The 56,623-nt window shown below is 72.7% G+C and carries 55 protein-coding genes (2 of these 55 running past the window's edge); 26 read left to right on the top strand and 29 right to left on the bottom strand.

The window, feature by feature from the left end; all coding sequences use genetic code 11:
• Nucleotides 1–520 carry the 3' portion of an exodeoxyribonuclease VII large subunit gene (gene xseA / locus ABZ479_RS00780; RefSeq protein ID WP_500459159.1) on the top strand. Its footprint begins 689 nt before the window's first position, so only the last 520 of its 1,209 coding nucleotides appear in the window; its start codon lies off the left edge, out of view; the stop codon is at nt 518–520.
• 66 nt (nt 521–586) lie between these two features.
• On the opposite strand, the gene ABZ479_RS00775 is transcribed toward xseA, so the two are convergent.
• Together ABZ479_RS00775 and ABZ479_RS00770 are read right to left on the bottom strand one after the other, a co-directional pair.
• Nucleotides 587–829, bottom strand: coding sequence for an exodeoxyribonuclease VII small subunit (locus tag ABZ479_RS00775; protein WP_500459158.1), 243 nt, complete (start codon nt 827–829; stop codon nt 587–589).
• A gap of 126 nt (nt 830–955) precedes the next feature.
• Nucleotides 956–1,456, bottom strand: a complete 501-nt coding sequence (locus ABZ479_RS00770; protein WP_500459390.1) for a DUF4245 domain-containing protein — start codon at nt 1,454–1,456, stop codon at nt 956–958.
• Between the two features lie 195 nt (nt 1,457–1,651).
• Between ABZ479_RS00770 and glpX the strand changes: the two genes are divergently transcribed.
• Nucleotides 1,652–2,695, top strand: coding sequence for a class II fructose-bisphosphatase (glpX, locus tag ABZ479_RS00765; RefSeq protein WP_500459157.1), 1,044 nt, complete (start codon nt 1,652–1,654; stop codon nt 2,693–2,695).
• An 83-nt stretch (nt 2,696–2,778) separates the two neighbouring features.
• On the opposite strand, the gene ABZ479_RS00760 is transcribed toward glpX, so the two are convergent.
• Nucleotides 2,779–3,132: a WhiB family transcriptional regulator gene (locus ABZ479_RS00760; protein WP_499610244.1), complete on the bottom strand. Its 354-nt coding sequence runs from the start codon at nt 3,130–3,132 to the stop codon at nt 2,779–2,781.
• A 249-nt stretch (nt 3,133–3,381) separates the two neighbouring features.
• On the bottom strand, nt 3,382–4,059 hold the full coding sequence (locus ABZ479_RS00755; protein WP_500459156.1) for a DUF1707 SHOCT-like domain-containing protein: 678 nt from the start codon (nt 4,057–4,059) through the stop codon (nt 3,382–3,384).
• Nucleotides 4,060–4,188: 129 nt separating this feature from the next.
• Between ABZ479_RS00755 and ABZ479_RS00750 the strand changes: the two genes are divergently transcribed.
• The 10 genes from ABZ479_RS00750 to ABZ479_RS00705 all read left to right on the top strand — a co-directional run bounded on the left by ABZ479_RS00750 (nt 4,189) and on the right by ABZ479_RS00705 (nt 17,567).
• On the top strand, nt 4,189–5,847 hold the full coding sequence (locus tag ABZ479_RS00750) for a fumarate hydratase (protein ID WP_500459155.1): 1,659 nt from the start codon (nt 4,189–4,191) through the stop codon (nt 5,845–5,847).
• Nucleotides 5,848–6,009: 162 nt separating this feature from the next.
• On the top strand, nt 6,010–7,419 hold the full coding sequence (locus ABZ479_RS00745; protein WP_500459154.1) for a class II fumarate hydratase: 1,410 nt from the start codon (nt 6,010–6,012) through the stop codon (nt 7,417–7,419).
• A 114-nt stretch (nt 7,420–7,533) separates the two neighbouring features.
• Nucleotides 7,534–8,217, top strand: coding sequence for a cytidylyl-2-hydroxypropylphosphonate hydrolase (gene fomD / locus ABZ479_RS00740; protein WP_500459153.1), 684 nt, complete (start codon nt 7,534–7,536; stop codon nt 8,215–8,217).
• A gap of 127 nt (nt 8,218–8,344) precedes the next feature.
• A complete protein-coding gene (locus tag ABZ479_RS00735) occupies nt 8,345–9,031 on the top strand; it encodes a class I SAM-dependent DNA methyltransferase (RefSeq protein WP_499610232.1) in 687 nt (228 codons plus the stop codon).
• Between the two features lie 542 nt (nt 9,032–9,573).
• A complete protein-coding gene (locus tag ABZ479_RS00730; protein ID WP_500459389.1) occupies nt 9,574–11,709 on the top strand; it encodes a SpoIIE family protein phosphatase in 2,136 nt (711 codons plus the stop codon).
• Between the two features lie 162 nt (nt 11,710–11,871).
• Nucleotides 11,872–13,320: a catalase gene (locus ABZ479_RS00725; protein ID WP_500459152.1), complete on the top strand. Its 1,449-nt coding sequence runs from the start codon at nt 11,872–11,874 to the stop codon at nt 13,318–13,320.
• 133 nt (nt 13,321–13,453) lie between these two features.
• A complete protein-coding gene (locus ABZ479_RS00720) occupies nt 13,454–13,894 on the top strand; it encodes a hypothetical protein (protein WP_500459151.1) in 441 nt (146 codons plus the stop codon).
• Between the two features lie 69 nt (nt 13,895–13,963).
• The gene (locus ABZ479_RS00715) at nt 13,964–14,488 is read left to right on the top strand and encodes a PadR family transcriptional regulator (RefSeq protein WP_499610222.1); all 525 of its coding nucleotides are present in this window, start codon (nt 13,964–13,966) and stop codon (nt 14,486–14,488) included.
• Between the two features lie 17 nt (nt 14,489–14,505).
• A complete protein-coding gene (locus ABZ479_RS00710; protein ID WP_499610265.1) occupies nt 14,506–15,171 on the top strand; it encodes an ABC transporter ATP-binding protein in 666 nt (221 codons plus the stop codon).
• Nucleotides 15,168–17,567 carry an FtsX-like permease family protein gene (locus ABZ479_RS00705; protein ID WP_500459150.1) on the top strand — a complete coding sequence of 800 codons (2,400 nt, stop codon included), beginning with the start codon at nt 15,168–15,170 and terminating at the stop codon, nt 17,565–17,567. The genes ABZ479_RS00710 and ABZ479_RS00705 overlap by 4 nt, the downstream gene beginning before the upstream one ends.
• Nucleotides 17,568–17,586: 19 nt before the next feature.
• Here the strand turns inward: ABZ479_RS00705 and ABZ479_RS00700 are convergent, their stop codons facing one another.
• Complete coding sequence (locus ABZ479_RS00700; protein WP_500459388.1) at nt 17,587–18,534, bottom strand: hydrogen peroxide-inducible genes activator; 948 nt, start codon at nt 18,532–18,534, stop codon at nt 17,587–17,589.
• 284 nt (nt 18,535–18,818) lie between these two features.
• Between ABZ479_RS00700 and ABZ479_RS00695 the strand changes: the two genes are divergently transcribed.
• On the top strand, nt 18,819–19,373 hold the full coding sequence (locus ABZ479_RS00695) for a peroxiredoxin (protein WP_499610217.1): 555 nt from the start codon (nt 18,819–18,821) through the stop codon (nt 19,371–19,373).
• A gap of 2 nt (nt 19,374–19,375) precedes the next feature.
• Nucleotides 19,376–19,912, top strand: a complete 537-nt coding sequence (locus tag ABZ479_RS00690; protein WP_500459149.1) for an alkyl hydroperoxide reductase — start codon at nt 19,376–19,378, stop codon at nt 19,910–19,912.
• A 54-nt stretch (nt 19,913–19,966) separates the two neighbouring features.
• Here ABZ479_RS00690 and ABZ479_RS00685 read toward each other — a convergent pair whose 3' ends face one another.
• From ABZ479_RS00685 to ABZ479_RS00670, 4 genes are all read right to left on the bottom strand, one after another.
• Nucleotides 19,967–21,286, bottom strand: a complete 1,320-nt coding sequence (locus tag ABZ479_RS00685) for an AI-2E family transporter (RefSeq protein ID WP_500459148.1) — start codon at nt 21,284–21,286, stop codon at nt 19,967–19,969.
• A gap of 140 nt (nt 21,287–21,426) precedes the next feature.
• Nucleotides 21,427–22,095: an aggregation-promoting factor C-terminal-like domain-containing protein gene (locus ABZ479_RS00680; RefSeq protein WP_500459147.1), complete on the bottom strand. Its 669-nt coding sequence runs from the start codon at nt 22,093–22,095 to the stop codon at nt 21,427–21,429.
• A 397-nt stretch (nt 22,096–22,492) separates the two neighbouring features.
• Nucleotides 22,493–23,812 carry an RNA 5'-3' helicase PhoH2 gene (gene phoH2 / locus ABZ479_RS00675; RefSeq protein ID WP_500459146.1) on the bottom strand — a complete coding sequence of 440 codons (1,320 nt, stop codon included), beginning with the start codon at nt 23,810–23,812 and terminating at the stop codon, nt 22,493–22,495.
• A 439-nt stretch (nt 23,813–24,251) separates the two neighbouring features.
• Nucleotides 24,252–25,025 (bottom strand): isoprenyl transferase, encoded by a 774-nt coding sequence (locus ABZ479_RS00670; protein WP_500459145.1) that lies wholly within the window; start codon nt 25,023–25,025, stop codon nt 24,252–24,254.
• Nucleotides 25,026–25,135: 110 nt separating this feature from the next.
• On the opposite strand from ABZ479_RS00670, the gene mgrA reads away from it, so the two are divergent.
• Nucleotides 25,136–26,176, top strand: coding sequence for an L-glyceraldehyde 3-phosphate reductase (gene mgrA / locus ABZ479_RS00665; RefSeq protein ID WP_499610205.1), 1,041 nt, complete (start codon nt 25,136–25,138; stop codon nt 26,174–26,176).
• A gap of 18 nt (nt 26,177–26,194) precedes the next feature.
• Here mgrA and ABZ479_RS00660 read toward each other — a convergent pair whose 3' ends face one another.
• Entirely contained in the window at nt 26,195–26,908 is a 714-nt protein-coding gene (locus ABZ479_RS00660) for a prepilin peptidase (protein ID WP_500459144.1), read from the bottom strand.
• Nucleotides 26,909–26,955: 47 nt separating this feature from the next.
• On the opposite strand from ABZ479_RS00660, the gene ABZ479_RS00655 reads away from it, so the two are divergent.
• Nucleotides 26,956–27,330 (top strand): DUF192 domain-containing protein, encoded by a 375-nt coding sequence (locus tag ABZ479_RS00655; RefSeq protein WP_500459143.1) that lies wholly within the window; start codon nt 26,956–26,958, stop codon nt 27,328–27,330.
• A 96-nt stretch (nt 27,331–27,426) separates the two neighbouring features.
• Here ABZ479_RS00655 and ABZ479_RS00650 read toward each other — a convergent pair whose 3' ends face one another.
• The 12 genes from ABZ479_RS00650 to ABZ479_RS00595 all read right to left on the bottom strand — a co-directional run bounded on the left by ABZ479_RS00650 (nt 27,427) and on the right by ABZ479_RS00595 (nt 37,470).
• Complete coding sequence (locus ABZ479_RS00650; RefSeq protein ID WP_500459142.1) at nt 27,427–27,927, bottom strand: DUF3592 domain-containing protein; 501 nt, start codon at nt 27,925–27,927, stop codon at nt 27,427–27,429.
• A gap of 479 nt (nt 27,928–28,406) precedes the next feature.
• Nucleotides 28,407–29,066 carry an OmpA family protein gene (locus tag ABZ479_RS00645; protein WP_500459141.1) on the bottom strand — a complete coding sequence of 220 codons (660 nt, stop codon included), beginning with the start codon at nt 29,064–29,066 and terminating at the stop codon, nt 28,407–28,409.
• A gap of 3 nt (nt 29,067–29,069) precedes the next feature.
• On the bottom strand, nt 29,070–29,645 hold the full coding sequence (locus ABZ479_RS00640) for a hypothetical protein (RefSeq protein ID WP_500459140.1): 576 nt from the start codon (nt 29,643–29,645) through the stop codon (nt 29,070–29,072).
• Between the two features lie 14 nt (nt 29,646–29,659).
• Entirely contained in the window at nt 29,660–30,247 is a 588-nt protein-coding gene (locus tag ABZ479_RS00635; RefSeq protein ID WP_500459386.1) for a pilus assembly protein TadG-related protein, read from the bottom strand.
• Complete coding sequence (locus ABZ479_RS00630) at nt 30,244–30,435, bottom strand: hypothetical protein (protein ID WP_500459385.1); 192 nt, start codon at nt 30,433–30,435, stop codon at nt 30,244–30,246. Before ABZ479_RS00630 ends, ABZ479_RS00635 begins: the two co-directional genes overlap by 4 nt.
• Before the next feature lie 294 nt (nt 30,436–30,729).
• Nucleotides 30,730–31,614, bottom strand: coding sequence for a DUF5936 domain-containing protein (locus ABZ479_RS00625; RefSeq protein WP_499610254.1), 885 nt, complete (start codon nt 31,612–31,614; stop codon nt 30,730–30,732).
• Nucleotides 31,615–31,633: 19 nt separating this feature from the next.
• Nucleotides 31,634–32,572, bottom strand: a complete 939-nt coding sequence (locus ABZ479_RS00620) for a type II secretion system F family protein (protein WP_500459139.1) — start codon at nt 32,570–32,572, stop codon at nt 31,634–31,636.
• Nucleotides 32,569–33,906 carry a TadA family conjugal transfer-associated ATPase gene (locus ABZ479_RS00615; protein ID WP_499610187.1) on the bottom strand — a complete coding sequence of 446 codons (1,338 nt, stop codon included), beginning with the start codon at nt 33,904–33,906 and terminating at the stop codon, nt 32,569–32,571. The genes ABZ479_RS00620 and ABZ479_RS00615 overlap by 4 nt, the downstream gene beginning before the upstream one ends.
• Nucleotides 33,903–34,292 carry a TadE/TadG family type IV pilus assembly protein gene (locus tag ABZ479_RS00610; protein WP_499610186.1) on the bottom strand — a complete coding sequence of 130 codons (390 nt, stop codon included), beginning with the start codon at nt 34,290–34,292 and terminating at the stop codon, nt 33,903–33,905. Before ABZ479_RS00610 ends, ABZ479_RS00615 begins: the two co-directional genes overlap by 4 nt.
• On the bottom strand, nt 34,289–35,854 hold the full coding sequence (locus ABZ479_RS00605; RefSeq protein WP_500459138.1) for a CpaE/TadZ family protein: 1,566 nt from the start codon (nt 35,852–35,854) through the stop codon (nt 34,289–34,291). Before ABZ479_RS00605 ends, ABZ479_RS00610 begins: the two co-directional genes overlap by 4 nt.
• Nucleotides 35,851–36,564 (bottom strand): Flp pilus assembly protein CpaB, encoded by a 714-nt coding sequence (cpaB, locus tag ABZ479_RS00600; protein WP_500459137.1) that lies wholly within the window; start codon nt 36,562–36,564, stop codon nt 35,851–35,853. Before cpaB ends, ABZ479_RS00605 begins: the two co-directional genes overlap by 4 nt.
• Before the next feature lie 12 nt (nt 36,565–36,576).
• A complete protein-coding gene (locus ABZ479_RS00595; protein WP_500459136.1) occupies nt 36,577–37,470 on the bottom strand; it encodes a hypothetical protein in 894 nt (297 codons plus the stop codon).
• A 232-nt stretch (nt 37,471–37,702) separates the two neighbouring features.
• Between ABZ479_RS00595 and ABZ479_RS00590 the strand changes: the two genes are divergently transcribed.
• Nucleotides 37,703–39,202 (top strand): chitinase, encoded by a 1,500-nt coding sequence (locus ABZ479_RS00590; protein ID WP_500459135.1) that lies wholly within the window; start codon nt 37,703–37,705, stop codon nt 39,200–39,202.
• An 89-nt stretch (nt 39,203–39,291) separates the two neighbouring features.
• Here the strand turns inward: ABZ479_RS00590 and ABZ479_RS00585 are convergent, their stop codons facing one another.
• From ABZ479_RS00585 to ABZ479_RS00570, 4 genes are all read right to left on the bottom strand, one after another.
• Entirely contained in the window at nt 39,292–40,731 is a 1,440-nt protein-coding gene (locus ABZ479_RS00585) for a GntP family permease (RefSeq protein ID WP_500459134.1), read from the bottom strand.
• Between the two features lie 89 nt (nt 40,732–40,820).
• The gene (locus tag ABZ479_RS00580) at nt 40,821–41,225 is read right to left on the bottom strand and encodes a RidA family protein (RefSeq protein WP_500459133.1); all 405 of its coding nucleotides are present in this window, start codon (nt 41,223–41,225) and stop codon (nt 40,821–40,823) included.
• Nucleotides 41,222–41,980, bottom strand: coding sequence for an IclR family transcriptional regulator (locus ABZ479_RS00575; RefSeq protein ID WP_499610169.1), 759 nt, complete (start codon nt 41,978–41,980; stop codon nt 41,222–41,224). Before ABZ479_RS00575 ends, ABZ479_RS00580 begins: the two co-directional genes overlap by 4 nt.
• The gene (locus ABZ479_RS00570) at nt 41,977–42,900 is read right to left on the bottom strand and encodes a sugar kinase (protein WP_500459132.1); all 924 of its coding nucleotides are present in this window, start codon (nt 42,898–42,900) and stop codon (nt 41,977–41,979) included. The genes ABZ479_RS00575 and ABZ479_RS00570 overlap by 4 nt, the downstream gene beginning before the upstream one ends.
• A gap of 114 nt (nt 42,901–43,014) precedes the next feature.
• Between ABZ479_RS00570 and ABZ479_RS00565 the strand changes: the two genes are divergently transcribed.
• From ABZ479_RS00565 to ABZ479_RS00550, 4 genes are all read left to right on the top strand, one after another.
• Nucleotides 43,015–44,265: an alanine racemase gene (locus ABZ479_RS00565; RefSeq protein ID WP_500459131.1), complete on the top strand. Its 1,251-nt coding sequence runs from the start codon at nt 43,015–43,017 to the stop codon at nt 44,263–44,265.
• 837 nt (nt 44,266–45,102) lie between these two features.
• A complete protein-coding gene (locus ABZ479_RS00560) occupies nt 45,103–46,671 on the top strand; it encodes an N-acyl-D-amino-acid deacylase family protein (RefSeq protein WP_500459130.1) in 1,569 nt (522 codons plus the stop codon).
• Between the two features lie 76 nt (nt 46,672–46,747).
• Nucleotides 46,748–47,959 carry a pyridoxal phosphate-dependent aminotransferase gene (locus ABZ479_RS00555; protein WP_089224450.1) on the top strand — a complete coding sequence of 404 codons (1,212 nt, stop codon included), beginning with the start codon at nt 46,748–46,750 and terminating at the stop codon, nt 47,957–47,959.
• Between the two features lie 92 nt (nt 47,960–48,051).
• Nucleotides 48,052–48,453 (top strand): SCO4983 family protein, encoded by a 402-nt coding sequence (locus ABZ479_RS00550; RefSeq protein ID WP_500459129.1) that lies wholly within the window; start codon nt 48,052–48,054, stop codon nt 48,451–48,453.
• Between the two features lie 64 nt (nt 48,454–48,517).
• On the opposite strand, the gene ABZ479_RS00545 is transcribed toward ABZ479_RS00550, so the two are convergent.
• Nucleotides 48,518–50,329, bottom strand: a complete 1,812-nt coding sequence (locus tag ABZ479_RS00545; RefSeq protein WP_500459128.1) for a phosphoenolpyruvate carboxykinase (GTP) — start codon at nt 50,327–50,329, stop codon at nt 48,518–48,520.
• Nucleotides 50,330–50,584: 255 nt separating this feature from the next.
• Here ABZ479_RS00545 and trhA point away from each other — a divergent pair, with 255 nt between their 5' ends.
• The gene (trhA, locus tag ABZ479_RS00540) at nt 50,585–51,286 is read left to right on the top strand and encodes a PAQR family membrane homeostasis protein TrhA (protein ID WP_499610151.1); all 702 of its coding nucleotides are present in this window, start codon (nt 50,585–50,587) and stop codon (nt 51,284–51,286) included.
• A gap of 151 nt (nt 51,287–51,437) precedes the next feature.
• Complete coding sequence (locus ABZ479_RS00535) at nt 51,438–52,040, top strand: acyl-CoA-like ligand-binding transcription factor (RefSeq protein WP_500459127.1); 603 nt, start codon at nt 51,438–51,440, stop codon at nt 52,038–52,040.
• Nucleotides 52,041–52,367: 327 nt separating this feature from the next.
• Here the strand turns inward: ABZ479_RS00535 and ABZ479_RS00530 are convergent, their stop codons facing one another.
• A complete protein-coding gene (locus ABZ479_RS00530) occupies nt 52,368–54,398 on the bottom strand; it encodes a thioredoxin domain-containing protein (RefSeq protein WP_500459126.1) in 2,031 nt (676 codons plus the stop codon).
• A gap of 243 nt (nt 54,399–54,641) precedes the next feature.
• Between ABZ479_RS00530 and ABZ479_RS00525 the strand changes: the two genes are divergently transcribed.
• From ABZ479_RS00525 to ABZ479_RS00515, 3 genes are all read left to right on the top strand, one after another.
• Nucleotides 54,642–54,917, top strand: a complete 276-nt coding sequence (locus ABZ479_RS00525) for a hypothetical protein (protein WP_500459125.1) — start codon at nt 54,642–54,644, stop codon at nt 54,915–54,917.
• On the top strand, nt 54,914–55,321 hold the full coding sequence (locus ABZ479_RS00520; RefSeq protein WP_500459124.1) for a PIN domain-containing protein: 408 nt from the start codon (nt 54,914–54,916) through the stop codon (nt 55,319–55,321). The genes ABZ479_RS00525 and ABZ479_RS00520 overlap by 4 nt, the downstream gene beginning before the upstream one ends.
• 178 nt (nt 55,322–55,499) lie before the next feature.
• On the top strand, nt 55,500–56,498 hold the full coding sequence (locus ABZ479_RS00515; RefSeq protein ID WP_500459123.1) for a helix-turn-helix domain-containing protein: 999 nt from the start codon (nt 55,500–55,502) through the stop codon (nt 56,496–56,498).
• Between the two features lie 60 nt (nt 56,499–56,558).
• On the opposite strand, the gene ABZ479_RS00510 is transcribed toward ABZ479_RS00515, so the two are convergent.
• Nucleotides 56,559–56,623, bottom strand: the end of a protein-coding gene (locus tag ABZ479_RS00510) for a S8 family serine peptidase (RefSeq protein WP_500459122.1). 3,310 nt of this gene lie beyond the right edge of the window; the window shows 65 of its 3,375 coding nt (coding positions 3,311–3,375); its start codon lies off the right edge, out of view; it ends in the stop codon at nt 56,559–56,561.

The raw sequence follows: 56,623 nt of genomic DNA, 5'->3' as shown, positions 1-56,623 counted from the left end.
GTGCCGTACGCCGGTGGTGTCGGCGATCGGGCACGAGCCGGACACCCCGCTGCTGGACCTGGTGGCCGATCTGCGGGCCTCGACGCCGACCGACGCGGCCAAGCGGGTCGTGCCGGACGTGGGCGAGGAGCTGGCCCGGGTCGAGCAGCTGCGGCAGCGGTCGCTGCGGGTGATGCGCGGGCTGCTGGACCGGGAGGAGCGGGGGCTCGCCGCCGCGGTGAGCCGGCCGTGCATGGCACGGCCCCAGCTGATGGTGGACGAGCGGGAGGAGCAGGTCGCCGCCCTGCTGGAGCGGTCCCGGCGGCATCTGCGGCACCGCCTGGAGCGGGCGGACGACGAGCTGGCGCACACCAGGGCCCGGGTCCTGGCGCTCTCCCCGGCCGCCACCCTGCAGCGGGGGTACGCGGTGCTGCAGCGCGAGGACGGTCAGGTCGTGCGTGCCGCGGACGAGGTCTCCGAGGAGGAGAAGCTGCGCGCCCGCGTGGCCGGGGGCGAATTCACCGTCCGCGTCACACGCTGACCGGCCACGGCCACGGCCGCGGCGACGACGAAGGCGAAGGTCACCGGTCCGGGGACCGGTGACCGGTCATTCCTCCCCCGCGGCCTCCGGCCCCTCGCCTGCGGTGCCGCCGGACTCCTGCGCCAGGGCCGCGTCCAGCCGGGCGCGGGCGCCCTCCAGCCAGTCGCGGCACACCTTGGCCAGCTGCTCCCCGCGTTCCCACAGGGCGAGGGACTCCTCCAGCGTGGAGCCGCCGGCCTCCAGACGGCGAACGACGTCGACGAGTTCGTCGCGGGCCTGCTCGTACCCCAGCGTGTCCTGATCTGCCATGGCACCAGCCTAGGGCCGTCCTCCGACACGACGGCCGAGCGCGCGGGTCCCCGTCGCCGCCAGGGGGTGCGGCACGGGGCTCTCCCCCCGCGGCGGGCGCCCCCGGGCCGGCGGCGGTGACGGGGTTCAGCCCTGCACGCCGCCGCGCTGCTCGAGCGCCCCGGCCAGTTCCGCGAGCCGGGCCATCGGGGCCGTGCCGGTGACCATCGTGGTCACCCCGCCCTCCTCGCGCACCAGCGCGTCGTACTTGGGGCCCTCGTAGCGCTGCCAGGTCTCGCCCCCGACGCTGCGGGTGCCGACCCGCTCCGCCTCGTGGCTCTTGGCGGCGACGAACTTCTCCGCGGCCTCGTTGCTCTGCTCGACGGCCGCGTACTCGTTCTCCGGGTCCACGAAGCCCAGGTGCCACCGCACGGCCGTGGGGTCGGTGGACTCGTACGTCACCGAGGTCGCCCGCCAGTCCTCGCCGAGGCCCTCCGGCGCCGCGACCCCGTAGGGGGCGTCGCGCCGTGCCTGGTCGAGCTCGACCCGGTAGCCGACCACCTTGACGGGGTCGTGGTTCTCGTCGTGCGGGATGAACAGCCAGATGCCTCCGGCGACGACGCCGATCGCCGCCATGGAGAGCACCATGTCCCGCAGGGTTTCCGTGCCGCGCTTCTTTGCCACGTCCCCTATGGTCCCCCATGCCCCGGACCGTCCGGCCGCCCGGGGTCGCACCCGGCGGGAAATCCGCTCATGTGACGGGTGCCCTGCTCATCCTGGCGGGGTCCGGATAAGGTCGTAACACCCTCTATCCCGGCCGTCCTCGTACAGAAAGGTGCGCTGATGACCGAGCAGCACGAGAACCACACTCTGCCGCCGCAGCTCGAGGTGAATCCCGAGGCCCCCGACCGCAACCTCGCCCTGGAGCTCGTCCGGGTCACCGAGGCCGCCGCCATGGCGGCCGGCCGCTGGGTCGGGCGCGGCGACAAGAACGGCGCCGACGGCGCGGCCGTCAAGGCCATGCGCACCCTCGTCTCCACCGTGTCGATGAACGGCGTCGTCGTCATCGGCGAGGGGGAGAAGGACGAGGCCCCGATGCTCTTCAACGGCGAACGCATCGGCGACGGGAACGGCGCGGAGTGCGACATCGCCGTGGATCCGATCGACGGCACCACCCTGACCGCCAAGGGCATGCCCAACGCCATCGCGGTGCTCGCCGCCGCCGACCGCGGCACGATGTACGACCCCTCGGCCGTCTTCTACATGGACAAGCTGGTCACCGGCCCCGAGGCCGCCGACTACGTCGACATCACGGCCCCGCCCTCGGTGAACGTCCGCCGGGTCGCCAAGGCGAAGGGCAGCGCCCCCGAGGACGTCACGGTCGTCGTGCTCGACCGTCCACGCCACGAGGGCATCGTCAAGGAGATCCGGGAGACCGGGGCGCGCATCAAGTTCATCTCCGACGGCGACGTGGCCGGCGCGATCATGGCCGTCCGGGAGGGCACCGGCGTCGACATGCTGATGGGCGTCGGCGGCACGCCCGAGGGCATCATCGCGGCCTGCGCGATCAAGTGCCTGGGCGGCACCATCCAGGGCAAGCTGTGGCCGAAGGACGAGGCGGAGAAGCGCCGCGCCCTGGACGCCGGTCACGACCTGGACCGCATCCTGCACACGGACGACCTGGTCAGGGGCGACAACGTCTTCTTCGTCGCCACCGGCATCACGGACGGCGAGCTGCTGCGCGGAGTGCGGTACCGCGCCGAGACGGCCATCACCCAGTCGCTGGTCATGCGCTCGAAGTCCGGCACGATCCGCCAGATCGACTCCACGCACCGCCTGTCGAAGCTGCGCGCCTACAGCACCATCGACTTCGACCGCGCGCGCTGAGCCGCCGCGGCCCCGCGCCGCGCACCCACGGACGAGGGCCGGGAGCCCGCCGGCACGGCGGGCTCCCGGCCCTCGCTCCCGTCTCAGCCCGCCGCGGCGATCCGCGTCCCGGGCCGCTGCAGCTCCGCCTCGCGGCGGCGGCGCCGGGCCAGGACGACCCTGCGCTCGGCGGCGGTCATCCCGCCCCACACCCCGTAGGGCTCCGGCTGCAGCAGCGCGTGTTCGCGGCACTCCAGCATCACCGGGCAGCGCGCGCAGACCCGCTTGGCGGCCTCCTCACGGGACAGCCGCGCCGCGGTCGGCTCCTTGGACGGCGCGAAGAACAGACCCGCCTCGTCACTGCGGCACGCCGCCTCCGCGTGCCATGGGCCGCCCAGGTCCCGGGGGTGACTCAGGGAGGACCTGGAGGGTGCCGGGGGCTCGATCGGTTGAAGCACGGGATACTCCTGACGACGGCTCGGCTTGGTGTCACCCTTGCCCGTCGCTGCGGTGCCGGTGCGTCTCCACGGGTCTGTCGGCGTGAGGAGGGCTGCGGCGAGCGACGTGTCCCCTTGCCCTACCCGCTGTGCGCGCGTTCATGCGCACCGTGCCGGGCACGCCGCCTGCCGGCCCGTGGTGTCTTCCGTCGATCCCCGTACGCGGCGCGGGAGTTGGGCCGCGCCGCGGTGGGCCGCCGGGCCGTGCGGTCAGCCGTCGAGCTCCGCGGGGCCGAGCCCCTTCTTCTTCACGCGCTTGCCGCGGCGCGGCTTGGCCTCGACGCCGCCCCAGAAGGCGAAGCCCTGGACCTTGATGACGGGGGCGTTCGGGTCGGGCGCCTCGTACGCCTTCACGTCGGAGCCGCCCATGATGCCCACGACGCCGCCGCCGCGCAGGGTGACGTTCTCGGGGACCTTGATCTCGACGCCGCCCATGATGGCGGTGCAGTTGATGACGAGCTCGGGGCTGGTGAAGGTGGCCTCGGTGAGGTCGATGACGACGCCGCCCATGATGGCGACGGCGTTGATCTTCGAGCCGACCCGCCAGCGGCCCTTGCGCTCGGCGCCGCCGAGGATGCCGATCAGGTTGGGGTTCTCCCCGGACCCGTCGGGCACCCAGTGGTGCGCCCCCGGCGCCGGGGCGGGCGCGCTCGCGGTGCGTCCCGCGGGGAGGTCACGGACGTACGGCTCCAGTTCGCCGACGGTCTTGGCCGCGTAGACCCCGTCGAGCCGCTCGGAGTGCTCCTCGGTGGTCAGGCGGCCCTCCGCCAGGGCATCGCGAAGGATGTCGGCCACCCGGTCGCGGTCCGCGTCGGACGCGCGGAGATCGGCTTCGGCCACGGGGCGCACGGGGTGCTGTTCACGCTTCTGGAGCGACGACTCATCCACCCGACTACCGTACACAGACGCGATAGATCGCGACTAGGGCCGGTGAGGGTCACCTCACACATCCGGCACCCCGCGCACGTTCTACGCTTGTTGGGCTTCTATGACGCAGCGCCAGTGAGGATGTCCCTTATGCCCGAGTTCGCCTATACGGATCTGCTTCCCCTCGGTGAGGACACCACTCCGTACCGACTGATCACCTCCGAGGGCGTCAGCACCTTCGAGGCCGACGGCCGGACGTTCCTCAAGGTGGAGCCGGAGGCACTGCGCACGCTCGCCGCCGAGGCGATGCACGACATCTCCCACTACCTGCGTCCCGCGCACCTCGCCCAGCTGCGCCGCATCCTGGACGACCCCGAGGCGTCCGCCAACGACCGCTTCGTCGCCCTGGACCTGCTGAAGAACGCCAACATCGCAGCCGCCGGCGTGCTGCCGATGTGCCAGGACACCGGCACCGCGATCGTGATGGGCAAGCGCGGCCAGAACGTGCTGACGGCGGGCGGCGACGAGGAGGCCCTCTCGCACGGCATCTTCGACGCCTACACCAAGCTCAACCTGCGCTACTCCCAGATGGCCCCGATCACCATGTGGGAGGAGAAGAACACCGGCTCCAACCTGCCGGCCCAGATCGAGCTGTACGCGACCGACGGCGGCGCCTACAAGTTCCTGTTCATGGCCAAGGGCGGCGGCTCGGCCAACAAGTCCTTCCTCTACCAGGAGACCAAGGCGGTCCTGAACGAGGCCTCCATGATGAAGTTCCTGGAGGAGAAGATCCGTTCGCTCGGCACGGCGGCCTGCCCGCCGTACCACCTGGCGATCGTGGTCGGCGGCACCTCCGCCGAGTACGCGCTGAAGACCGCCAAGTACGCCTCCGCGCACTACCTGGACGAGCTGCCGGGCGAGGGTTCGCCGACCGGCCACGGCTTCCGGGACAAGGAGCTGGAGGAGAAGGTCTTCGAGCTGACGCAGAAGATCGGCATCGGCGCGCAGTTCGGCGGCAAGTACTTCTGCCACGACGTGCGCGTGGTGCGGCTGCCCCGGCACGGCGCCTCCCTGCCGGTCGCCATCGCCGTGTCCTGCTCCGCCGACCGCCAGGCCGTCGCCAAGATCACCGCCGAGGGCGTCTTCCTGGAGCAGCTGGAGACCGACCCGGCCCGGTACCTGCCGGAGACCACCGACGAGCACCTGTCGGACGAGGACGTCGTGCGCGTCGACCTGGACCGCCCGATGGACGAGGTACTGGCCGAGCTGTCCAAGTACCCGGTCAAGACCCGGCTGTCGCTGACCGGCTCGCTGGTCGTCGCCCGCGACATCGCGCACGCCAAGATCAAGGAGCGGCTGGACGCGGGCGAGGAGATGCCGCAGTACCTGCGCGACCACCCGGTCTACTACGCGGGCCCGGCCAAGACCCCCGAGGGTTACGCCTCCGGCTCCTTCGGCCCGACCACGGCCGGCCGCATGGACTCCTACGTCGAGCAGTTCCAGGCCGCGGGCGGCTCCAAGGTGATGCTCGCCAAGGGCAACCGCTCGAAGCAGGTCACCGACGCGTGCGCCGCGCACGGCGGCTTCTACCTCGGCTCGATCGGCGGCCCGGCGGCGCGCCTGGCCCAGGACTGCATCAAGAAGGTCGAGGTGCTGGAGTACGCCGAGCTCGGCATGGAGGCGGTCTGGAAGATCGAGGTCGAGGACTTCCCGGCCTTCATCGTCGTCGACGACAAGGGCAACGACTTCTTCACCGATCCCGCCCCCGCGCCGACGTTCACCAGCATCCCGGTGCGCCCCAAGGCGTGACCCGTCCCCGACGGCCCGGCACCGCGTGCGCGGTGCCGGGCCGTCGGCGTTGCGCGGTGCGTTCCGGGGGAATGAAACGTGCCGTGCCGCTGTCGTGGGGAGGGGGTGTACTGGGAGGTACCAGGACGCCCGACGATGTCCGCGATGGAAGGGATTCCGGCCATGCCCGAGCAGGACGCAGGGGACGAGCGCGAGTACCGCACCGAGCACGACTCGATGGGCGAGGTGCGCGTCCCGGCCCACGCCAAGTGGCGCGCGCAGACCCAGCGGGCGGTGGAGAACTTCCCCATCAGCGGACGCGGGCTGGAGCGCGCCCACATCGAGGCGCTCGCCCGGGTCAAGGCCGCCGCGGCGAAGGTGAACGCGGAGCTGGGCGTCCTGGACAAGGACGTGGCGGAGGCGATCCAGGAGGCCGCCGCCGAGGTGGCCGAGGGGCGCTGGGACGCGCACTTCCCGATCGACGTCTTCCAGACCGGGTCCGGCACCTCGTCCAACATGAACGCCAACGAGGTCATCGCGACCCTGGCGAGCGAGCGGCTGGGCCGCGACGTGCACCCCAACGACCACGTCAACGCCAGCCAGTCCTCCAACGACGTCTTCCCCTCCTCCCTGCACATCGCCGCGACCGCCGCGGTGACCGGCGACCTGGTCCCGGCGCTGGAGCACCTGGCGGCGTCGCTGGAGCGCAAGGCCGCAGAGTTCGCGGACGTCGTGAAGTCCGGCCGTACGCACCTGATGGACGCCACGCCGGTGACGCTCGGCCAGGAGTTCGGCGGTTACGCGGCCCAGGTCCGGTACGGGGTGGAGCGGCTGCGGGCCTCGCTGCCGCGGCTGGCGGAGCTGCCGCTGGGCGGGACCGCGGTCGGCACGGGGATCAACACCCCGCCCGGCTTCTCGGCGGCGGTGATCGCCGAGGTGGCGCGGACGACCGGGCTGCCGCTGACCGAGGCGCGGGACCACTTCGAGGCGCAGGGCGCCCGCGACGGGGTCGTGGAGACCTCCGGGCAGCTGCGGACGATCGCCGTGGGCCTGACCAAGATCGCCAACGACCTGCGCTGGATGGGCTCCGGCCCGCGCACCGGCCTGGCCGAGATCGCCCTGCCGGACCTGCAGCCCGGTTCCTCGATCATGCCGGGCAAGGTGAACCCGGTGATCCCCGAGGCGGTGCTGATGGTCGCGGCGCAGGTCATCGGCAACGACGTGACGATCACGACGGCCGGCGCCGCGGGCAACTTCGAACTGAACGTGATGCTCCCGGTGATCGCCCGGAACGTCCTGGAGTCGGCCCGGCTGCTCGCCAACGTCTCCCGGCTGCTGGCGGACCGCACGGTCGACGGGATCACGGCGAACGTGGAGCGGGCCCGCGAGTACGCGGAGTCCTCGCCGTCGGTGGTGACCCCGCTGAACAAGTACATCGGCTACGAGGAGGCGGCCAAGGTCGCCAAGCGGTCGCTGGCCGAGCGGAAGACCATCCGCGAGGTGGTGCTGGAGTCCGGCTACGTCGAGCGCGGGCAGCTCACCCTGGAGCAGCTGGACGAGGCGCTGGACGTGCTGCGGATGACCCGGCCCTGACGGTGCGGCGCGCCGTCGTCCGGGCCGCCCGGTGCGGGCCGTCCCGTGTCCGGCGTGACGAAGGATCGGCTCAAGGGTGACGCCTCCGTGACACGGGGTCCGTAAGATCCGTTCATGACAGCGGACATCCTTCTTTCCCAGGGAGCGGGCCGGGACGGCGGCGCGGGCCGCTGGGCGCCCGGCGAGCAGGTGCTGTGGCGCTACCGCGGCAACGGCGGCGACGCGGTGCACATCTGCCGCCCGGTGACCGTGGTCCGCGACGACCCGGACCTGCTGGCGGTGTGGATGGCGCCGGGCACCGAGTGCGTCAAGCCGGTCCTGGCGGACGGCTCGCCGATCCACCACGAGCCGCTGGAGACCCGCTACCTCAAGCCGCGCACGACGTGTGTGGACCGCTGGTGGGGCGCGGGCGTGCTGAAGCTGGCGCGCCCGGACGAGCCCTGGTCGGTGTGGCTGTTCTGGGAGCAGGGCTGGCGCTTCAAGAACTGGTACGTGAACCTGGAGGAGCCGCGTCTGCGCTGGTCGGGCGGGGTCGACTCGGAGGACCACTTCCTGGACATCCACGTCACCCCGGACCGCGCCTGGCAGTGGCGGGACGAGGACGAGTTCGCGCAGGCCCAGACCGCGGGCCTGATGACGGCGGAGACGGCGGAGCGGGTGCGGGAGGCCGGCCGCCGGGCGGTCGGCGTGATCGGTGACTGGGGGCGCCCGTTCCGGGACGGATGGGAACACTGGCGTCCGGATCCGGCGTGGCCGGTACCGGCCCTTCCGGTTGACTGGGGTCGTCCGGCAAGGTGACCGCGTGAGCGGCTTGCCGAGGACCCCAACCCCAATCGTAAGATCGTGGCCCATAGTGCTGCACAAAACACAGGCTCACACTAGAGTTTGACGCTATGTCACCAAGGTCATACGGGAGGCCCGGGCTGTGGGAGTCGGCGGCTACGAGGACATACAGCTGGACCGCACCGGCCAGGCCGAGGGGTTCGACGCCATAGGTGACCGCTACGACGAGGCCTTCCCCTACAAGGAGGGCCAGGTCACCGCGGGCGAGCGGCTGCTGGCGCGGCTCCCCGCGGGCTCCCGCGTGCTGGACCTCGGCTGCGGCACGGGGCTGCCGACCTGTCGTCAGCTGACCGAGGCCGGGCACAAGGTGACGGGGGTGGACCTCTCCGCCGGGATGCTGGCGCTCGCCCGCCGGCACGTGCCCCGGGCGGCCTTCCACCGGGCCGACATCGCCGACCTGCGGACCGGCGGCCGCCTCGGCCCCGGCGGGCCGGAGGACCTGGGCCGTTTCGACGCCGCCGTGGCCTTCTTCTCGCTGCTGATGCTGCCGCGGGTGGAGATCCCGCTGGCCCTGCGCAGCGTCCACGACCTCCTCCTGCCGGGCGGAATGTTCACCCTTTCGATGGTGGAAGCCGACGTGGACGACTTCGCGATTCCGTTCCTTGGTAACACCATCCGGGTATCGGGTTATCTACGGGAGGAATTGCGCCAGGTGGTCACCGAAGCGGGATTCGTGGTCCTTGAGGAGGATTCGTACGCGTACGCGCCGCACACCACCGAAGTGCCGCCGGAGGAGCAGCTCTTCCTGCACTGTCGACGACCCGCCTGACGCGGCCGCCCCGTCACGTGCCCGGCACGTGACGCACCCGACCGGATGGAACGACCAGCGTGAGCACGGAGCGCATTTCTGAGCAGGCCGCCGCCCAGGCGACGACGGCCGGCCCGGCACGTCCGGGCGACACCGAACCGGTCCCGGATCCGCGGGCCGGCTTCCGGCTGCCCGCGGACCCCGAGCAGGGCGACGAGGCGGTCGCGTCCCCGTCCCCCGGGCCGCAGGCCCCCGGCCGGTCCCCGGCCCCGTCCGCGGCGGGCCAACGCCCGCGCCGGGGCCGCAGGGGCGGCGGCGCCGAGCGCGGCGCGGTCGCCGGCGGGACCGGCGATGCCGGCGGCGCCGCCACGCCGCCGGCACAGCGTCAGACCCCTCCCGACACCCCCGCGTCGGCTCCCGTCCCCGCCAAGCCCGTCCCCGCCAAGCCCGGGCGCGGTGGCCGGCGTGCGCGCGGCGGACGGTCCGCGCGGCGGTCCGCCGAGGTGCGGGACCGTCAGGCCGCCCGGGTGGTCGCGGGCGAGGGGGTCGCCGCCGTCCAGCACATGACCGCCGCCCCGGCGGACGGCACCCGCGGACGGCAGGCCGTACGGCTGCGCACCCCCGAGGCCCCCGGCGTCGCCCCGGCGGGCGGTGAGTCCTGGAACGGCTCCGCGGGCCGGGACCGGCGGGCGGCCACCGCGATGGCGGCCCCCGTGGAACCCGGCCGCCGGGCCACCGCGAGCGGCGGGAACCCGGGCGCCCCGGGCGTACCCGGCCCCACGCAGCCCGACGGCGGCGAGCCGCGCGCCCGGCAGCGGACCCCCGACACGACGCTGCCCACCTCACGGGCGACGGGCCGGCAGGGCGGCCGCGGCGGCCAGGCCGGCGGGCACCCCGTCGACGAGGACTCCACCGGCGGCCAGCCGCTGAAGAAGATCGGCCCGCAGCACCGGGGCCGGGCGGCGCAGGCCGAGACCGAGCGGCTGCGCTACGTCGGCGCGGCCACCCGCCGCATCGCCCGCGGCCTGGACCTGGACGAGATCGTGCTGGGCCTGTGCCGCTCCGCGGTGCCCGCCTTCGCCGACGCGATCCTGGTCTACCTGCGCGACCCGCTGCCGGTGGGCGACGAGCGCCCCTCCGGCCCGCTGGTGCTGCGGCTGCGGCGCACCGACCGGGTGCCGGACGAGGACGCCCCGGAACCGGTGGAGGGGCTGCTCATGCCGGTCGTCCCCTCCACGGAGGGCGCCTACGGCTCGGCCGCCGAGGTCGTGACCGTCCCCACGGACGGCTCGCTGGCCGAGGTGCTGCGCGGAGTGCGTCCGGTGTTCTCCGAGAGCGCGCAGTCCACGGCGGCCCTGCACGAGCTGGTCGGGGGCTGCCGGGAGGCCGAGTTCGGCGAGACGTTAGACCTCCCGAACGGACGCCGGGCGATCCTGGCACCGCTGCGCGGCCGCCGCCGGGTGATCGGCGCGACCGTGCTGCTGCGCCGTCCCGAGCGCGCCCCGTTCGACCAGGACGACCTGCTGATCGCGGCGCAACTGGCCACCCACACCGCGCTCGGCGTGGACAAGGCGGTGCTCTACGACCGCGAGGCGTCCATCGCCGACTCCCTGCAGCGCGAGATGCTGCCGGACTCCCTGCCGGAACCCACCGGGGTCCGGCTGGCCAGCCGCTACCTGCCCGCCGCCGAGTCGGCCCGGGTCGGCGGCGACTGGTACGACGCGATCCCGCTGCCGGGCAGCCGGGTGGCACTGGTGGTCGGCGACGTCATGGGCCACTCCATGACCTCGGCGGCGATCATGGGCCAGCTGCGGACGACCGTGCAGACCCTGGCCGGCCTGGACCTGTCGCCGCAGGAGGTGCTCTACCACCTGGACGAGCAGGCCCAGCGGCTCGGCCAGGACCGCATGGCCACCTGCATCTACGCGGTCTACGACCCGATAGCGCACCGGGTGACCATCGCCAACGCGGGCCACCCGCCGCCGGTGCTGCTGCACGCCAGCGGCCTGGCCGAGGTGCTGCGCGTGCCGCCGGGCGCGCCGATCGGCGTGGGCGGCGTGCCCTTCGAGGCGGTCGAGTTGCCGGCCCCGGCCGGGGCGACGCTGCTGCTGTACACCGACGGCCTGGTGGAGTCCCGCGCCCGCGACGTGTGGGGCGGCATCGAGATGCTGCGCGAGCGGCTGCACACGGCGTCGGCGGTGGTGTGCCCGCCGCCGCTGGAGCCGCTGTGCGACGAGGTGCTGGAGATCGTGGGCCCGGGCGACCGGGACGACGACATCGCGCTGCTGGCCGCGCGCTTCGACGGCATCGCGCCGCGCGACGTCGCCTACTGGTTCCTGGAGCCCCGGGCGCAGACGGCCGGCCGGGCCCGGCGGCTGGTGCGCCAGGCGCTCGGCCGCTGGAACCTGGAGCCGCTGACCGAGGCGACGGAGCTGCTGGTCAGCGAGGTGGTGACCAATGCGGTGCGGTACGCCGAGCGTCCCATCACGCTGCGGCTGCTCCGTACCGACGTGCTGCGCTGCGAGGTGGGCGACGACGCCCCGACGCTGCCGCGGATGCGCCACGCGCAGCCGCAGGACGAGGGCGGGCGCGGGCTCTACCTCGTCAACCGGATGGCGCAGCGCTGGGGAGCGACCCGGCTGAGCGCGGGGAAGGTGGTCTGGTTCGAAATGGGCATTCCGGACGGTGTGGACCGGTAGACACTCCGTATCCGTACAAGTTTCATTTCTGGACATTGTCCAGATCCTTGGCGTGAAGTCATTGTCCGGCGTGCCGAGCCGGTGATTCAGTGTTTGTGTGGTCGTTAGCGACCAGGAGCCCCCGACGGACTCTTCCGAAGATCGACGGGAGGACACACCCACATGAGCACCCCCTACACCACCAACAACGCCGGGATCCCGGTGGAGAGCGACGAGCACTCGCTGACGGTGGGCTCGGACGGCCCGGTCCTCCTCCAGGACCACTACCTCATCGAGAAGATGGCGCAGTTCAACCGCGAACGGGTGCCGGAGCGCGTGGTGCACGCCAAGGGCTCGGGCGCCTACGGCGTCTTCGAGGTGACGAACGACGTCAGCCAGTTCACCAAGGCCGACCTCTTCCAGCCCGGACGCCGCACCGAGATGCTGGCCCGCTTCTCCACGGTCGCGGGCGAGCTGGGCAGCCCCGACACCTGGCGGGACCCGCGCGGCTTCGCCCTGAAGTTCTACACCGAGTACGGCAACTACGACCTGGTCGGCAACAACACACCGGTCTTCTTCGTACGCGACGCGATGAAGTTCCAGGACTTCATCCGCAGCCAGAAGCGCCGCCCCGACTCCGGCCTGCGTGACAACAACATGCAGTGGGACTTCTGGACGCTGTCCCCCGAGTCGGCGCACATGGTCACCTGGCTGATGGGCGACCGCGGCGTGCCCAAGAACTACCGCCACATGAACGGCTACGGCTCCCACACCTACATGTGGGTCAACGGCGGCGGCGAGCGGCACTGGATCAAGTACCACTTCAAGACCGACCAGGGCATCGACTTCCTCACGCAGGAGGAGGCCGACCACTTCGCGGGCGCCGACGGCGACCTGCACCGCCGCGACCTCTTCCAGGCCATCGAGCGCGGCGAGCACCCCTCGTGGACGCTCTACGTGCAGGTGATGCCGTTCGACGACGCCGCGGACTACCGGTTCAACCCCTTCGACCTCACCAAGGTGTGGCCGCACGGCGACTACCCGCTGGTCGAGGTCGGCCGGATGACGCTGAACAGGAACCCCGAGGACTACTTCGTCCACATCGAGCAGGCCGCCTTCGAGCCCAACAACATGGTGCCCGGCATCGGCCCCTCGCCGGACAAGATGCTGCTCGGACGGCTCTTCTCGTACGCCGACACCCACCGCTACCGGATCGGCCCCAACTACGCGCAACTGCCGCCGAACCGGCCGCACACCGAGGTGCACTCGTACGCCAAGGACGGCCCGATGCGCTACGAGCCGGCGCGCACCGCCGCGCCGTACGCGCCGAACTCCGTCGGCGGGCCCGCGGCGGACGTCGCGCGCTTCGGCGACCCGGCCGGCTGGGAGGCGGCGGGCAACATGGTGCACGAGCCGTACAAGCTGCACCGCGAGGACGACGACTTCGGGCAGGCCGGGACGATGGTCCGGAAGGTCCTGGACGACGCCGCCCGCGACCGGCTGGTCTCCAACGTCTCGGGCCACCTGAAGGACGGGGTCAGCGCCCCGGTCCTGGCCCGCGCGGTGGAGTACTGGCGCAACATCGACAAGGAGGTCGGCGACCGCATCGCCGCCAACGTCAACGGCCTGTAGCAGGACCTCCCCACGGCCGCAGCCCCGGTGCACGTGATGTCCGTCCGTGCCCCGGGGCTGCATCGTGCCGTCCGGTCCGGAACCGGACGCGAACCGGACGGAACCGGACCGGGACCGGACGCATCCCACCGGCATGAGGACGAGGCCGTGGACGAGGGCGGGGGCTGTCATGGCCCTGGCGATGACGGTGGGCTGCGGAGCCCTGGGGGCGGACGGCCCCGACTGCACCGGCATAGGGGCGCACTCCGGGGTGCGGTTGCTGTTCGACACACAGCCCGGGACGACCTACCGGTTGTGCGCGGGCGCGGTGTGCACGCGGAGCGCGACCGGCGACGGGCGCGAGTTGCTCCTCGTCCTGGACCTGCCCGAGCCGGCCGGCCCGAAGCGGGTCCCCGTGCGCTTCACCGGCACCTCCACCGGCGCCTCCACCGGGCCCGCGGTGGACGAGCGCCTCGAGGTGACGCTCGAGAAGTGGCAGCCGAACGGTCCGGGCTGCGAGCCCACCGCGTACCAGGCACGACTCGGGTACGAACCGGGAAAGGGCCTGTTCGCAGCAGGTCCCGGTGAGGAATGACGCACCGGCGTACCGCTATGCACAAGATCTATACACCCTAGGTATACGCATCGTGTAGAGTCCTCGGCCATGAGCATCGGCCACACCCTGCTCGGGCTCCTGGAGTCCGGCCCGCGCCATGGATACGACCTGAAGCGCGCGTTCGACGACAAGTTCGGTCACGACCGACCGCTGCACTACGGCCAGGTCTACTCGACGATGGCCCGGCTGCTGAAGAACGGGCTGGTCGAGGTCGACGGCATCGAGCCCGGCGGCGGCCCGGAACGCAAGCGGTACGCGATCACCGAGGCCGGTATCACCGACGTCGAGAAGTGGCTCGGGCAGCCGGAGAAGCCCGAGCCCTACCTGCAGAACACCCTCTACACCAAGGTCGTCCTCGCCCTGCTCACCGGGCGCAGCGCCGCCGGCCTGCTCGACACCCAGCGGTCCGAGCACCTGCGGCTGATGCGGGACCTGACCGAACGCAAACGGCACGGCGACCTCGCGGACCAGCTCATCTGCGACCACGCCCTGTTCCACCTGGAGGCGGACCTGCGGTGGCTGGAACTCACCGCCGCCCGCCTCGACCGACTCGCGGCGGAGGTAGCCGAGTGAGCAGCACGGAGAACCTGATGGAAGCCGTCGGCCTGCACAAGGCGTACGGCCCGACCCCTGCCCTGGACGGCGCGGAGTTCGCGATACGCGCCGGGGAGGTGGTCGCCGTCATGGGGCCGTCCGGTTCCGGCAAGTCGACACTGCTGCACTGCCTGGCCGGCATCGTCCGGCCGGACTCCGGCAGCATCCGGTACCGGGGACGCGACCTGACCGCGATGAGCGACGCCGAACGCAGCGCGCTGCGGCGCGGCGAGTTCGGCTTCGTCTTCCAGTTCGGCCAGCTCGTCCCGGAACTGACCTGCGTGGAGAACGTGGCGCTGCCGCTGCGGCTGAACGGCACCCGGCGCAAGGAGGCGGAGGCGCGCTCCCGCGAGTGGCTGGCCCGGCTGGAGGTCGACGACCTCGCCGGCAAGCGCCCCGGTGAGATCTCCGGCGGCCAGGGCCAGCGCGTCGCCGTGGCCCGTGCCCTGGTCACCGGCCCGCGGGTGGTCTTCGCCGACGAGCCGACCGGCGCCCTGGACTCCCTCAACGGCGAGCGTGTGATGCGGATGCTCACCGACGCCGCCCGCGACACCGACGCCGCCGTCGTCCTCGTCACGCACGAGGCGCGGGTGGCCGCCTACTCCGACCGCGAGGTCGTCGTCCGTGACGGCAAGTCCCGCGACATGGAGCGGGTGGCATGAGCACCACCCGCACCACCCCCGGCTCCTCCCCCGGCGGCACCCTCGCCACGTGGGTCCGTGACCTGGGCCTCGGCGTCCGCTTCGCGGCGACCGGCGGCCGCGAGGGCTGGACCCGCACCCTGCTCACCGCGGTCGGCGTCGGCCTCGGCGTCGCGCTGCTGCTGGTGGCGGCCGCCGTGCCGGCCATGCTGGGTGCCCGCAGCGACCGCGGATACGACCGGGACTACTCCTGGTTCAACGACCAGCCGGCGCAGTCCGCCACCACGGTGCTGCGCGAGCAGTCCGACACCCGGTTCCACGACGAGGAGATCCGGGGTCTGCTGCTCAAGGCCGACGGCGACCGGCCGGTGCTGCCGCCGGGCGTCGACAGGATGCCCGCGCCCGGCGAGATGGTCGTCTCCCCCGCGCTGAGGAAGCTGCTCGACCGGCCCGGCAGCGAGCTGCTGCGGGAACGGCTGGACTACCGCGTCTCCGGAACCATCGGCGACCAGGGCCTGCTCGGCCCGGCCGAACTCGCCTACTACGCGGGCGACGACGACCTCGTCGCCCGCAACGAGGACGGTTCCGTCGGGAACGCCACCCGCATCCCGTACTTCGGCCGCGGCAGCGTCAAGCCCGAGCCGCTGGGCGGGGTGCTGACCCTGCTGGTCGTCATCATCGTCGTCGTCCTGCTGATGCCGGTGGCCGTCTTCATCGGCACCGCCGTACGGTTCGGCGGCGAACGCCGGGACCGGCGGCTGGCCGCACTGCGGCTGGTCGGCGCGGACAGCAGCATGACCCGGCGGGTCGCGGCCGGCGAGGCGCTGTTCGGCTCCCTGCTCGGACTCGTCGTGGGCACCGGGATCTTCCTGTGGGCCCGGCAGTTCTCGCCCGACGTGACGCTGTACGACATCAGCCTCTTCCCGTCGGACATCACGCCCGGCCCCGCACTGGCCGCCCTGGTGGCGCTGGCGGTTCCCGGGGCGGCGGTCGCGGTCACCCTGCTGGCGATGCGCGGCATCGCCGTCGAGCCGCTCGGGGTGGTGCGCAACGCCACCCCGAACAAGCGCCGGCTGTGGTGGCGGCTGCTGATCCCGCTGGCCGGCATCGCACTGCTGGCGCCGCTGTTCGGGGGCATCTCGCAGGACACCTCGGTCAACCCCTACCAGGTGACGGCGGGCACGGTCCTGCTGCTGGTCGGGCTCACCGCCGTGCTGCCCTGGCTGGTCGAGTCGGTCGTCGGCCGCCTCCGCGGCGGCTCGCTGCCCTGGCAGCTGGCCACGCGCCGCATCCAGCTCAACAGCGGCGCCGCCGCCCGCATGGTCAGCGGCGTCACCGTCGCCGTGGCGGGTGCGATCGCCCTCCAGTCGCTCTTCACCGGGGTGCAGCACGACTTCGTCAACGAGACCGGGCAGGACCCGGACCGCGCCCAGTTCAGCGTCTCGCAGAGCGTCGACAGCGGGGCCGAGGCGCAGCGCGTGCAGAAGGCCTTCGCCGACACCCCGGGCATCAGCGCGGTGCTCGGCGTCGTCCAGGGCGACAGCGTGCAGGGGAACGCCTCGAAGCTGACGGCCGATGACTTCCGGTACACGCCCCTGGTCGTGGGCGACTGCCCGACGCTGCGGGAACTCGCCGAGGTGGGGGCCGGCTGCACCGACGGAGACGTGTTCCTGGTCTCCGACCCCGAGGGCGACGGCGACATGGGCTTCGCCGAGCCCGGCGGCACGCTCGACCTGAACGTTCCGGTCACGGACACGTACACCGGCACGCCGAGGCCGTGGCGGATCCCGGCCGACGCCCGCCCGGCGAAGTCCCGTACCGCGCCGGACGGGGACCGGGGGTGGGGCGTGCTGGCCACCCCCGCCGCCCTGGACGTGGCGGCCCTGCAGTCGCCGTCCGTCCGGCTCATGCTGAGGACCGAGCCGGGCTCGCCGGACGCCGTCGAGCACGCCCGCAACACCGCCGCGCGCATCGATCCCGCGCTGTCGGTCTACCAGTTGCGGACGACCACCGAGAGCCGCAAGTTCGCGACCATCCGGCGCGGTCTGCTCATCGGCGCCACGGCCACCCTGGCGTTGATCGGCGCGAGCCTGCTGGTGTCCATGCTCGAGCAGCTGCGCGAGCGCAGGAGGCTGCTGGCCGTCCTGGTGGCCTTCGGCACCCGCCGGTCGGTGCTCGGTCTGTCGGTGCTCTGGCAGACGGCGCTCCCCGTCGCGCTGGGACTCGCCCTCGCCGTCGTCGGCGGTGCCGGTCTCGCCACGGCCCTGCGCAGCATGGTGGGCCTCGGCCCGCACGTCGACTGGGCGAGCGTGGGCGCCATGACCGGCGCCGGTGCGGCGGTGGTCGTCGTGGTCACGCTGCTGAGCCTGCCGCCGCTGTGGCGGATGATGCGTCCGGACGGCCTGCGGACGGAGTGACCGGGGGCGGCCGCGGCCGTCAGCGGGCGAACCGTACCGGCAGCGGCTCCAGGGCACCGCGCAGCGCGGAGGCGAAGGTCTCGAACTCCTCCGCGCGCGCGGTGCCCGCGCGCATGGCCAGCGCGATCCGCCGCGAGGGCGCCGGGTCGGCGAAGAACGCCGTGGCGAGGTCCGCGCTGCGTCCGGTCTCCACCGGGACCGCGGTCCGCGGCAGCAGCGTCACCCCGAGCCCGCCGGCCACCAGTTGCACCAGCGTGGACAGCCCCGCCGCGGTCGTGCCGGCGGCGGCACCCTCGGTGCGGCCCGCCTCCCGGCAGACGTCCAGCGCCTGGTCGCGCAGGCAGTGGCCCTCCTCCAGCAGCAGCAGGTCCAGTTGCCGCAGGGCCTCCCGCGGGAGGTCCGTCCGCCCGGCGAGCCAGTGGTCGCGCGGGGTGACCAGGACGAAGTCCTCGTCGAAGAGCGGCAGTTCCGCGATGGAGGGGACACCGAGCGGGACGGCGAGCAGCAGCAGGTCCAGCCGCCCCGCCGCGAGGCCCTCCAGCAGCGAGGACGTCTGCTCCTCGTGCACCTGGAGGTCGAGCTCCGGGTAGGTGTCGTGGACCAGTCGCAGCACGGTCGGCAGCAGGTAGGGCGCGACCGTGGGGATCACCCCGAGCCGCAGCACCCCGGTGAAGGGGGCGCGCGCCGCCTCCGCCTCGTCCAGCAGGTCGCCGACCGCCGCCAGCACCGCCCGCGCCCGGACCGCGACCCGCTCCCCCGCCGCGGTCAGCAGCACCTTGCGGGTGGTGCGCTCCACGAGCACCACCCCGAGGGCCTCCTCCAGCGCGGCGACCGCCCCGGACAGCGCGGGCTGGCTCGTGCCGATCGCCGAGGCCGCGTCCCGGAAGTGCAGGTGCTCGGCGACGGCGGCGAAGGCCCGCAGCTGGGACAGGCTCGGCTGGCGCTGGTTCGCGCGCTGACTACTGATAACCGCCTCCGATCAACGATCTTCAGTCTAGTTGCGCGGGCGATCAATGGCCGCCGGGCGGGACGCCGTCGCACACCGCCCCGGTGCCACCCGAGCCGTCCTGTGGCGCCGGTCACGCTGCGCAGTGGGTCGTCCCTGCCTCACTCGTCGATAAGGGGTTCCGATCAATCCGACCCGTCGGGACGATTTCACTGATCAAATGGCTCATGGCAGGGTGATCGGGACCCATCGAGGGACCGCGCGGCCACCCCGCGCCCCGGTCCCGACCCTCACTAGGAGTGCTCGTGCTCACCGTCGGTGACAAGTTCCCCGCGTTCGAACTGACCGCCTGTGTGGACCTCGACCCCGAGAAGGCCTTCGCCCAGATCGACCACAAGTCGTACGAGGGCAAGTGGAAGGTCTACTTCGCGTGGCCGAAGGACTTCACCTTCGTCTGCCCGACGGAGATCGCGGCGTTCGGCAAGCTGAACGACGAGTTCGCCGACCGTGACGCGCAGGTCCTCGGCTTCTCCGTCGACTCCGAGTTCGTGCACCACGCCTGGCGCAAGGACCACGACGACCTGCGCGACCTGCCCTTCCCGATGCTGTCGGACATCAAGCGCGAGCTCTGCACCGACCTCGGCATCCTCGGCGAGGACGGCGTCGCCCAGCGCGCCACCTTCATCGTGGACCCGAACAACGAGATCCAGTTCGTCATGGTGACCGCCGGCTCCGTCGGCCGTAACCCCAAGGAGGTCCTGCGGGTCCTCGACGCGCTGCAGACGGACGAGCTGTGCCCCTGCAACTGGAAGAAGGGCGACGAGACCCTCGACGTCGTCAAGCTGCTGGCCGGTGAGTGACCGTGGCGCTCGATGAGCTGAAGTCCGCGCTGCCGGACTACGCCAAGGACCTCAAGCTCAACCTGGGCTCCGTGATCGGCAACTCCGACCTCCCGCAGCAGCAGCTGTGGGGGACGGTGCTGGCGACCGCCATCGCCTCGCGCTCGGCCGTCGTGCTGCGCGCGCTGGAGCCCGAGGCCCGCGAGAACCTCTCGCCGGAGGCGTACCAGGCCGCCAAGGCGGCCGCCGCCATCATGGCGATGAACAACGTCTACTACCGGACCCGGCACCTGCTGTCGGACCCGGAGTACGGCAACCTGCGGGCCGGTCTGCGGATGAACGTCATCGGCAACCCGGGCGTCGACAAGACCGACTTCGAGCTCTGGTCGCTGGCGGTCTCGGCGATCAACGGCTGCGGGACGTGCCTCGACTCGCACGAGCAGGTGCTGCGCAAGGCCGGTGTCGAGCGCGAGACGGTCCAGGAGGCTTTCAAGATCGCCGCCGTCGTGCAGGCGGTCGCGGCGACCCTGGACGCCGAGGCGGTCCTCGCCGACGCGTGACGCGTGCCCCGAGGGCCCGGTCTCCCCGACATGGGAGGCCGGGCCCTCGGGCTGTCAGGCGGTGTCCCCCGACGTGGCGTCCGGGAGCCCCGGCGCGCCGACCGGCGCCACCTCGGCGGCGGTCGAGCCGTGCGGCGGCGGCTCGTCGGCCATGGCCGACTCCCGCGAGTGCGCCCGCAGGTAGCCGACGACGGTGTTGGTCACGGCGACCAGCGGTACGGCCACGACCGCGCCGCCGATGCCGGCGATGAGCGAACCGGCCGCCACCGACAGGATCACGCCGAGCGGGTGCACCCGCACCGCGCGGCCCAGGATGAACGGCTGCAGGATGTGGCCCTCGATCTGCTGCACCAGCAGGACCACCACCAGCACCATCAGCGCCGTGAACGGACCCTCCGTCACCAGCGCCACCACCATCGCGATGGCGCCCGACGCGACCGCGCCGACCAGCGGCACGAACGCCGCCAGGAAGATGATGACGGCCAGCGGCACCGCCATCGGCACCCCGAGGAAGAAGATGCCGATGCCGATGAAGATGGCGTCGATCAGGGCCACTATCACCGTGCCGCGCACGTAGAGGGTGAGCGTACGCCAGGCGCGCGGCCCGGCCCCGCCGAGCCCGTCACGGGCGGCCACGGGGAAGAGCTTGAGGAACCAGTTCCAGATGTTCCGGCCGTCGTAGAGCAGGAACAGCGTGCTGAACATCGCCAGCAGGATGCCGGTGAGCATCTCCACGACGACGGTGACGCCCTGCAGTCCGGCGTCGGTCAGCGCCTTGGAGTTGGTGCCGATCGCCTCCTGGAGGTTCTTGGCGATCTGGTTGATCTGGTCCTCGGTCACGTGGAACGGGCTGTTGAGCAGCCAGCGCTTCAGCTCGGTGATGCCGTCCTGGAGGCTGTTGGAGAGGTTGTCGATGTTCTCCATGACCTGCCAGACCACGAACCAGCCGACCAGGCCCATCATCACGAAACCGCCGATGAAGACGATGGCCGTGGCGAACCCGCGCGGCACCCCCATCCGCTTCAGCCGGCCCACGAAGGGCTGCAGCAGCGCGGTGATCAGGAGCGCGGCGACGAAGGCGAGGACGACCAGCTGTATGGTGCCGATCACCCGCATCAGCACCCAGACGGTGCCCGCCAGCACCAGCAGCCGCCAGCCGAGTTCGGCCGCGACCCGCATGCTCCACGGCACCTGGGCGACCGGGTTGCCGGGCCCGGAGGCGCGCGGCGTGTGCCGGCGCACGGTCTGCTGCTCCTGGCGGCGGGCCTCCTCGCGGGCGCTCGCGGCCGCGGCCCGCCGCTGTTCCTCCAGCCTCCCGGCGAGCTTGGCCAGCTCGGCCGCCAGCCCGGAGCCCCATTGGCGTCTCTCCGACATCGCTTCCCCTGTCCCCCGCCCCCCGGTGCGTCCTTCCGTCCCGCACCACCGTACGCGCAACGAGCCCCCGATCCCTCAAAGGGTCGGGGGCTCGTCGGCGGATTCCGGACGGCTTGGACCGGGTCAGCGGTCCGGGGCGTCTAGTACCAGTGGTTGGCCTGCCAGAACGACCAGGCGCCGCAGGGGCTGCCGTAACGGCCGTTCATGTACTTCAGGCCCCACTTGAGCTGGGTGCCGGGGTTGGTGCGCCAGTCCGCGCCCGCGGAGGCCATCTTGGATCCCGGCAGTGCCTGGACGAGGCCGTAGGCGCCGGAAGAGGCGTTGGTCGCGGTGTAGTTCCAGCCGCTCTCACGGGTCACGATGTTGGAGAAGCACTGGTACTGCGAGGCGTCACCGATGAGCCCCTGGGCCATGGCCTGGACTTCGCTGACCGTGTACGAGGCCTTGACGACCAGCGCGGCACGCTCGGCGGCGCGGGAGGCCTCCTTGGCCTTGCGGTCGGCCTCGGCCTTCTCCTCCGCCTTCTTGCGGGCGGAGGCGTCCTTGGCGGCCTGCTTGCGCGCCGACTCCTCCGCGGCCTTCTTGGCCCCGGCGTCGGCGGCGTCCGACTGCGCCTGCACCTGCTGGGTCAGGGAAGCCTGCTGAACCTGCTGTCCCGCGGGTATGTCCGCGAGGACGGTCGGCGCGTCGGCGGCGGCGACGGGCTGTACGACACCCTCGCTGCCGGAGGCGACACCGACGACGGCGCCCACAGTGGTGACCGCAGTGGCCGAAGCCACCGCGAATCCCCGGACCGAGATCCGGCTCACACGGTTTCCTTCCAGCGTCGCCCGCTCGGTGACCTCGCGGACGCGATCGTGCCCCTTCGCGCTGGCTCCTCCTGCACCGGTCACAGAAGCACTGGCCCGGTGGAGGCTCCCCCGGCGAGGAGGAGTCCGCTGTTGCAACTCGGGCGGCCCACGGCGAACGCTGTTCAATTCTGAGGTTCCGTACGTTTGCGGGTACGGGTGTGCCGAGGGCGGGGGCCTGACAGAACCGACAGCCTGCCGCAGGCGGACGCGTCAACGCAATTCCCCGTTGCGTGTCAAAGCTCACACGCCACGTGGGCCACGGGAATTTCCGTTACGCATCCGTAGCCTCGCCGGACAGCGCTAGGCTGCTGCGCCCTTGCGGCGCAGCAGCCTAGCGGACCCTCCAACTCGCCTGTTACGCCCGGCCGTCCTCCAGCATCTCCGTCACGAGCGCGGCGATCGGCGAGCGCTCGGAACGGGTCAGGGTGATGTGCGCGAACAGCGGGTGGCCCTTGAGCTTCTCGACGACGGCGACCACGCCGTCGTACCGACCCACCCTCAGGTTGTCGCGCTGGGCGACGTCATGGGTCAGGACGACCCGGGAATTCTGCCCGATACGGGACAACACGGTCAGCAGGACGTTGCGCTCCAGCGACTGCGCCTCGTCGACGATCACGAACGCGTCGTGCAGGGAGCGGCCCCGGATGTGCGTCAGGGGCAGGACCTCCAGCATGCCGCGCGCCACGACCTCCTCGATGACCTCCTTCGACGTCACCGCGCCCAGGGTGTCGAAGACCGCCTGGGCCCACGGGCTCATCTTCTCGGCCTCCGAGCCCGGCAGGTAGCCGAGCTCCTGGCCGCCCACGGCGTACAGCGGCCGGAAGACCATGACCTTCTGGTGCTGCTGACGCTCCAGCACCGCCTCCAGCCCCGCGCACAGCGCCAGTGCCGACTTGCCGGTGCCGGCCCGGCCGCCCATCGACACGATGCCGACGTCCGGGTCGAGCAGCAGGTCCAGCGCGATCCGCTGCTCGGCGCTGCGGCCGTGGATGCCGAAGGCCTCGCGGTCGCCGCGCACCAGCCGGACCCGGCCGTCGGCCGTCACCCGGCCGAGCGCCTTGCCGCGGTCGGACTGCAGGACCAGACCGGTGTGCACCGGCAGCCCTTCCACGTCGGGCAGGTCGACCGTCTCCGACTGGAAGAGCTCGTCGACCTCCTGGGCCGCGACCTGCAGCTCGTGCATGCCGGTCCACCCGGAGGTGATCGCCAGCTCGGCCCGGTACTCCTCGGCCAGCAGGCCGACGGAGGAGGCCTTGACGCGCAGCGGCAGGTCCTTGGAGACGACGGTGACGTCGTACCCCTCGGCCTGGAGGTTCCGGGCGACCGCGAGGATCCGCGAGTCGTTGTCGCCCAGCCGGAACCCCGCGGGCAGCACGCCCGGGTCCGAGTGGTTCAGTTCGACGCGCAGGGTGCCGCCCAGCTCGCCGATCGGGATGGGTGCGTCCAGCCGCCCGTACCGGATCCGGTACTCGTCGAGCAGCCGCAACGCCTGGCGGGCGAAGTAGCCGAGCTCGGGGTGGTGGCGTTTGGCTTCCAACTCGGTCACCACCACGACCGGCAGGACCACCTCGTGCTCGTCGAAGCGGAGGAGGGCATGCGGGTCGGCAAGCAGCACGCTGGTGTCGAGTACGTAAGTGCGCCGGTCGTGCTCACGGCGATTCTTGCTGGTCACCACGTGTGGACGAACCCCCTCGGAAGAGGTGCGGGTGCGACGGCGTCGCGCGGGACAGGGCCGGGACCGACCAGAAGGGCCGGACCACGACCCTTCGAGTCGACGCGGTCAATGCCGTCTGGGTCAAGGGTTGACAACGGCACGTCCGTGAGCAAAGGGCCTCCCGGGCGGACGGGCCAGGTGCCGTCCGCTTCTGTCCGACATCCATGGGCCGGATGTCGGTCTGACGGGTCTATTCCCTCGAAAGAGGAGGCCTATGCGACTGCATATGACAGGTGTTGGCCCGGGCCCTACTCTTGCCGCCCCGTCGCCGGGCGTTCGCGGGCCCTTCGCCGGGACGTAATCCGGCCACCGCGCCCACCGCCGTTCGCCGCGACCCGGGTGTGGCGCATCTCTCCCCGGTACCGCCGTCCGGGTGACCGCCGGGAGCCCGGGACCGCGCTCAGGACCCGTAGCGCCGGTGCCGCGCCGCGTAGTCGCGCAACGCCCGCAGGAAGTCCACCCGGCGGAACGCCGGCCAGAACACCTCGCAGAAGTAGTACTCCGAATGCGCGCTCTGCCAGAGCATGAAGCCCGACAGCCGCTGCTCGCCGGAGGTCCGGATGACGAGGTCGGGGTCGGGCTGGCCGCGGGTGTAGAGGTGCTCCGCGATGTGGTCGATGTCGAGGATCTCCGCGAGGTCCTCGATGGAGGTGCCGCGGCCGGCGTGCTCGTGGAGCAGCGAGCGGACCGCGTCGGCGATCTCCTGGCGGCCGCCGTAGCCCACGGCGACGTTGACGAGTATGCCCTCGACGCCCTCCGTGGCCTGTTCGGCCTCCTTGAGGACGGACTGGGTGCGCGCGGGCAGCAGGTCCCTCGCGCCGACGTGGTGGACGCGCCAGCGGCCGGTCGCGGCGAGGCCGGTGACCGCGTCCTCGATGATGCCGAGCAGCGGGACGAGTTCCTCCGCCGGGCGGTCCAGGTTGTCCGTGGAGAGCAGCCAGAGCGTGACGACCTCGACGCCGGTCTCCTCGGACCAGCCGAGCACCTCGGTGATCTTGTCCGCGCCGGCCCGGTGGCCCTGCTCGGTCGTCCGCGCGGCGGCCTTGGCCCAGCGGCGGTTGCCGTCGAGGATGACTCCGATGTGCTTCGGGGCCTGCGCCAGGTCCAGCCGGCGCTCCACACGGTGGGCGTACAGGTCGGTCAGCCTGAGACGTACCAGGTCGCGCAGATTCATTGGCGGGCCCCTCCTGCGGTCGTCACCCCTTCGCCACCCTACTGCGCCTCTCCGCGGGCCGCCGAACCGGGTGCGAGGGTGTGGAGCACCGTCGTGATAGGACCGCTTCTGTGGATATTCGTTCTCTCTACCGCGCCGCCGACGGGCGCTACGACGCGATGGCGTACCGCCGTACCGGCCGCAGCGGTCTGAAGCTCCCCGAGATCTCCCTCGGGCTCTGGCACAACTTCGGCGACGACCGCACCCTCGACTCGCAGCGCGCCATCCTGCGCCGCGCGTTCGACCTCGGCGTCACCCACTTCGACCTCGCCAACAACTACGGCCCGCCCTACGGCTCCGCCGAGAGCAACTTCGGGACCATCCTCGCCCAGGACTTCCGGCCCTACCGTGACGAGCTGGTCATCTCGACCAAGGCGGGCTACGACATGTGGCCCGGCCCGTACGGCGAGTGGGGCAGCCGCAAGTACCTGCTGTCCTCGCTCGACCAGTCCCTGGGCCGCATGGGCCTGGACTACGTCGACATCTTCTACTCGCACCGCTACGACCCCGACACCCCGCTGGAGGAGACGATGGGCGCGCTCGCGTCCGCCGTCCACCAGGGCAAGGCGCTCTACGTCGGCATCTCCTCGTACAGCGCGCAGCGCACCCGCGAGGCCGCCGCCCTGCTGCGCCAGATGGGTGTGCCGGCGCTGATCCACCAGCCCTCGTACTCGATGATCAACCGCTGGGTCGAGGACGACGGGCTGCTGGACGTCCTGGAGGAGGAGGGCATCGGCTGCATCCCCTTCGTCCCGCTGGCCCAGGGCCTCCTGACGGACAAGTACCTGAACGGCATCCCGGAGGGTTCGCGGGCCGCCCAGGGCAAGTCCCTCGACCCCACCCTGATCACGGACGAGGTCGTGCGGCGGCTGCGCGGCCTCAACGACATCGCCGCCCGGCGCGGCCAGTCGCTGGCGCAGCTCGCGCTGAGCTGGGTGCTGCGTGACAAGCGGATCACCTCCGCGCTCATCGGGGCGTCGAGCGTCGCCCAGTTGGAGGCCAACGTCGCGGCGGTGGGCGCCGCCCCGCTGACGGCCGCGGAACTCGCCGAGGTCGACGAGTTCGCCCTCGAGTCGGGCGTCAACCTCTGGTCCCGCAGCAGCGACGCGTGACGACGGCGGGCGCCCTGGTCAGGACGGCAGCAGCGGTCCGGCCAGGGCGCCGGCCAGGATGAACGGCCCGAAGGGCAGCGGGGTGCGACGGCCGGCGCGGCGGGCCGCCAGCAGCGCCAGGCCGGTGACCGCCGCCAGCGCGAAGGCCGCGAGGGTACCGGCGGCGAGCGTCCCCCACCCGTACCAGGCGAGCACCATCCCCGCGGTGGGGGCGAGTTTGACGTCGCCGAAGCCCATGCCGTCCGGGTTGACCAGGTGCAGGACGAGGTAGAACAGCCCCAGCGCCGCCGCCCCGAGCAACGCCCGGGGCCAGGAGCCCCCGTGACCCGGGAGCAGCGCCGCCGCCCCCAGCAGCGCCGCCGTGCCCGCGGCGGCGGGGAGGGTCAGCACGTCCGGCAGCCGCAGCACCGTCAGGTCGACCCGGGCGAGCAGCACTCCGAGCGGGACGAGCAGCAGCCACACCGTCAGTTCGGGCCGTGGACCGGTGCCCGCCGCCACCGCCGCGCAGACCGCGGCGGTGAGCAGCGCGGACCGCCAGCCGGCCGCCAGCGGGCCCGCGTTGCGCGCCGGCCCCCACCAGCCCCGCCACCCGGCCGGATAGGGCAGGTCCGCCGGGCACCTGCTGCGCCGGGGCTGCTCCGGCGCGACGGACAGCCGGAACGCCGGACGGGGCAGCGCGAGCCCCACGACGGTTCCCCACACGACGGCCGCGGCGATCGGATAGACATGCATCGGGCCCGACCGTACACGGGCGCACCACGCGAAGGGACGTGAGCCGCATGGGTGACCTCCGCCGCGACGGGGCCGGGCTGCTGCACCTCGCCGGTGCCGGACCCGCGGACGGCGCGGGGATACCGCTGGAGATCGCGGCCTCGTACCGGGCCCGCACCCGGGGGCTGCTGGGCCGCACCGGGATCACCGGCGCGCTGCTGCTCACGCCCGCCGCGAGCGTGCACACCCTGGGCATGCGCTTCGCCATCGACGTCGCCTACCTCGACCGCCGGCTGCGGGTGCTCGCCGTCCGCACCATGCCGCCCGGCCGGGTGGGCCGCCCGCGGCTGCGGGCCCGTCACGTACTGGAGGCGGAGGCCGGCGCGATGGCGGCCTGGGGCCTGGTGCGGGGTACGGCGCTGACCGTGCGGCCCGGCGCGTGAGCCCCGCCGACTTCGTGCCCGCGCCCCGGCCGTGCGGCTCCCCTGCATGACGCACCGTCCGCCGGAGGCCGGGTGGGGCGGGAGGGCCGTGTCGTCCTAGAAGCCCTCCCCGCCGAAGCCGGCCGGGTCGAAGGCGCTGCCGAAGGCGTCGGCGAACCGCACGCCCCCGAGGACCAGCAGGACGCCCACGGTGACGAAGATCCCCAGGAAGGCCAGGGTCAGGGCGAGTTGGCCGTACGGCACCCGGTACCCGGGCGGTACGACCAGCGCGCGCTCCGGCGCACCGGGCACGTAGGCGACCGTCAGCCGGTCGCCCTCGATCGTCGTGCCGGGCGCTCCCGGGTCCTCGAAGCGCACGTCGCGGCCGTCGCCGGTGCGGAACTCGAAGACGAAGTGCTGCCGCGAGCGCGTCGGGCCCTCACCGGTCGATCCGACGGTCGTGTACACCCGCACGCAGCGCCCCTCGGCGCGCAGCCCACCGTGCACGGCCCGCCGTATCCACAGCAGGCGGTGACCGGCGCGCACCGCGACCGCCAGCGGTACGAGCGTGATCAGCACGGCCACCCCGGTGAAGACGACCGGTATCGCAGCGTCCATCGGCATCCCCCGTCACTGCGAGGGGGCGCACGCCCCCGTCGTCGTCTGGAGACACCCGGCGCGCCCGGGGCGGTTCCCGCCGGAGCGGGTGCCCGAGCCCCGGGGAAACGCGGCGAAACCCGGGGAAAGAAGACGGGCCGGTCCGCAGGGGGGGGAGAGCGGACCGGCCCGAGGGGGGGGTTTCCAAGGTACCGCGCCGGAACCGCTCTCCCGGTCCAAGGTCATGAGGGAGATGTGAAGGTTCCCCCGAACAAGTTGCGCGAACGGTGGGCGATTGGACCGAATGGCCCTGGTTCAGGCCGTTTGCCCACCAGCACCACATCCGCACCGCATACGTTCCGTCACGGAGCGCACCGGAGCCTTGGCGAGGAATTCGGCAGTCCTGTGGCGGCGCCTTACCCGTGTAGGTGACCCGTTCCGTTGACCGGGACCCGGGACGCCGTCGACGCGCCGGAATCCTCCACTGCCGGCCGGCGGCGCTACGACGGACGGAACGTGATCTCCACGCGGCGGTTCTGCTTGCGGCCCGCCTCGCTGGAGTTGTCGGCGATCGGGTAGTCCTCGCTGTACCCGCGCACCTGGAACGAGTGACCGGAACTGCCGAGCGAACCGAGCTCCTCGGCGAGGATCTTGTAGACCGCGTCCGCCCGCTTCTTGGACAGCACCTCGCCGTGCTCGTACGAGCCCAGGTCGTCCGTGAAGCCGAAGACGCGGATCGGCTGCGTGACGTTCCTGGCGTCGATGTCGCCCGCGATGGCCTTGATCCGGGCGGTGGCCGCCGCGTTCAGCTTGGCGCTGTCCCGGCCGAACAGGACGTCCGACTGGAGGGCATAGGTCACGGAGGAGTTCGACTCCTCGTGCCGCTCCTCGCCGTCGTCGGCGGAAGCGTTCTCGGAGGACGACGCGTCCGAAACGGAGACGATGTCCAGCACCTTGGGCGGCGCCAGGGTCGCCCCCTCGGGCAGCTGCAGGTCGGGGTCGTCCGGGTCCACCTCCACGGGCGCGGACGGGGTCGGCTGCGCCGTCGGGTCGTCGTCCGCCCGCGCGGTCGCGGCGGTGAGCGGCGTGAGCACGAGCGCGAGGCCGAGCACGGCCGCGACACCGGGGCGACCGTGCGGACGGGGTCGGCGACGGGGCACGGCTCACCCCTCCCCGATCGTGATCTTGGCCGGGGGCATCGTCGGCAGCTGGAACTCCACCTCGGTCGTGCCTTCCGGCGGCGCCGGGAACTGCGCGAAGAACGGCCTCGTCTCCTCGGGCCGGATGCCGATCAGCTTGGTCGTGCAGAGACAGATGCCGTCGGTGTCACGGAGCACGTAGTAGCGCTTCTTGCCGACCGCGTCGACCAGTACGGCACCGGCCACGGACGCCCCGGACTTGGCGACGGCCAGTTCGTCACCGCGCCACGTGGCCGCGTTGAACGTCTCGTCACCGCCGTTGGCGATCGAGCCCTTGACCGTGACGAAGCCCCCCGGATCCCGGGTCGCCTCGCTGATCGTGACGGTGATGTCCTTCGCGCCCTTCATCTGGGCGAGCACCTGCGTCGGTGCGTCGGACGCCGCGGGACTCGTCTTCCCCGGGTTCCCCGACGCGCTCGTCCTCGCGGACGGCGAGGCCCCGGTCTTCGCGTCGCCGTCTCCGCCGCCGCAGCCCACCAGGACCGCGGCGAGGGCCACGGCAACGGCGACTGCGGCCGGACCCTGCATCTGGATACGCATCGGTCCCCCGTTCCTCACTCGCTGAGATGGACGAAGTAGAACTCCGCCAGGTTCAGATCGAAGTCGTCGGCCGTCGGGTCCACGGTCAGCGGGTCGCCGTCGCAGATGAACATGACCTTGTCGCCGTCCTTCCCGTCGACTCGGCACCGGCTGTCGACGACGGCCGTCGCCGACGCGTGCGCCCGCATCGTCCCGGTCTCCCGGACGACGGACTCGCCCACCGGGCCTGAAGTCTGGAGGGCGATCGTGGCGCCTGCCGGGCCGCTCACGTCGCACTCGTTGACCTCCGCGCCGTTCTGGGTGGCGAAGTCCTGCGCCGCCCCACAAGCGTTCCCGCCCGTCATCCCGTTCAGGGCCAGGAGCTCCTCGATGCGGTCGAGGTCTCCCGCCTCCAACGCGTCGAGGAACGGCTCCCGGACGCTGTCGCGCACCTCCCGCGCCGCCGCGAGGGCGGACGCATCGGCCGCCGTCTGTGCCGAGTTGCGCGCGGAGACCGCTTGGCCGACGGCGAAGTAGGCGAAGGCGAGGAAGAACAGTGCGCCGACGGCCACGATGTAGATGCCGAGGGTCTGGCCCTCGTCGCCTCGCCCCCGCCCGGTCAGCCGGCGTCGACGATGTCCGAGATCTTGTTGAGGATTCCCTCGAGCACGGCGTCGCCGATGTCCGTCGTCCCCGCCAGTACCCCGATGATGACCGCGATCACCACCGCGATGCCCAGGTACTCGAACGACGTCTGTCCCGAGTCGTCGTGGACGCGCATGCGTGTGCGCAGCGCGGTCAGTCGCTTCACAACCCACCTGCTCATCTTCCGTGCCCCAAACCGTAGTCACGAGACGTGCTCCGGCCGCGCCCCTTGCGTCGGCCGGGGTCTGGCTATCGCCGCGGGCGGTCGCGGTGCCGGTGAGGTCCACGGCGCACCGCCTCCCATCGGGTCGACCCGCTGCGATCCGTGCCTGATTGCAGGTGCAAATGTGGTTGCGACTGCAAATGTACAGCGCAACCCCGGACTCCGCACCCAATATGGCGGCCCCCGTCACTACCCACCACCCGCACCGCACATGCGTTCACGGCCCCGTCACCCCCATCACCCCAGCAGCTCGCCGAAGTTGATGCGCGACCCGAGGATCGTGCCCGTCATCAGCAGGATCATCGTCGCGGGGACGAGGAGCGTGGTGACCACGCCGGTCGCGCGGGGCACCGTACGGGCCGCGCGGCGGCGGGCGTTCTGGGCCTCGGTGCGCCGCATGTCCGTGGCGATCTGGAGCAGCGTGCGGGCGATGGGCGCGCCCAGTTCCTCGCCCTGCTGCAGGGCCGTGACGAACTGCCCGACCTGCTCGCTGCCGTTGCGCCGGCGCAGCTGGTCGAAGGCGTCACGGCGGCTGACGCCGACGTCCATCTGGCGCAGGGCGATGCGGATCTCGTCGCTCCACGGGCCCTTGTAGACGGAGGCGACGCGTTCGAGGGCCTGGCGGAAGCCGAGGCCGGCGCTCACCACCACGGCGAGGACGTCGAGGAAGTCCGGGAGCGTGCGCTCGATCTCGTCGCGGCGCCTGCGGACGGCGAGCCAGATGCCGAGGTCCGTCCAGCCGAGGCCGTAGGCGACCATGAGGAGGGCGACGAACCAGTGGCCGGCCTGGAGGAGCACCAGGGCCGCGAGGGCGCCCAGCGCGCCGTAGACGGCGCGGCGGGCGGCGTAGCGGTCGACGGTGAGGCCGTAGGGGTGGCCGGCGTGGTCGATGCGGGTGCGGATCCGGTTGACCCGGGCGGGGCCCATGAGGCGCAGCACCAGGGGCGCCCAGCGCATCCCGAGGCGGTCGACGGCGTTGCCGACCTTGGTGGTGCGGGTCCGGCCGACCTCCAGGGCCAGTTGGAGGTCGCTGGGCAGCTTGACCTCGGAGCGGTAGATGCCGATGCCGTAGCAGACGCCCACCACTCCGAGGGCGGCGACGGCGGCCAGCGCGACGGTGATCACAGGTCCCCCACCCCCCTCACACGTCGATCCGCGACATGCGGCGGATGAGCGCGAAGCCGACGACGTACAGGCCGAGGGCGACGAGCACGGCGATCCGCCCGGCGCCGGAGCCGGTCATCGCGCCCAGCGAGCCCGGCATGATGCGGTCGAGCAGCAGCAGCGAGCCGATCCCGATCACGGGGACGGCGTACGCGGTGACGGTGACCTGGGACATCTGGGTGCGGATCTCGCGCCGGGTCTCCTTGCGCTCCTCCAGGGTCACCGTGAGGTTGCGCAGCGACTCCACGACCGAGCCGCCGGCCCGGGACGACAGGACGAGCGTGGTGACCAGCACCACCAGTTCCCGGCTGGGCAGCCGTTCCTGCAGTTCGGCCATGGCGTCCTCGATGGAGTGCCCGAGCGTCATGGCGTCGGCGACCTTGCGCAGTTCCTCGCCGGCCGGGGCCTCCAGTTCCTCCGCCGCCATGCCGACGGCGGTGCGCAGGGCGAGCCCGGCCTGGGTGGCGTTGGCCAGGACGCGGGCGAGTTCGGGCAGCTGGGCGATGAAGCGCTCGGTGCGCACCCGGCGCCGCCAGCCGAGGAAGGAGCTGACCGCCCAGGCCGCCAGGAGCCCGGCGATCGGGCCGAAGAAGGGTGCCAGCACGACGTCGGCGACCAGCCAGGCACCGGCGACGACCCCGAGGGCGGCCGCGGTGAACTGTCCCGGCGTCAGGCTGGTGCCGGTGGCGGCGAGCCGGCTGGCCAGCCGGCCGCCCCAGGCGGTGCGCCGGACCCTGCGGTCCAGGCCGGCGAAGGGCACGGCGTGCCGTTCGGCGGCCGGGACGTCGGCCAGCCGGTCGACGAGCGCGGCGCGGTCGGCGCGGCCGCCGCTCCAGGCGTGCAGGCCCCAGACGGCCAGCACCAGCGCGAGGCCGGTCACGCCGAGCACGGTCAGGGCCATCGTGGGCGTGTTCACTTCGCCTCCCTGCTGGACAGCTCCAGTTCGCTCTCGCCGATGCCGAACGCCGCCGGCACGGACTCGCCCGCGAGGTGGAAGCGTTCGGCCAGTTCCCGCGGTACGGGCTGGTGGTGGAACCAGCCCCGCACGATCCGGTCGGATCCCATCGGCTCGGCGCGGAAGCGGGTCGCGGTGGTCAGCCGGAAGGTGTCGCGGCCGCGTGAGGACAGCACGGCGATCTCGGCGATCCGGCGGGTGCCGTCGACGTCGCGGCGCAGCTGGACGATGACGTCGACGGCGCTGTTGATCTGGTCGCGCAGCGCTTCGAAGGGGATCTTCACCTCCGACATCGAGGCCAGGGTCTGCAGTCTGAGCACCGCGTCCTCGGCGGAGTTGGCGTGCACGGTGGCCAGCGAGCCGTCGTGGCCGGTCGACATGGCCTGCAGCATGTCGAGGGTCTCGCCGCCGCGGACCTCACCGACGATGATCCGGTCGGGGCGCATGCGCAGCGAGTTCCGCACGAGGTCGCGGATGGTGATCCGGCCGTGTCCCTCGACGTTGGGCGGCCGGCTCTCCAGGCGTACGACGTGCTCCTGCTGGAGCTGGAGTTCGGCGGCGTCCTCGACGGTGATGATGCGCTCGCCGTCGGGGATGAGTCCGGACAGCGCGTTGAGCAGCGTGGTCTTCCCCGAGCCGGTGCCGCCGCTGACGATGATGTTGAACTTGGCCCGTACGAGCGCGGAGAGCAGCATCAGCATGTGCTCGTCGAGGGTGCCGAGGCCGATCAGTTCGTGCAGGGCGTACGCGCGGGGGAAGCGGCGGATGGTCAGGACGGGGCCGGTCAGGGACAGCGGCGGGATGATGACGTTGACGCGCTCGCCGGAGGGCAGGCGGGCGTCCACCATCGGATTCGACTCGTCCACCCGGCGGTTGACGGTCGACACGATCCGCTCGATGGTCTGCAGCAGCTGCTCGGGGCTGCTGAACCGGGCGGCGACCGGCTCCACGCGGCCGGCGCGCTCGATGTAGATGCGGTCCGGGCCGTTGACCATGATCTCGGTGATGGAGGCGTCCTCCAGCAGCGGTTCGAGGATGCCCAGGCCCAGGGCCTCGTCCACGACCCGGCGGATGATGCCGGTGCGCTCCTTGGTGGAGAGCACCGGGCCCTCGCGGCTGATGATGTGGCCGAGGACGCGTTCCAGGCGCACCCGGCGCTCGGCGGCGGCGAGGGCGGACATCTCGGCGAGGTCGATCTCCTGGAGGAGCTTGGCCCGGTAGACCGCGACGAGGTGGCCCTCCTGCGTCTGCGGGGCGGCGTCCTCGTTCGCGGCGATGCGGTCGCGCAGGCTCATTCGTCGGCCCCTTCGTCGTCCTCCCTGGGCATCGTGGCGGTCCGGGTGACGGAGCCGGGGCGCAGGCCCGGCAGCACCGACGGGATCTCCACGGTCGCCGTCGCCCGCACCGAGTCGCCGGCGTCGCCGGTGGTGCCGATCCGCGTACCGTCGCGCAGCCAGGAGCTCACCGCCTCCGTGCCCGCGACGGAGCCGCTCACCGGGGGGTCGTGCAGCGCCGCCATGCGCGCGGCGGCGCGGGCGGCCGTGCCGGCCTGGGCCGCGGTGTAGGCGGCCAGGCCCAGTTGCACGCCCGCGAGGGCGATCAGCAGCAGGATCGGCAGCATCCCCAGGAACTCCAGGGAGGCGCTGCCGCGGTCGCGGGGGCGGCGGGTCCGGGCCGTCACGGGGCGACCGCCTCTTCGTCGACGGCCGAGGCGTGGCCGTGGACGGTCAGCGGGAAGTCGATCGCGCCGGGGAAGAGGACGGGGACGCGCAGGCCCACGGTGACCCCGACCATCCCGTCGGCGTCGTCGGTGCCGAAGTCCTGGATCCGCCAGGCGCCCGGCAGGTCGTCGGCGGCGGCCGCGCGGGCGTCCTCACCGACCGCCGCCGCACGCGCGGCCCGGTCGGCGGCGTGGCCGGCGAGGGTGAAGGTGTACCCGGCGAGCACCGCCTGCCAGACCAGGACGAGCACCAGGAGGATCAGCGGCGTCATGCCGAGCGTCTCCAGGACGACCTGGCCCTGTTCGCCGCGGCCGCGGCGGCCCCGGCGGGGCGTCACGGCGTTCCCGGGGCCCGTCAGGCCGATCTCGGCGGCGAGCGTCCACAGTCCCTGCTTGACGCTGGAGCGGTTGTCGAGGTCCTGGAGCCGTCCGGCGTCCACCACCGCCTGGAGTTCCCGGAAGGCGGCGGGGACGACGGCGCCCGCGATCCGGGTGCCGGTGATGCGGGCGATCAGCGAGGGCTGGATCTCGCTGCCGCGGGTGTGCCGGTTGACGGCGACGAGCACGTCCTCGGGCTTGCGGATCTGCAGCCGGTCCCACATGCGCACCATGCGCTTGGCGGCGCGCACGGCGACCACGTCGGGGGTGGTGACCAGCAGCGCGGTGTCCGCGGTCTCGACGGCGACCGCGTTGGCGGCGGTCATCTGGGTGCCGCAGTCGACGACCACGACCTCGTAGCGCTGCCGCAGGGCGTGCAGCACGTGCCGGGCGGCGCGGTCGGTGACCTCCTCGCCGCGTTCGCCCTCGCCGGGTGCCAGCAGCAGCGCGGGCCCGGACTCGTGGACGTACATGGCGTCCTGCAGCACGCGGGTCGACACGTCCGCGATGTCCGCGAGGTCGGCGACGGAGCGGCGGAACTGGACGTCGAGGTAGGAGGCGACGTCGCCGCCCTGGAGGTCGAGGTCGACCAGGGCGGTGGACTTCCCCGCGGCCTGCGCGGCGAGCGCGAGCTGGACGGCGGCGACGGTGGTGCCGACCCCGCCCTTCGCCCCGGCGACGGCGACCAGCCGGCCCCCGGCCGCGGCGGGCAGCGCGGGCTGCTGGGGGCTGAGGTGGCGCCGTACGCCGGCCGCCCAGGCGGCGGCCGCCTCCACGCGGGCGCCGAGTTCGTCGTACGACAGCGGCACCCCGGCGACGCCGCGCGCGCCGGCGTCCATGGCGCCGGACAGGACGGCCGGGCTCGGGTCGGCGGTGAGCAGGATGACGCCGACCGCGGGGAAGCGCAGCGCGATCTCGCGGACGACCTCGAGCGCGGGCACCGGTGTGATGCGGTCGTGGACGACGACGACCTCGGGCAGTTCGTCCACCCCGGTCTCGGCGGCGCGCGCGAGGACGTCGAGCAGGGTGGTGGAGTCGGGGAGCGCGGGCCCGGGTTCGGCGCCCGGCAGCTGGTGGAGGACCCCGGTCAGGGCCCGTGCGGTGTCGGGGTCGGGGGTGCCCGACAGGATGCGTACGCCGGTCACGAGGCGGCTCCGTCGCGGGCGAGGGTGTAGGTGCGGTCCCGTTCGGAGGGGGCGGTCGCGTCGCCGGGGGCGACGAGCGCGAGGCGCACGTGCCGGGCGAAGGACTCGGCGAAGGCGACCCGCTGGGCGTCGGCGGCACCGAGGGCGAAGGTGATGGGGACGCCCTGGCTGCTGACGCGGCGGTTGTCGCTGCCGGTGTCGAAGGCCTTGAGCTCGCCGACGTCGATGACCCGGGCGCCCGCGACGATGATCTTCGAGACCTCGGGGTCGTCGTCCGCGCGGGGCGCGAAGGTGGCGAAGATGTTGACCCGCGCACCCGGGGTGATCTTCCCGGCCACCCCGGTCTCCGCGTCGATCATGATCGCGATCTCCATCTGCCCGGCCTGCAGCGCGGGCCGTTCGGCGACCATGTCCGTCTGCAGCAGGGAGCCGCGGTGCAGCGGGACGGCGGCTATCTTGCCGGCCAACCGGCCGAGGTCGCGGACGGCGGTGGCGGGCAGCCAGCGCTCGGGTATCCGGACCTCCTGCAACTGGGCGCGGCCGACCGCCTCGTAGGCGGGCACGTCCGCGGCCAGCCGGTACGCGGTCACCTTCGGCCCGACCTGGGAGCGGGCGTCCCCGATGACGGTGACGACCCCGGCGAAGGCGGCGAGCGCGCACAGCGCGGAGACCACGAGGAGGACGACGCCGCGACGCTGACGTGAGTTCATAGAGGTGGGGCCCTATCGCTCAAGTGCCGAGTGCTGGTGGGGGGATACCTGCGGGGCGGGCGACGCCCTGGGCGCCAGGGAGGGCGCGCGCGGGCCCGAGTGCACGACCTGGCGCGGCCGCTCGAGGGGACGGACGCGCTGCTGCCCGTCGACCGTGGCCGAGCAGAACAGGCAGCGGTCGCCGATGACGGCCAGGCCGCACCAGCCGCAGGTGTCCCGGCGGACCGAGGTGACCAGTTGGTACAGCACGCCGACGTCGGCGATGTAGGCGGTGAACTCGACGAGCCGGCCGGTGCCCCACCAGCGTGCGGAGTCCACCGGCAGCGGAACCTCCCGCACGTGCTGGCTCCGCCAGGCGCGGGCCAGCGGCCCGGTGACCCAGCCGGCGTCGAGGCCGTGGCCGTGCGCCACGGCGAGCTGGGTGAGGAATGCCGGCCCGGGCGGCACGGCGTCGGGCCGCGCCTCGGACAGATGCGGTTCGGGGTGCGCGAGGACGGCGAAGTGACGCCCGGGCACGAGGGACTTCAGGTGGGCGCCGACCGGCACGTCCACCCGGTCCAGCCGGGACACCGAGCCGAGCAGCGCGCCGGAGTGGAGGTAGTGCGAGAGCAGCCGGGCCGCCCCGGCGAGCACTCCGGGCCCGAGGTCGGTGGCGGCGAGCTGGCGCAGCTGCTCGGCCAGGAGCAGGGCGGCCAGCGGCGGCAGGTCGACCGGGACGATCGCCACCCGGTCCGCCTCCAGGGCCGCGCGCACGGTGTGGACGCGGCGGCGCAGCGGATCGGTGGGCTCCGGCGGGACGAGTACGACCAGGTGGCCGTGGGCCTCCAGGGCGGCGGCGGTGCCCATCACGTGCTGCTCCAGCGGGAGCGCGAGATCGTCCGCCGTGACCGCTATGACGCTCGACACCCGCGACCTCCCGGAACTCCCGCCCAGTCCCATGCCCGGAGAGCTTATCCCTGCGTAGCCGGAGCAGTGCGGAAAGTCGCCGAACAGTTGATGAAGTCGGTGGTACCCGCGGGACGCCGGACTACGCACGCGGGCCGAGGTATTGACCCGAGGATTGGTCTGGACCAAACTGCGTCCACACAAGAGTGGCCACTCGCGTACCCGCCCAACTCCTCGCCCCCAGGAGGCAGTAGTGGAACACGCACGCCCTCGGCGCACCGCCCTCAGAGCCGCGGCGGCCGTCGGCGCCGCCGCCCTCGCGGTGGCGGGACTCGTCGCCACGTCCGGCAGCGCAAGCGCCGCGGACCCCGAACTCGTGACCAACGGCGGTTTCGAGGCCGGCCTGAGCGGCTGGACCTGCACCGCCTCCAGCGGCACCGCCGTCGGCAGCCCGGTGCACGGCGGCGGCAAGGCCCTGCAGGCCGCCCCGTCGTCCTCGGACAACGCCCGCTGCTCGCAGACGATCAGCGTCCGGCCGAACTCCACGTACCGGCTGAGCGCCTTCGTCCAGGGCAGCTACGTCTACCTCGGCGCGACCGGCAGCGGGATGGCCGAGGCCTCCACCTGGACCCCGTCCGCGTCCTCCTACCAGCAGCTTTCCACCGGCTTCACCACCGGCGCGGCCACCACCTCGGTAACGGTCTACGTGCACGGCTGGTACGCGCAGCCCGCCTTCCTCGCCGACGACGTGAGCCTGCTGGGCGCGGCCGGCACCGCGACGCCCACCCCGACCCCCACGCCGACGGACCCGACCCCGACGCCGACCCCCACGCCGACGCCGACGCCCACCCCGACGCCGACCGGTGGCGGCTCGCTGCCCAAGCACGTGCTGACCGGCTACTGGCAGAACTTCAACAACGGGGCGACGGTGCAGACCATCGCGCAGGTCCCGTCCCAGTACGACATCATCGCCGTCAGCTTCGCCGACGCCACGAGCACACCCGGCGCGGTCTCCTTCACGCTCGACCCGGCGCTCAACTACCCGGTCAACCAGTTCAAGGCCGACATCGCGGCCAAGAAGGCGGCCGGCAAGAAGGTCGTCGTCTCCGTCGGCGGGCAGAACGGCACGATCAGCGTCAGCGACTCCGCCTCGGCGAACAACTTCGCGGTCAGCGTCTTCTCCCTGATGCAGACCTACGGCTTCGACGGCGTCGACATCGACCTGGAGAACGGGATCAACGCGACCTACATGACGCAAGCGCTGCGCTCCCTGTCGGCCAAGGCCGGCTCGGGTCTGGTCATCACCATGGCCCCGCAGACCATCGACATGCAGTCGACGTCCTTCGGCTACTTCAAGACCGCGCTCGACATCAAGGACATCCTGACCGTCGTCAACACCCAGTACTACAACAGCGGCACGATGAACGGCTGCGACGGCAAGGTGTACGCGCAGGGCACGGTCGACTTCATCACCGCGCTGGCCTGCATCCAGCTGCAGAGCGGTCTCGCCCCCTCCCAGGTCGGCCTCGGCCTGCCGGCCTCCACCCGGGCGGCGGGCGGCGGCTACGTGTCGCCGGCCGTCGTCAACAACGCCCTGGACTGCCTCACCAAGGGCACCAACTGCGGCTCCTTCAAGCCCCCGACCACCTGGCCGGGGCTGCGCGGCGCGATGACCTGGTCCACCAACTGGGACGCGACGAACGGCAACGCCTTCTCCGGCACCGTGGGCCCGCACGTGCACGGGCTGCCGTAACCGGCGGGTCCGTCACCGAACGCACCGCGCCCCCGGGAGAGGTCCCGTCCCCCGGGGGCGCGGTGTCCGCGGCCACACGTCATGGCGTCCTAGACGACCACGCTCAGCGCCCCGGCCACCGCGAAGCCGGCCACCGACAGGACGGACTCCAGCACCGTCCACGTGCGCAGGGTGTCGCGCTCGCTGATGCCGAAGTACTTGGCCACCATCCAGAAGCCGCCGTCGTTGACGTGCGAGGCGAAGATCGAACCGGCCGAGATCGCGACGATGACCAGCGCCAGGTGCGCCTGGGACGCGTGGCCGGAGGCCAGCACGGGCTGGACGATGCCCGCGGTGGTGACGATCGCGACCGTCGCCGAGCCCTGCGCCACCCGCAGCGCCACGCTCAGCAGCCAGGCCAGCAGGATCACCGGCAGCCCCGCGTCGCCGAAGGCCCCCGCCAGCGCGTCGGCGATGCCGCTCGCCTTGAGCACCGCGCCGAAGACCCCGCCCGCGCCCACCACCAGCAGGATGTTGCCGATCGGCTTGAGCGAGGCGGTGGAGACCGTCTCCAGGCTCCGCCGGCTCCAGCCGCGCCGGATGCCCAGCAGCCAGTACGCGAGGAGCAGGGCGATGGTCAGCGCCACGAAGGGGTGCCCGAAGAAGGCGAGCAGCGAACGGGCCGTGCCCTCCTCCATCGTGACGGAGGAGAAGGTGGCCAGCAGGATCAGCACCAGGGGCGTGCCGATGATCGCCAGCACGATCCGCACCGACACCGGTTCCTGCGACGGCGCGTCCTCGGCGCGCACCGCCTCGCGGGCCTCCTCCACCGCGTCGGCCATGTCCTGCGGCACGGGGACGAAGATGCGCCGCCCGATCCACGCCGAGTACGCCCACGCCGCCAGCACCGCGGGGACGCCGCAGACCACGCCCATGAGCACGACCCAGCCGAGGTCCACCCCGAACACGGCGGCCGCGGCGACCGGTCCGGGGTGGGGCGGCAGGAAGGCGTGCGTCATGGAGAGCCCGGCCAGCAGCGGCAGGCAGTAGAGCAGGATCGAGCGGCCGCCGCGCTTGGCGGCCGCGTACACCAGCGGCGCCAGCACGAAGATGCCGACGTCGAAGAAGACCGGGATGCCGAAGACCAGACCGGTCAGGCCCATCGCGAGCGGGGCGCGCCGCTCGCCGAAGGCGCCCAGCAGCCGGGCGGCGAGGGCCTCGGCGCCCCCGGAGACCTCCAGGATCGCGCCGAGCATCGTGCCGAGGCCGATGATGATCGCGACATGGCCGAGGATGCCGCCCATGCCGGTCTCGATGAGGCTGGTGGCGGTGGACCGCTGGACGGTGCCGAAGAGTTCGGTGACGCTCAGCCCCGCGGCGAGCGCCACCGCCACGGAGACGGCGAGCAGGGCGACGAACGGCTGCAGCCGCGCCTTGATGATGAGCAGGAGCAGAAGGACGATGCCGAGGACGGCCACGGTCAGCAACCCGGCGGTGCCGGGGATCAGGGCTATGAGGCCGCCGGTGTGGGGGACGGTTTCCGGATTCACTCAGGGCTCCCGGGGGGTTTCGGGCATGGGGGGACCACGGGACGGCGTGCGGGTGAGGGTGGGGCGGGGAAGCGGTGGACCGGGTGGGGTCAGTCCAGGACGGCGAGCGCGTCGATCTCGACGAGCAGCCCGGCGGGCAGGCCGACGTAGACCGTCGTACGGGCGGCGGGGGCGCCCGTCAGGCCGGCGAAGAACTCGTCGAAGAGGGCGTTGAACTCGGGGAAGTGGGCGGTGTCGGTGAGGTAGACCCGGATCATGACGACGTCCTCCCAGGAGGAGCCGCCCGCCTCCAGCACCGCCTGCACGTTGGCGAGGGTCTGCAGGGTCTGCTCCCGCAGCCCCGGCCCGACGGGCGACGGTGCCTGTCCCGGTACGGCGGGGCCGAAGCCGACCTGACCGGCGACCTGCAGGATGCCGCCCTTGCGGACGCCGTGGGAGAACCTGGCGGGCGGGGTGGTGTGGCCGGCCGGGGTGATCGCGGTCTTCTCGCTCATGTGGTTCCTTCGCTCGGTCTTCCGGAGTACTCGCGGCTGATCGCCTCCGCGGTGCGCTGGACCCGTGGACGCAGTCGCAGCAACTCCTCCGCGCTGACGACCACATTGGGGGCGGAGAGGGAACAGGCGGCCGCGACGCGCCCGTCGGCGCCGCGGATCGGCGCGGCGACGCAGTTGATGGACTCCTCGTGGCCGCCGAGGTCGCTCGCCCAGCCCTGCTCGCGGACCCGGGCGAGTTCGGCGAGGTGGGCGGCGGCGTCGGTGGTGGAACGGGCCGTGTAGCGCGGGTACTCCAGGGTCTGCACGACCGCGCGGCGCTCCGCCTCGGGCAGGTCGGCCAGGAGCAGCTTGGCCACGGCGGCCACGGTGATGGCGACGGGCCTGCCGATCCGCGAGTACATGCGCACCGGGTAGCGGCTCTCCACCTTGTCGATGTAGACCACCTCGCCCTCCTCGTACACCGCGAGGTGGACGGTGTGCCCGGTCAGCTCGTTCAGGGCGGCGAGGTGGGGGTGGGCGATGCCGCGGACGTCCAGGTTCTCCATCGCCTCCTGGGCGAGGGCGAACAGCCGGGTGCCGAGGCGGTAGCGCTGGTCGTCCTGGCGGTAGACCATGCCGTGTTCGTGCAGGGTGCGCAGCAGGCGCAGCGCGGTGGACTTGTGCACGTCCAGGCGGGCGGCGACCTGTTCGAGGTTGGCGGGCCCCTCGGCGAGCAGGGGCAGGATGCGCAGCGCGCGGTCCACGGTCTGGCTCATGCGCGCAGTCTCCCCCATGCCTCGTCGCCGAGGGCGGCGAGGGAGTCGCCCCGCACCCCGATCACCGCGGCGGCCAGGGCGTGGCCGCGGGCGAGCCGGTCCCGCAGCGGGAGGGCGCGCAGCGTCGCCGACAGGAAGCCGGCGGCGAAGGCGTCACCGGCCCCGACCAGGTCGACCACGGGTGTGTCCGGCGCGGGCACGAACACCCCGTCCGCCGTGCCCTCGTACGCGGTGGCCCCCCGCGCGCCCTGTTTGACGACCAGGACGGCGGGACCCGGCAGCGCCTCGCGCACCGCGTCGGCGTCCGGCAGGCCCCACGCGGTCCCCGCCTCGTCCTCGCCGACCAGGACGAGGTCGCAGCGCGCGGCGAGCCCGGCCAGCCGCCGCGGGTCGGCCGAACGCCACAGGGCGGGGCGGTGGTTGACGTCGAAGGAGACCAGCGGGCGGCCCGGGCCCTGGGCGGTGAGCGCGTGGACGAGGTCCGCGCACCCCGCGGAGAGCGCGGGCGTGATGCCGGACAGGTGCAGGACCCGGCCGGCCCAGGCGTCGCGGCGGGCGACGTTCCCCGGGCCCATGGCGGTGGCGGCCGACCCGGCCCGGTAGTAGGCGACCTCGCCGTCGCCGGTGCGGAAGTAGACCCCGGTGGGGCGGCCGGGGTCGCGGCGCACCCCCGAGACGTCGACGCCGGCCGCGGCGATCGCCGCCACCAGGTGGTCCCCGAACGGGTCGGCGCCCACCCGGCTGATCCAGCGGACGGCATGTCCCAGCCGGGCCAGCGCGCAGGCCACGTTGGACTCCGCGCCGCCCGCCCCGCGGTCGAAGGCGGCCGCGTCGGCGAGGCGCCGCCCCGGGACGGAGGGCACGAAGGCGACCATGGACTCGCCCACGCACACGACGTCCACGGCCACGGTCCCGGTCACGTCCGCTCCTCTCCGCGCACCGTTGACCCGGTGCTGGCCGGGATGTTAGACAGCGGGAAACACAGCACGCAACGACCGTTGCACATATTGCAACGGGCCGTGGACGGAGGCGGGATGGACCAGGTCACGGGCATCGACGAGCTGCACCAGGAGCGGGTGGACCACCGCTTCAAGGGGCTCCCGCCGGACGCGGACGGGCTGACCGTCGGCGAACTCGCCGCCCAGCACCGCACCGTCTTCGACGGCGGATTCACCACCCCGCTGCTCACGCTCTCCGAGCCCGCCCTGGAGCACAACCTCACCCAGCTCGCCGGCTGGGCCGGCCGGCACGGCCTCGCCTTCGCGCCGCACGGCAAGACCTCCATGGCCCCGCAGCTCTTCGCCCGCCAGCTCGAGCACGGCGCGTGGGGCATCACCGCGGCCACCCCGCACCAGGTCCGGGTCTACCGGGCGTTCGGCGTCCGGCGCGTCTTCCTCGCCAACGAACTCGTCGACGCGGCCGCACTGCGCTGGCTGTCCGCCGAACTCGCGGGCGCCCCGGACTTCCGCTTCGTCTGCTACGTGGACTCCGTGCGCGGGGTGGAGCTGATGGACGCGGCCCTGACGGAGGTCGTGGACGTCGTCGTCGAACTCGGCGCCGAGGGGGGCCGCACGGGCGTGCGCGGCACGGCGGAGGCGGCGCGCGTCGCCGACGCGGTCGCCGCGGCCCGCCACCTGCGGCTCGTCGGCGTCGCGGGCTACGAGGCGGCGGCGCCGGACCCACGCGGGTGGCTCGCCGGACTCGTCGCGCTGGCCCGCGCGTTCGACGCGGCCGGGAGGTTCGCCGGGGCCGGGGAGATCGTGGTGAGCGCGGGCGGCAGCGAGTGGTTCGACGCGGTGGCGGACGCGTTCGGGACGCTCGGGGAACTCTCCCTGCCGGTGGTGCGGCTCCTGCGGTCCGGGGCGTACGTCACCCACGACGACGTCCACTACCGGGATCTGACGCCGTTCCGCGAGCGCATCCCCGCGCAGGGGTCGCTCGAACCGGCGTTCCGCTTGTGGACCCAGGTGCTCTCCCGGCCCGAGCCGGGGCTCGCCCTCGTCAACGCGGGCAAGCGCGACGCACCGTACGACCTCGACCTCCCGGTGCCGCAGGTCGTGCGACGCGCCGACGGTTCCGCCGTCCCGGCGGCCGGGCTGACGGTCACGAAGCTCGCCGACCAGCACGCGTTCGTGGACGTCGCCCCCGGGGCGCGGGACCTGGCGGTCGGCGACTGGGTGGGGCTGGGGGTGTCGCATCCGTGCACGGCGTTCGACAAGTGGCAGCTCATCCCTGTCGTGGACGCGGGTGGGGTCGTCACTGACTTCGTCCGCACGTTCTTCTGACCCCGGTCGGTTGTTGTGTGCGGCGCCGTTGTGGTTGTTGTTGGGTTTCTCCCCCACCCTCCCGCCCGATTGCCCGGCGCGATTGGTGCGGGCTGCGCGCTGTGGGTTGGTGGGCCGGGGGCGGGGCCTCCGGGGTGGGCATTCTGTACCGCATATTTATGTGCATGACGGGCAGCACTCGTCGGTGCCGTCTCTGCCGCACATCAAATACACGTCAGCGTCCAGAACGCCCACCCCTACGACCCCACCCCCTCCGTATCCATGGCGACCAACGGCCGGTGGGGGGCACGAAGGCGGTCCGGAGCACCGCACCTGCCCCACGCACCCCCAACGGGACACCCTGCACCCGCACAACGGGAAGGGGGTGTGGCGGCGTGCTCCCCTCTGGCCGAAGGCTGGGGGGAGGCGGGTGGCAGACCCGGTGCCGAATGATGCGGGCCTGAACCACGGGGCCGCGGGGTCAGCGAGCGGTGCGGGGCGCCCCGGATTGCCTTCTGACCCTCCACCGGCCGTTGTGCGCCCATACGACGGGAGGGGGTGTGTCGGGGTGCGCCCGGAAACGACGAGCGGCGGACCCGGCGCCGAATGACGTTGGCGTAAACCGCGAGCGTTGAGGACGTGCGCCGGCGCGGCGCCGACCCCCACAACAACGTGCGAGACCCGCACCAACCGCGCCGGGCAATCGGGCGGGAGGGCGGGAAAAGCCCCCAACAACAACCACGACGCACCCGCACACAACAACAGGGCAGCCCGGCGCAGCCGACCGCAGGCGCAACGGCACCGCACACAAGCAACGGGCCGCAACACAAACACAACCGGCACAAAGGAGACGCCCTCATGGAGTTGGCGATTCGGGGCGCGAGCGTCGCGGACGGGACCGGGGGCACCCCGGCGTACCGGGCGGACGTCCGCATCGAGGACGGTCGCATCACGGAGATCGGGACGGTGCGCGACGCACAACGGACGCTCGACGCGCGGGGCCTCGTGCTCGCCCCCGGCTTCATCGACATGCACGCCCACAGCGACCTCGCCCTGCTCACGGACCCCGCGCACGAGGCGAAGGCGGCGCAGGGCGTGACCCTGGAGGTGCTGGGCCAGGACGGCCTGTCGTACGCCCCCGTGGACGACGCCACACTCGCCGGCCTGCGCAGCCAGCTCGCGGGGTGGAACGGCGACCCCGAGGGCCTGGAGTACGACTGGCGCAGCGTCGGCGAGTACCTGGACCGGCTGGACCGGGGCATCGCCGTGAACGCCGCGTACCTGGTCCCGCAGGGCACCGTGCGGATGCTGGCCGTGGGGTGGGAGGACCGCCCGGCGACCCCGGTGGAGCTGGACCGGATGCGGGAGCTGGTCGCCGAGGGCCTGGCGCAGGGCGCCGTGGGGATGTCGTCGGGGCTGACGTACACCCCGGGGATGTACGCCTCGGGCGCCGAACTCACCGAGCTGTGCAGGGTCGTGGCGGCCCACGGGGGCTACTACTGCCCGCACCACCGCAGTTACGGCGCGGGCGCGCTGGAGGCGTACGCGGAGATGATCGCGGTGACCCGCGAGGCCGGCTGCGCCCTGCACCTGGCGCACGCGACGATGAACTTCGGGGTGAACGAGGGCCGCGCTCCGGAGCTGCTGGCGCTGCTGGACGAGGCGCTGGCGGCGGGGGCGGACATCACCCTCGACACGTATCCGTACCTGCCGGGCTGCACCACGCTCGCGGCGACCCTGCCGAGCTGGGCGACGGAGGGCGGCCCGGAGGCGACGCTCGCCCGGCTCCGGGACGACGTGCAGGCGGAGCGCATCCGGCACGCCATGGAGGTGAAGGGCTCGGACGGCTGCCACGGGGTGCCCGTGGAGTGGCGGACGCTGGAGGTGTCCGGGGTGCGCGAGCCCTCCCTCGCGGGCCATGTGGGCCGCCGGGTCCCGGACTTCGCCACGGCGCGCCGCCTGCTGCTGGAGGACCGCCTGGGCACGACGATCCTGCAGCACGTGGGCCACGAGGAGAACGTCCGGGCGATCATGCGGCACCGGGTCCACACCGGCGGCAGCGACGGCCTGCTGGTGGGCGACAAGCCGCACCCCCGGGCGTACGGCACCTTCCCGCACTACCTGGGCCGCTACGTGCGCGAGCTCGGCGTGCTCGGCCTGGAGGAGTGCGTCGCGCACCTGACCGGACGGCCCGCGGCCCGGCTGGGCCTGTCCGACCGCGGCCTGGTCCGCGAGGGCCACCGCGCCGACCTGGTGCTCTTCGACCCGGGGACGGTGGCCGCGGGCGCGACGTTCGAAGCCCCGCGCACCCCGCCCACGGGCATCCCGTACGTCCTCGTCGACGGGCAGTTCGTCATCGAGGACGGCCGCCGGACGGACGTCCTGGCGGGACGCTCGGTGCGCAACGAGCGGGCGCCGGGAAGGTAGCGGCACGTCACCATTCGGCGCATACGTGGCCAAGAACACGGGGCGGTCCGGGGTACGTGGCCGTAAGCTCACGGGCATGCAGGTGATCCAGTCCACGAAGCTCTCCAACGTCTGCTACGACATCCGCGGCCCCGTGCTGGAGGAGGCCATGCGGCTGGAGGCGGCAGGTCACCGCATCCTGAAGCTGAACACCGGCAACCCCGCCGCCTTCGGCTTCGAGTGCCCCCCGGAGATCCTGGAGGACATGCTGCGCTCCCTCGGCGGTGCGCACGGCTACGGGGACTCCAAGGGCATCCTCCCGGCGCGGCGCGCGGTCATGCAGCACTACCAGACCAAGGGCATCGAGCTGGACGTCGAGGACGTCTACCTCGGCAACGGCGTCTCCGAGCTGATCCAGATGTCGATGCAGGCGCTGCTGGACGACGGCGACGAGGTGCTGATCCCGGCGCCCGACTACCCGCTGTGGACGGCTGCGGTCTCGCTGTCGGGCGGCACCCCGGTCCACTACCGCTGCGACGAGCAGGCGGACTGGTTCCCCGACCTCGCCGACATCGAGCGCAAGATCACCGACCGCACCAAGGCGCTGGTGATCATCAACCCGAACAACCCGACGGGCGCGGTCTACGACGACGAGCTGCTGCGGCAGCTGACCGACATCGCCCGCCGGCACAACCTGATCGTCTGCTCGGACGAGATCTACGACAAGATCCTCTACGACGACGTGACCCACACCCCGACCGCGGCGATCGCCCCCGACCTGCTGACGCTCACCTTCAACGGTCTGTCCAAGGCGTACCGGGTGGCGGGCTACCGCAGCGGCTGGCTCGCGGTGTGCGGCCCGAAGGAGCACGCGACCAGCTACCTCGAGGGCCTGACCATCCTGGCGAACATGCGCCTGTGCGCCAACGTGCCGGCCCAGCACGCGGTGGCCACGGCACTGGGCGGCCGCCAGTCGATCAAGGACCTGGTGCTGCCGGGCGGCCGGCTGGCCGAGCAGCGGGACGTGGCGTACGAGCTGCTGACGCAGATCCCCGGGGTCACCTGCGTACGGCCGAAGGGCGCGCTGTACGCGTTCCCGCGGCTGGACCCGAAGGTCTACAAGGTCAAGGACGACCAGCAGATGGTGCTGGACCTGCTGCGGGCCGAACGGATCCTGGTGGTGCAGGGCACCGGCTTCAACTGGCCGGAGCCGGACCACTTCCGCCTGGTCACGCTGCCGGCGAAGGAGGATCTGGCGGACGCGGTGGGCCGGATCGCGCGCTTCCTGGACGGCTACGGGCAGCCGTGACCCGCGGCCTGTGCGGCCGATACGTCGAAACACTCCCTCCTTAGACTGAGTCCAAGGTAGGATGTACTCCTGTTTGCAGGAGGAGTGCATCCATGTACGAACCGATCCGCACCAAATCGGTCCATACGGCGGTGGCGCCCACCCTTCCGCGACGCAGTCGTGACGAGGAGCTGGACCTCCAGCTCGCCGGACACCTCGCCGCCCTGCTGACCGTCACCGACGAGCTGCGGGCGCTGGAGCCCTGTCCCGAGCTCGACCGTGCCGCGGAGCAGCTCGCCGAGGCCGTGGCGGGCCTGCACCACGGGCGTCCCCCGCTGCGGATCTCCCCGGCTCCGGCCGGACGGGGCCACGCGGAGGCGGCCCGCGTGGCGGCCCTGCACCGGAGGGCGCGCGCGCTCGCCGGCCGGGCCCTGGTGGTCGCCGAGTCACGTCAGAACGCGGAGGCCGTGGCGCTCGCCGAGCGCCACATCGCGGTCCACACCGCAGCCGCCTAGTACGGAGCCGCGCCCGGGGGCCGGGACCGGAGGTCGTGACCTCCGGTCCCGGCCCTCTCGCGGTCTAGCCGAGGCGCTCGACCAGGGAGCGGTACTCGTCCCACAGCTCCTTGGGCGTGTGGTCGCCGAAGGTCTCCAGGTGGGAGGGGATCAGGGAGGCCTCGTGCCGCCAGGTCTCGACGTCGACCGAGAGCAGCAGGTCGAGGTCCTCCTGGGAGATGTCCAGACCGGCGGTGTCCAGGGAGCCCTCGGCCGGCAGCACGCCGATCGGGGTCCGCACGCCCTCGGCCTGACCGTTCAGGCGCTCGACGATCCACTTCAGCACCCGGCTGTTCTCGCCGAAGCCCGGCCACACGAACCGGCCGTCCGCGTCCTTGCGGAACCAGTTCACGTAGTAGATCTTCGGCAGCTTGTCGGCGTCGTGCTTCTGGCCGAGCTCGACCCAGTGGCCGAAGTAGTCGCCCATGTTGTAGCCGCAGAACGGCAGCATCGCGAAGGGGTCGCGGCGCAGCTCGCCGACCTTGCCCTCGGCGGCGGCGGTCTTCTCGGAGGCGACGTTGGCGCCGAGGAAGACACCGTGCTGCCAGTCGAAGGACTCGGTCACCAGCGGCACGGCCGAGGCGCGGCGGCCGCCGAAGAGGATGGCCGAGATCGGCACGCCCTTCGGGTCCTCCCACTCCGGCGCGATGGTCGGGCACTGCGCGGCGGGGACGGTGAAGCGGGCGTTGGGATGGGCGGCCGGGGTCCCGGACCCGGGCGTCCAGGAGTTGCCCTTCCAGTCCGTGAGGTGGGCCGGCAGCTCCTCGGTCATGCCCTCCCACCAGACGTCGTTGTCGTCGGTGAGGGCCACGTTGGTGAAGACCGAGTTGCCCCACAGGGTCTTCATGGCGTTGGCGTTGGTGTGCTCGCCGGTGCCCGGCGCGACGCCGAAGAAGCCCGCCTCGGGGTTGATCGCGTACAGGCGGCCGTCCTCGCCGAAGCGCATCCAGGCGATGTCGTCGCCGATGGTCTCCACGGTCCAGCCGGGGATGGTCGGCTCCAGCATGGCGAGGTTGGTCTTGCCGCAGGCGCTCGGGAAGGCGGCGGCGACATACTTGGCCTCGCCGCGCGGCGGGGTGAGCTTCAGGACGAGCATGTGCTCGGCCAGCCAGCCCTCGTCGCGGGCCATGACCGAGGCTATGCGCAGCGCGTAGCACTTCTTGCCGAGCAGGGCGTTGCCGCCGTAGCCGGAGCCGTAGGACCAGATCTCACGGCTCTCGGGGAAGTGCGAGATGTACTTGGTGGAGTTGCACGGCCACGGGACGTCCTCCTGGCCGGGCTCCAGCGGCGCGCCGACGGAGTGCACGGCCTTGACGAAGAAGCCGTCCTCGCCGAGCTCGTCGAGCACGTCCTGGCCCATGCGCGTCATGGTCCGCATGGCGGTGGCGACGTACGCGGAGTCGGTGATCTCCACGCCGATCGCGGACAGCTCGGAGCCGAGCGGGCCCATGCAGAACGGGACGACGTACAGGGTGCGGCCCCGCATGGCGCCGCGGAACAGCCCCTTCTCACCGCTGAAGATCTCCCGCATCTCGGCGGGGGCCTTCCAGTGGTTGGTGGGGCCGGCGTCCTGCTCCTCCTCGGAGCAGATGAAGGTGCGGTCCTCGACACGAGCGACGTCGGTCGGGTCGGAGGCGGCGTAGTACGAGTTGGGCCGCTTGATCGGGTCGAGCTTCTTGAAGGTGCCCTTCGAGACGAGCCCGTCCGCGAGGCGCTGGTACTCCTCCTCGGAGCCGTCGCACCACACGATCTCGTCCGGCTGGGTCAGCTCGGCGATCTCGCCGACCCATGCGATCAGGTCCTGGTGATTGGTGGGAGCCGCATTGACGCGCGCCACGATCGCTCCGTTCCGCCCGGTGTGCACTCACCTGGCGTCAGATTCCGAGGGTGTTGTTGTCGGCCCCTTGGGGGCTGCGACCCGGACGCTGCTGTCGTGGGATGCTCATCCGGTGCCGTCCGCACTCATATGAGTATCAGGACAGGAAACGCGATCTGTCCAGGGCGCGTGGGGTGAGCATCGCCACTCCCAACGCCCGGCGACACCGCCTACTACGGATCGGTAACCTACGCAACCGTAGGTAGCATTGATTTCATGAGCTCCGTGGACGAGACTCCCGTTGTGCCCGCCGCCCTTGAAGAACTCGCATCCGCCGCCGCCCCCTTGAAGCCCAAGCTGAGGGGGTGGCTCCACGCCGGGATGTTCCCGGCCGTCCTCGTCGCCGGGGTGGTCCTGACCGCCTTCGCCGAGAGCACCCGCGGGCGGATCGCCTGTGCGGTGTTCACCCTCACGGCCTGCGCGCTCTTCGGCGTGAGCGCGCTCTACCACCGCGGCGACTGGGGCCCCCGGGCCTCGGCGGTGCTGCGCCGGCTGGACCACGCGAACATCTTCCTGATCATCGCGGGGACCTACACGCCCTTCACGCTCCTGCTGCTGCCGGACGGCAAGCAGGAGATCCTGCTCTGGCTGGTGTGGGCCGGCGCCCTCGCCGGCATCGCGTTCCGGGTCTTCTGGGTGGGCGCGCCGCGCTGGCTCTACACGCCCTGCTACATCGCGCTCGGCTGGGCGGCGGTCTTCTTCCTGCCCGACTTCCTGCAGCACGGCGGCATCGCCGTGCTCGTCCTGATCGTCGTGGGCGGCCTGCTCTACAGCATCGGAGCCGTCGTCTACGGCACCAAGCGGCCCAACCCCTCGCCGCGCTTCTTCGGCTTCCACGAGGTCTTCCACTCGTTCACGCTGGCCGCGTTCATCGTCCACTACGTCGGGATCTCGCTGGTGGCCTACAACCACGCGTAGCCCGTCCGCGGGGCCCGCGCGCGGACCCGGGGTGACGGCCGGTCCCCGTTGACAGCCGCTGTCATCCGACAGCGGCTCCCGGACCGCCCCCGTGCGGCCGCCCCGGGTTCCGCGGGGGCCCCGCCCGCCGTCGATATACGACAATGACGGCGTGACCGTACCGACCGCACCGGGCCTGCGCGAGCGCAAGAAGATCCGGACCCGGCGCTCCATCCGCCGCGCCGCCTACCGGCTCTTCGAGGCGCAGGGGTACGACGGCACCACCGTCGAGCAGATCGCGGACGCGGCCGAGGTGTCGGCCAGCACGGTCTTCCGGTACTTCCCCACCAAGGAGGACATCGTCCTCTGCGACGCGTACGGCCCCGTCACGGTGGCCGAACTGCGTGCCCGCCCGCCCGGGGAATCCCTCGTCACGTCGCTGCGGCACGCGCTGCCGGGGCCGCTGCGCGGCAGGCCCGCCGACGAGGGCGCGTACGAGGAGACGCGGCAAAGGCTGCGCCTGGTGTGCTCGGTGCCCGCCGTCCGCGCCCGCGTGGGCGAGAACATCCAGGAGTCGGGCCGGCTGCTGGCCGCCGTCACCGCCGAGCGCCTCGGGCGCCCCGAGGACGACTTCGAGATCCGGGTCGTCGTCGGGGCGCTGGTCGGGGCCTGGTCCGAGGCCGTCCTCCACTGGCTCGACTCGGACGGCGCCGCCGACCTCGACGCCGTCCTGGACCGCGCGCTGGAACTGCTCGCGGCCCACCTCGGCCGCTAGGCCGGCTCAGCGGCGGCCCACCCCCTCGTCCCCGCCGCGCCCAGGTGGACCCGGCGCCCGGTTGGCGTGCGGCGTCCTCCGGACCGTTCGCGAGCGCGCCGGACGCACCCGGGCGCCGAGCACGCACCGTCACCGCCCGGACCGAGCCCGACACCCCGTGGGGGCGCCGGCCCGGCCCTGGACCGCTGCGGCCGCGTGATGTGCGCCCCGGCGCCGGCGGTGGGTGGCGCGCCGGCGCGCCACGCCGCCTTCCCCGGGGCCGGATGACACCGCCCCGCACGACGGGGTGCGGCCGTCCGCGTCGGCGCGGACGGGCCGGAACGGCCCTCAGTGGCCGCCCAGTTGCTCCGCGAGGGCCTGCGGGTCCGCGGTCGGGGCCGCGCAGACGAAGTGGCGGCAGACGTAGGCCGCGGGGCGGCCGTCGAGCAGCGGGCGGCCGTCGAGGAGGGCGTACTCGGCGGATCCGGGCTCCCCCACGGCGACCACCGCGCCGGGAGCGGTGCCCAGCAGCGCGGTGCGGTGCAGTGCGGCCGTGCCGGGGTCGCCCGCAGGGCCGACCACGGCGACCTCGCGGGGGCCGTCGAGCGCCGCCTCGGCGACCGCCAGCCCCCAGCCGATGAACCGCGGCACCCGGCCGCCGAGGGCGCCCACGACGCCCAGTGCCCGCTCGGCGGCCTCGCGGTGGCGCGACGAACCGGTGTACGCGGCGTACGACAGCAGCGCGCCGGCCGTGGCCGTCCAGCCCGAGGGGGCGGCGTTGTCCGTGGGGTCCTGCGGGCGGCGGATCAGCGTCTCGGCGTCGTCGGCGGTGTCGAAGAGCGTGCCGTCCTCACCGGTGAAGTGCCGCAGCACGGAGTCCAGCAGGAGCCCCGCGAGGTCCAGCCACACGCCCTCGCCGGTCACCCCGCCGAGCGTGAGGAAGCCCTCCGCGACGTCGGCGTAGTCCTCCAGCACGCCGACGTTGGCGCCCACCGTGCCGGCCCGCGAGGTACGGGCGAGCCGGCCGTGCTCGTCCATGTGGACCCGCACCAGCAGGTCCGCGGCCTCGACGGCGGCCGCGACGAGGTCCGGCCGTTCGAAGTACGCCCCGGTCTCGGCCAGCGCGGCGATCGCCAGCCCGTTCCAGGCGGCGACGACCTTGTCGTCGCGGCCGGGGCGGGGCCGGCCCTCGCGGGCGGTGAACAGCCGCCCGCGTACCGAGGCGATCCGTTCGGCGTCCGCGAAGCCCCCGTCGGCCGGGAGCTGCAGCACCGACGCGCCCTCCTCGAAGGTGCCGTCCCCGGTCACCCCGAAGTACTCGGCGGCGAGCGCCGCGTCCTCCTCGCCGAGGACCTCCGCCAGCTCCGCGGGCGTCCATACGTAGAACGCGCCCTCGCCGTGGCCGCCGTCCGGCTTGTCGCTGTCGGCGTCGAGCGCGGAGGCGAACCCGCCCTCGGGGGTGCGCAGTTCGCGGACGAGGAAGTCGGCGGTCTCCAGGGCGACCCGGCGCGCCAGGCCGGAGCCGGTGGCCCGCCACAGGTGGGCGTAGACCCGGCAGAGCAGCGCGTTGTCGTAGAGCATCTTCTCGAAGTGCGGCACGACCCACTCGCGGTCCACGGAGTAGCGCGCGAAGCCGCCGCCGAGCTGGTCGTAGATGCCGCCGCGGGCCATCGCCTCGCAGGTGTCCCGCACCATCTGGAGCGCGCCCTCGGAACCGGTGCGGGCGTGGTGCCGCAGCAGGAACTCCAGGGCCATCGACGGCGGGAACTTGGGCGCCCCGCCGAACCCCCCGTGCTTGGCGTCGTACTCCCGGGTCAGCCCCAGCAGCGCCGCCGCGAGCTGCTCCTCCCCCGGGGCGGCCGTCCCGCCGAGGGCGAGCGAGCGTCCGCCCAGGTCCTTGACGATGCTCGCCGCGACCGACCCGACCTCGTCGCGCCGCTCGCGCCAGGCCGCCTCGACGCCCTCCAGCACCTGGCGGAAGGAGGGCATGCCGTGCCGGGGGTCGGGCGGGAAGTAGGTGCCGAAGTAGAACGGCTCGCCCCGCGGCGTGAGGAAGACCGTCATCGGCCAGCCGCCGTGGCCGGTCGCGGCCTGCACGGCCTCCATGTAGACCGCGTCGACGTCGGGGCGTTCCTCGCGGTCGACCTTCACCGACACGAAGTGCTCGTTGAGGTACGCGGCGGTCGCCTCGTCCTCGAAGGACTCGCGGGCCATGACGTGGCACCAGTGGCACGAGGAGTAGCCGACCGACAGCAGGACGGGTACGTTCCGCCGTTTCGCCTCCTCGAACGATTCAGGACCCCACGGCCACCAGTCCACCGGGTTGTCGGCGTGCTGGAGGAGGTACGGCGACGTCGCGTCGGCGAGGCGGTTCGGCATGACCCCATCCTTGCCCATCCCGGCGTCGCCGACCCACCGCACCCTCGCCGCGCCCCGCTCTTCCCGGCAGCCGGGCGATCGGGACGGCCCCACACCGCCCGCCGCCTGCCACGGGGCGAGACCACGGGAACGTCCGCGACTCCGCTGCCACCCTGCCGGAGCCCGTAGATGCTCCGTCAACGCGGATGGCACGGTGAGGCCGCCGCCCAGAACTGTAATAGTTCTTGTCGTACACTTGGTCCCGTGAAGACGAACCGAACCGGATCGACCGAGAACATCTCCGTGTCCTTGCCCTCGGAACTGGTCGGAGCATTGCGCGAGCGCGCCGGCCGACGCGGCGTATCCGCGTACATCACCGAGGCGGTCCGGCACCAGCTCGCCATGGACGGGTTGGCCGAGATCGTCGCCGACCACGAGGCCGAGCACGGCGCCCTCACCGATCAGGAGGTCGAGGCGGCGCATCGTGAACTCTTCGGCGAAGAAGAGCAGTCCCGCAAAGACGGACAGAACGCCGCGTGAAGGAGCCGGCGGCGCGATCGTTGGTCCTCGACTCCCAGGCGCTGTCCCTCCTGCTCGGCAATGACCGGCAGATGGTCACCCGCATCGAGGCATCCCGCCGGGCGGGTGTGCCGGTCCTCGTCTCCGTCCTCACCGTGGTCGAGGCCGTCCACGCCAAAACGGATGTCGCGCGGCTCAACTGGGTCCTCTCCCGGCTCCAGGTCGAGCCGGTCAGCCAAGCCGACTCGATGACCGCGGTAAGCCTGCTGCTGGACGCGGGCGGCCTCCACGGGCACAAGTACGCGATCGACGCCCTCGTCGCCGCGCTGGCCCTGCGCTCCCCGGCCCCCGTTCTGGTCCTCACCTCGGACCGGGACGACTGGTGGACACTGTGCGGGGACCGCGTAGGCATCATCGATGTCTGACGGGTTCGGCATGACCCCGTCCTTGCCCACCCCGGCGGCGCTGACCCACCGCATCCTCACCGCGCCCCACACCGCCCGCCACCTGCCACGGGGCCCGGTTGCCCGCGGCAACGGACGTTGTCCACGGCCGTTCGTGCTGATGGAATCGAACGCCGGACGGTGAGGGGAGAGGGACGACATGCTGGAGACGGTGGGTCTCACGGGCGCCGAGGCCGAGGTGTACCGGTTGCTGCTCGTCGCCGAGTCGGCGTCCGCCGAGGAGATCTCGGGACGCACCGACCTCGGCCCCCCGGCGGTCGGGCGGCTGCTGCTCGCGCTGGAGGCCAAGGGACTGGCGTACGCGGTGGAGGAGAGCCCCGGCGCGTTCGCGGTGATCCCGCCGCAGGTCGCCCTCGTACCGCGGCTGCAGCGCCACGCGGAGGCCCTGGAGCAGGACCGGGCGGTCGTGCTCGGGCTGGTGGAGACCTACCGCCGCAGCGCGCGTTCCTGGGGGGCGGGGGAGGCGATCGAGGTGATCAGCGGCGCGGCCGCGCTGCGGCAGCGTCTGCGGCAGCTCCAGGACGGCGTCCGCCACGAGATGCTGTGGTTCTGCAAGGCCCACCACGTGGCCATGCCCGCGGGGAGCAACCGCGAGGAGTACGAGGCGCTGGGCCGCGGGGTGCTCTACCGGGTCCTGTACGAGCAGGCCTACTTCGACGACCCCGGCGCGGTGGACAACGTGGTCAGGGGGGTGCGCGCCGGCGAGGTCGCCCGGGCGGTGCCGCGGCTGCCCCTGCGGATGGCGGTGGCCGACCGGTCGCTGGCCGTCCTGCCGTTGTCCTCCACCGGCACGCCGGCCGGTCCCCGGGAGCTCAGGACGGCGCTGGTGCGGGAGAGCAGCCTGCTGGAGGCGCTCATCGACCTGTTCCAGCACTACTGGGAGGTCGGCGCGCCGCTGCGGGTGACCGAGGAGGGGCAGATCGGCGGCGCCGGACCCGAGGATCCCGCGATGCCGGTCGCCGACGACCGGCACCTGCTCTCCCTGATGGTCGCCGGCATGACCGACGAGGCGATCGCCGGGCAGTTGCGCGTGAGCAAGCGCACCGTCCAGCGGCGCGTCCAGGGGCTGATGAACCTCGCGGGCGTCGCCACCCGCATGCAGCTCGGGTGGCACGCCGCCCGCCGCAACTGGCTCTGAGCGGACGGCCGTACGGGGCCCGCCGGACGGATCCGGCGGGCCCCTCGGCACGGGCTCCGGCTACTTGAGCAGGTAGGCCTTGATCACGGTCTGCCGGAAGGAGTTGCCCGCCGCGTCCTTGACGT

This window comes from Streptomyces sp. NPDC005722 (assembly GCF_040630935.1).
Lineage (GTDB): Bacteria > Actinomycetota > Actinomycetes > Streptomycetales > Streptomycetaceae > Actinacidiphila.
Note: the sequence above shows the minus strand (reverse complement) of the source record. Positions and strands in the feature narration are given on the sequence as shown.

What these genes read in the sequence shown, in the direction of transcription:
- ABZ479_RS00775 (WP_500459158.1), bottom strand. Translation starts at nt 829, where the DNA reads ATGGCAGATCAGGACACGCTGGGGTACGAGCAGGCCCGCGACGAACTC.
- ABZ479_RS00770 (WP_500459390.1), bottom strand. Translation starts at nt 1,456, where the DNA reads ATGGTGCTCTCCATGGCGGCGATCGGCGTCGTCGCCGGAGGCATCTGG.
- glpX (WP_500459157.1), top strand. Translation starts at nt 1,652, where the DNA reads ATGACCGAGCAGCACGAGAACCACACTCTGCCGCCGCAGCTCGAGGTG.
- ABZ479_RS00750 (WP_500459155.1), top strand. Translation starts at nt 4,189, where the DNA reads ATGCCCGAGTTCGCCTATACGGATCTGCTTCCCCTCGGTGAGGACACC.
- ABZ479_RS00745 (WP_500459154.1), top strand. Translation starts at nt 6,010, where the DNA reads ATGCCCGAGCAGGACGCAGGGGACGAGCGCGAGTACCGCACCGAGCAC.
- fomD (WP_500459153.1), top strand. Translation starts at nt 7,534, where the DNA reads ATGACAGCGGACATCCTTCTTTCCCAGGGAGCGGGCCGGGACGGCGGC.
- ABZ479_RS00730 (WP_500459389.1), top strand. Translation starts at nt 9,574, where the DNA reads ATGACCGCCGCCCCGGCGGACGGCACCCGCGGACGGCAGGCCGTACGG.
- ABZ479_RS00725 (WP_500459152.1), top strand. Translation starts at nt 11,872, where the DNA reads ATGAGCACCCCCTACACCACCAACAACGCCGGGATCCCGGTGGAGAGC.
- ABZ479_RS00720 (WP_500459151.1), top strand. Translation starts at nt 13,454, where the DNA reads ATGAGGACGAGGCCGTGGACGAGGGCGGGGGCTGTCATGGCCCTGGCG.
- ABZ479_RS00715 (WP_499610222.1), top strand. Translation starts at nt 13,964, where the DNA reads ATGAGCATCGGCCACACCCTGCTCGGGCTCCTGGAGTCCGGCCCGCGC.
- ABZ479_RS00710 (WP_499610265.1), top strand. Translation starts at nt 14,506, where the DNA reads ATGGAAGCCGTCGGCCTGCACAAGGCGTACGGCCCGACCCCTGCCCTG.
- ABZ479_RS00705 (WP_500459150.1), top strand. Translation starts at nt 15,168, where the DNA reads ATGAGCACCACCCGCACCACCCCCGGCTCCTCCCCCGGCGGCACCCTC.
- ABZ479_RS00685 (WP_500459148.1), bottom strand. Translation starts at nt 21,286, where the DNA reads ATGTCGGAGAGACGCCAATGGGGCTCCGGGCTGGCGGCCGAGCTGGCC.
- ABZ479_RS00670 (WP_500459145.1), bottom strand. Translation starts at nt 25,025, where the DNA reads ATGAATCTGCGCGACCTGGTACGTCTCAGGCTGACCGACCTGTACGCC.
- ABZ479_RS00660 (WP_500459144.1), bottom strand. Translation starts at nt 26,908, where the DNA reads ATGCATGTCTATCCGATCGCCGCGGCCGTCGTGTGGGGAACCGTCGTG.
- ABZ479_RS00655 (WP_500459143.1), top strand. Translation starts at nt 26,956, where the DNA reads ATGGGTGACCTCCGCCGCGACGGGGCCGGGCTGCTGCACCTCGCCGGT.
- ABZ479_RS00650 (WP_500459142.1), bottom strand. Translation starts at nt 27,927, where the DNA reads ATGGACGCTGCGATACCGGTCGTCTTCACCGGGGTGGCCGTGCTGATC.
- ABZ479_RS00640 (WP_500459140.1), bottom strand. Translation starts at nt 29,645, where the DNA reads ATGCGTATCCAGATGCAGGGTCCGGCCGCAGTCGCCGTTGCCGTGGCC.
- ABZ479_RS00615 (WP_499610187.1), bottom strand. Translation starts at nt 33,906, where the DNA reads ATGAGCCTGCGCGACCGCATCGCCGCGAACGAGGACGCCGCCCCGCAG.
- cpaB (WP_500459137.1), bottom strand. Translation starts at nt 36,564, where the DNA reads ATGAACTCACGTCAGCGTCGCGGCGTCGTCCTCCTCGTGGTCTCCGCG.
- ABZ479_RS00580 (WP_500459133.1), bottom strand. Translation starts at nt 41,225, where the DNA reads ATGAGCGAGAAGACCGCGATCACCCCGGCCGGCCACACCACCCCGCCC.
- ABZ479_RS00575 (WP_499610169.1), bottom strand. Translation starts at nt 41,980, where the DNA reads ATGAGCCAGACCGTGGACCGCGCGCTGCGCATCCTGCCCCTGCTCGCC.
- ABZ479_RS00565 (WP_500459131.1), top strand. Translation starts at nt 43,015, where the DNA reads ATGGACCAGGTCACGGGCATCGACGAGCTGCACCAGGAGCGGGTGGAC.
- ABZ479_RS00560 (WP_500459130.1), top strand. Translation starts at nt 45,103, where the DNA reads ATGGAGTTGGCGATTCGGGGCGCGAGCGTCGCGGACGGGACCGGGGGC.
- ABZ479_RS00555 (WP_089224450.1), top strand. Translation starts at nt 46,748, where the DNA reads ATGCAGGTGATCCAGTCCACGAAGCTCTCCAACGTCTGCTACGACATC.
- ABZ479_RS00550 (WP_500459129.1), top strand. Translation starts at nt 48,052, where the DNA reads ATGTACGAACCGATCCGCACCAAATCGGTCCATACGGCGGTGGCGCCC.
- trhA (WP_499610151.1), top strand. Translation starts at nt 50,585, where the DNA reads ATGAGCTCCGTGGACGAGACTCCCGTTGTGCCCGCCGCCCTTGAAGAA.
- ABZ479_RS00530 (WP_500459126.1), bottom strand. Translation starts at nt 54,398, where the DNA reads ATGCCGAACCGCCTCGCCGACGCGACGTCGCCGTACCTCCTCCAGCAC.
- ABZ479_RS00515 (WP_500459123.1), top strand. Translation starts at nt 55,500, where the DNA reads ATGCTGGAGACGGTGGGTCTCACGGGCGCCGAGGCCGAGGTGTACCGG.